This is a genomic window from Streptococcus sp. HMSC056C01 (assembly GCF_001811305.1).
In the GTDB taxonomy this organism is placed as follows: domain Bacteria; phylum Bacillota; class Bacilli; order Lactobacillales; family Streptococcaceae; genus Streptococcus.
The window spans coordinates 1-55,338 of record NZ_KV804214.1; the positions used below are offsets into that span (position 1 = coordinate 1).

Below are 55,338 nucleotides of genomic sequence, written 5' to 3' on the forward strand. Positions count from 1 at the left end.
TAATCTAGCTTAGCGATGACTTCTTTATGCGTTCTAGCATCAATATAATCCAAGATTATGATGTTCTTGTCTTTAATTCCGAGTAAGTTTGTGATAAAATTTAATTGTTCCATATGATTCTTTCTAATGATGGTTTGGTCGCTTTTCATTATAGATCTTATGGGACTTTTTTTCTACACAAAAATAGGCTTCATAATATCCATAGGGGATTTACCCACTACAGAAATTATAGAGCCTTTTTAGATAGAGATTCTTAAATCGTCAGACTTTTTTCATTTTAATGCTAAAGGTGAAAATGTGGCGAAAATATGGTAAAATAGAGTACTAAGTAAACGTTAAAAAGGAATATTATGCGTAAAGAGATTGCACCCGAATTATATAATTACAATAAATTCCCTGGTCCTGAATTTCATCTATCTGGAGATAAAGTCGAAGCTGAAGGGTTTACCTTTACTTTGGTTGAAAATAGTAAGGATGCTTTTGATGCAACGGCATTTACTCAACGCTTTTCTGAAGTTTTAAGTAAGTTCGATTATATTGTTGGAGACTGGAGTAATGAGCAGTTGCGCTTACGTGGTTTCTACAAGAATGAGCGAGCTGAAGAGTCTCTTGAGAAAATCAGTCGTTTACAAGATTACCTACTTGAGTATTGTAGCTATGGTTGTGCCTATTTTGTTCTAGAAAATGAAGTTCCTAAACGAGCACCGTTTGACCAAAAGATGCGCAAAAAAGAGGAAGAAAAAGATACTCGAAAAGGGAAAAAGACTTCCCAAAGTAAGAAAAGAAATCATACGGACAAGAGAAATAGACGCCGTTCAAAAGAACAGAAACCTCAGAACGAAGAAAAAGGACAACGCCATTTCGTCATCCGTCAGAAAGATTAGAGAATAAGGAGAAAAGATGAAACCGTCGATTTATAGTTTAACACGCCAAGGCATGCAAGAATGGGTCTTGGAACAGGGAGAAAAGAAATTCCGTGCTGACCAAATCTGGGAGTGGCTTTACCGTAAACGTGTTCAGACATTTGAAGAAATGACCAACTTGTCTAAGGATTTGATTGCCAAACTCAATGATCAATTTGTAGTCAATCCTTTGAAACAACGCATTGTTCAAGAGTCAGCAGATGGAACAGTCAAGTACCTCTTTGAGTTGCCAGATGGGATGCTGATTGAGACGGTACTGATGCGTCAACACTATGGTTTGTCAGTCTGTGTAACCACGCAGGTAGGATGCAATATTGGTTGTACCTTCTGTGCATCAGGATTGATTAAGAAGCAACGTGACCTCAATAACGGAGAAATTGTTGCGCAGATTATGTTGGTTCAAAAATATTTTGACGAACGTGGACAAGATGAACGTGTAAGCCATATCGTTGTAATGGGCATCGGAGAGCCATTTGATAACTACAATAACGTTTTGAACTTTATCCGTACCATCAACGACGATAAGGGAATGGCAATTGGTGCTCGCCATATCACTGTATCAACTTCAGGTTTGGCTCACAAGATTCGTGAGTTTGCTAATGAAGGTGTGCAGGTCAACCTTGCTGTTTCTCTTCATGCACCAAACAATGAACTTCGTTCAAGCATTATGAAGATTAACCGTGCCTTTCCAATTGAAAAACTCTTTGCAGCTATTGAGTATTATATTGAAACAACTAACCGTCGCGTAACTTTTGAGTACATCATGCTAAATGAAGTGAATGATGGAGTGGAACAAGCACTTGAGTTGGCAGAATTGCTGAAAAATATCAAGAAATTGTCTTATGTCAACTTGATTCCTTACAACCCAGTTAGTGAACATGACCAGTACAGTCGTAGTCCGAAAGAGCGTGTCATGGCCTTCTATGATACACTCAAGAAGAAAGGCATCAACTGTGTTGTTCGTCAGGAACATGGTACTGATATCGATGCAGCATGTGGACAATTGCGTTCAAATACTATGAAGCGTGATCGCCAAAAAGCAGTAGCTGAAGTAAATCCATGATATGAATCGAAAAAAATTACTAGGCTTGGGAGTTTTTCTATACAGTCTTTGTATTGTCTGTTTTTGCTTTACTCCTCAGCCAAAACTTCCGATAGGAGTGGGAACTCCAGGTATTCAAACTATTGGACGCCTGGTTTTTCTTTTGACGCCTTTTAACTCTTTGTGGAAATTGGGAGAAGTAACAAGCTTTTTACAACTGTTCTGGATTTTTTTGCAAAATGCCTTAAATATCCTTTTACTATTCCCACTGATTTTCCAACTTCTCTATCTCATGCCTAGTCTAAGAAAAACGAAGAAAGTGATTCTTCTCAGTTTTCTATTGAGTCTAGGAATCGAATGTACACAGCTAGTTTTAGACTTTTTCTTCGACTTTAACCGGGTATTTGAGATTGATGATTTATGGACCAATACTTTGGGTGGCTACCTGGCTTGGGTCCTTTATAAACTACTACATAGAAACAAGATAAGGAATTAGAATGAGTATCTTAGAAGTAAAAAATTTAAGTCACGGTTTTGGAGACCGTGCGATTTTTGAAGATGTATCCTTCCGTCTTTTAAAAGGTGAACATATCGGTCTGGTCGGTGCCAATGGTGAAGGAAAATCAACTTTCATGAGTATCGTGACTGGTAAAATGTTACCTGATGAAGGTAAGGTGGAATGGTCTAAATATGTGACAGCTGGCTACCTAGATCAGCATGCGGTGCTCAAAGAAGGCCAAACTGTTCGTGACGTTCTTCGTACAGCTTTTGACGAATTATTCAAAGCAGAAGCACGTATCAATGAACTCTACATGGAAATGGCAGAAGAGGGCGCTGATATTGATGCTCTAATGGAAGAAGTTGGAGAACTTCAAGACCGTTTGGAAAGTCGTGATTTCTATACCTTGGATGCTAAAATCGATGAAGTGGCGCGTGCCCTTGGTGTCATGGACTTTGGGATGGACACGGATGTCACAGCTTTGTCTGGTGGGCAAAGAACAAAGGTGCTTTTAGCCAAATTGCTTCTTGAAAAACCAGATATCTTGCTTCTTGACGAGCCAACCAACTATCTCGATGCTGAACATATTGACTGGCTCAAACGCTATCTCCAGAACTATGAAAATGCCTTTGTACTTATTTCGCACGATATTCCTTTCTTAAACGATGTAATCAATATCGTCTATCACGTTGAAAATCAACAGTTGACACGCTATTCAGGCGATTACTACCAGTTCCAAGAAGTCTATGCCATGAAGAAATCACAACTGGAAGCAGCCTATGAGCGTCAACAGAAAGAAATTGCGGATCTCAAGGACTTTGTGGCTCGAAACAAAGCACGTGTCGCAACGCGTAACATGGCTATGTCTCGTCAGAAAAAATTGGACAAGATGGATATCATCGAGCTTCAAAGTGAGAAACCAAAGCCGTCCTTTGAATTCAAAACTGCTCGTACACCTGGACGCTTTATCTTCCAAGCCAAGGATTTGCAGATTGGGTATGACCGTCCCCTTACCAAACCATTAAATCTTACCTTTGAACGCAATCAAAAGGTTGCCATTATTGGTGCTAACGGTATCGGGAAAACAACACTTTTGAAGAGTCTCTTGGGGATTATTCCTCCAATTGCTGGGGAGGTTGAACGCGGGGACTATCTAGAACTCGGCTACTTTGAGCAAGAAGTGGAAGGTGGCAATCGCCAGACACCACTAGAAGCAGTCTGGAACGCCTTTCCAGCTCTCAATCAAGCAGAAGTCCGTGCAGCTCTTGCTCGTTGTGGTCTGACGACTAAACATATCGAGAGTCAAATCCAAGTATTGTCAGGTGGAGAGCAAGCTAAGGTTCGTTTCTGTCTCTTGATGAACCGCGAGAATAATGTCCTTGTACTAGACGAACCTACCAACCACTTGGATGTGGATGCCAAGGACGAACTCAAACGTGCTCTGAAAGAATACAAGGGTTCTATCCTTATGGTTTGCCACGAACCAGACTTCTACGAAGGCTGGATGGACCAGATCTGGGATTTCAATGAGTTGACATAAAAAGAGAATTCCGTAAAACTAGAATAGTAAAAAGCCAAGTCTGTGTGACTTGGCTTTTTGGCTAGTAATTCAAATAGGTTTCAATATCAGATTTTTGGATTTCTTTGCCGTAGTGACAAATCGGGCAAGAAACGAAATAAGTTTTTCCGTAAGGAAAGAGTGGAATCCAGTAAAGGGTAAACTTACGTCCAGTTTCTGAAATTTCCCAAGTGTCGGTATTGTTACAGTGACCACACTCGATAGTGGTTTGAGTATGTCCTAAGACCTTTTGGTAACCTTTCGAACCCCAGAATAAAATCATTTTCACATCTCCTTATTTTAGGGTCATCCTATTTTTTACTGAAATCGTAGTCCTTAACAATTTCAATGCTGTCAATAGTGATAGCAGTAGCTGGTTTGTCTTTTTCGTCTTTTTCAGCCTTTGCAATCTTGTCAACAACATCCATACCGTCGATGACTTGACCAAAGACAGGGTGCTTACCGTCTAGACTAGGATTTCCACCTTCTTTGTAGGCTTCGATAATTTTCTTTGGATAGCTACTTGTAGGGAGTTTGGCAGAAATATCTGTCGTATTTTGGTTGATGAAGAACTGGCTACCATTTGAATTTGGTTGACCAGTATTGGCCATAGAGAGAGAGCCACGAATGTTATAGAGATACGGAGAGATTTCGCTCTTGAAACCAGTTCCCTGGTCTTTAGTCTTGTCCTTATCATGCCAGATGGATTCACCACCAGTACCATCCCCTTTTGGATCACCAGTCTGGACCATGAAGCCATCGATCACTCGGTGGAAGGTAACGCCATTGTAGTAGCCTTCTTTTGCGTGAGTTAGGAAATTTTCAACCGCAAGTGGAGCTAGCTTTGGAAAGAGTTTGATGCGGATATCTCCTTGACTGGTGTGGAGAATGACTTCAGCTTCGTCTTCAGCAACTTCCTTAGAGAGTTGTGGGAAGTTAGCATTCTCATTTGTCAAGGCGTCTTTGAGATCCTTGGCAGATTGGGCAGCTGCTTTGGAACTTTCTTCGGCAGCCAAGCTAGAATCTACATAGTCATCCCCTCGGAGACTACGTTGGATACTGCTACATCCAGCAAGGGCAAAAGTTGAGATTAATAGAAGAGTTGCTATTTTTTTCATGGGAATCCTTTCAAAAATCATTTCTACCATTGTACCCTAATTGAAAGTGGATTTCAAATATTCAATTGTGATCATTCCGATAGTACATACAATTTTATGGCCTTACTTACCCCATTTTGATCATTAGAATCTGTTACTTTATTTGCACAGAGTTTAACATCTGTAGGAGCATTTCCCATTGCAACACCAAGTCCAGCGGTCTCTATCATTGGAATATCGTTATAATTATCTCCAATACTCATAATTTCAGTGAGTGATAGTTGATAATAGTTGGCTAATTCTAACAGAGCTTGTTTTTTTGAGACTTGATTATGTGTGACTTCAAGATAGTTATCCTTCGAAAGGTAAAAGTCAGTTTGAGGGAAATCTATGGTTGCTAATGCCTCTTTAAGTTTCTGGATGGTAGCTGCGTTATCTATTAGTAAAAGTTTATGAATAAGATTCTTTTCTTCCTGAAGAAAATCTGCTAGTGAAGTAACTTTTGGGCTCTCTCCAGTAATCTGTGCTTCAATTTCTACCCATTTATCTAAAGCATTTACGTACCAATTTTTTCCAGAATAAACATTAATTGAAACTGTCGGAAATTCTTTTGTTAAAAAATCATGTAGTAAGAGTAATTCCTTTTTATTAATAGAATGCTGACTCAGAATTTTATCTCCTGTACTAATGAGAGCACCATTATAACTTGCAATTGGAAAATCTGTGATTCCAAGTTCTTTCGAAATTGGAGCTATACCAAGAGGAGAGCGAGCAGAAGCTAGAACAAAAGGGATGTCACTTTGTTTCAAAAGTGGCATAAGCTCTAGTAAATGAGAGTCTAATTGGTGCTTTTGGTCTAAAATGGTACCATCGATATCACTTATGATTAACTTTATTACTGACATATGTTTCTCCTTTTTAAAATAGAATAGTTGTTTTACCATCTAAAGATTGTTGAATTTCTATGTCGGGTTCTTTGTCTGTAATCCAATAATCAAAATCAGTAAGTTCGGAAAGAATATAATGAGAGTGTTTGTTTATCTTGCTGGTTTCAGCTAACAAGACGCGAATTTTACTGGTTTTAAATGCTCTTTTTTTCATTAGAACATCTTCTTGATCTTCAAAACTAACTTGTCCGTCTGAAAGACTAGCTGCACCCAAAAATGCTAAGTCAAATTTAATTCTATTCAAAGATTCGGATTCTTCTAATGAGTAATAGAAACGATTCTTTTTATGAAATCGTCCACCGATAATGTGAAAATCGACATTTTCATTTTCTCCTAAGACCAGTGCATTATCCAATGAATGGCTGAAAATAGTAACTTTTTTATCTGTTATTTTTGCTAACTCAAGTACAGTTGTTGAAACATCATAGAAAATTAATTGTGAATCAGAAATGAGTTGGGTAGCTAAATGAGCAATTTTCTCTTTTTCTTTAGAAGATTGTTCTGCTCGACCTTTATAACCAAGAATCCGTTGCTTTTGAATTGGCAATAAACCTCCATGAGTTCTTTTTGCTCGTTTCTCCTTTGCGAGAATAGCAAAATCTCTACGGATGGTATCTTTGGAAACATGGAAATGGTCAACCATTTCTTTTGCTGATAGACTTCCTCTATCCTCTAAAAGTTTAATGATTTCTTCTAATCGTTGTTCTTGGTACATATGAATTCCCTCTTTTAATACTAATATACCTCTTTCGTAAGTGATTGTCAATAAATGTAATGATTTATAAGTGTTTTAAAAGATTTACAAAAAAATCAACCTGACTTGGTTGATTAAAGATTCTTCTTTGGATGGCGGTCAATGATTGCCTGATGGTCCTTGAGAGCCTGTTCTCCTTTTGGAGTTAGTTTATAGCCACGAATCGAAAAGAGACTTGCTAATTCCTCTTCTGAAAAATGTTCATGAAGGGCTTGATCCAGGTCGCCAGCCTTCATTTTAGAAAGTCCAGTAACCCCCTTCTTCTTCAGGATATTCTTTTTCATGGTGCTATTTAGATGGTCAAGCGAGTCAAAAGCAGTTTCGACAAGAGCATAGCCTTTTTCAACAAGCGTTTCTAAATGTTTTGGGGCATCGATGCCATAAGTGTACTCGAAGTATTTAGGAAACCAGGTTTTGGTTGTGAATGTTCCAAAGTTGATTCTCCAGAGGAGGATAATATCTCCTGCCAGGAGATTGTCTTCTAGTAATTCCATATTTCGCTTGGGAACAGGCTTAGGATTTAGTAGCCAAGCCTCTATATCACGATCAGGAGAGATATAAGGTTTGACTTGATGGTCTTTATAAATGTTCTCTAGACTAGTATTCATAAAGTTTCTCTTTCTAATTTATACCTACTAGTCTAACAAATTTCTAAAAAATTTAAAAATTTTAAAGTCTGTCAAGTTTTTTTCTTGACACCTCTCAGAAATCTGCTATAATAGAACATGTGCTAAATAGCTCAGCTATTTCACCGAACTAAAAAAATAAAAGAAAAGAGATATTAAAAATGGCAGTAAAAATCCGTTTGACTCGTATGGGTTCTAAGAAAAAACCTTTCTACCGTATTAACGTAGCAGATTCACGTTCACCACGTGACGGACGTTTCATCGAAACAGTCGGAACTTACAACCCACTTGTTGCTGAAAACCAAGTAACTTTGAAAGAAGATCGCGTTCTTGCATGGTTGGCTGATGGAGCTCAACCTTCAGATACAGTACGCAACATCCTTTCAAAAGAAGGCGTATTGAAGAAATTCCACGATTCTAAATTCTCTAAATAATTCTAAAGTAGGTTGACAGATGGATACGATTGAAAATCTCATTATTGCAATTGTGAAACCTTTGATTTCACAACCAGAAGCCTTAACTATCAAGATTGAAGATACACCAGAATTTTTGGAGTATCATTTGGATCTTGACCAAAGCGATGTGGGTCGTGTGATTGGTCGTAAGGGTCGCACTATCTCTGCGATAAGAACGATTGTCTACTCTGTCCCAACTGAAGACAAAAAAGTAAGAATCGTTATTGACGAAAAATAAAAAAGCGGGACGGATGTCTCGCTTTTTTGCTAGGAGCAGGATATGAAGGATTTAACAGTTAGACAATTACAAGCCTATTTGCTAGAACATTACCAGCAATCTAGAACAGAAGAAGGGCTCTTTATAAAACTAGTTGAAGAAGTTGGTGAAGTAGCCGAGGTTTTAAATGGACGTTCTGGACGAAAAGAGGGAGTTCAGGACTCAAATGAGGAACTTGCTAAAGAACTTGCTGATATTATTCATTATACGGTTGCAATCGCAGCTATCAACGATATTGATCTAACCAAGACCATTTTTGAAAAAGACAAAAAGGCTGCCATCAAGTATCACCATGAACGAGATTTGGAAGGATATTTAGAAGCGGAAGGTCAGAACTAGCTTTTTCTCCAACTTGTGAAAATACCTAGAACGTGATAAAATGAAGGGAGAAACATACACAGGAGATCAAATGAACTATTTTAACGTTGGAAAAATCGTCAATACACAAGGTTTGCAAGGTGAGATGAGAGTCTTATCTGTGACGGATTTTTCGGAAGAACGCTTTAAAAAAGGTGCAGAGCTTGCCTTATTTGATGAGAAGGATCAATTTGTTAAAACAGTGACTATCGCGAGTCACCGTAAGCATAAAAACTTTGATATCATCAAATTTAAGGATATGTATCACATCAATGATATCGAAAAATACAAGGGCTACAGTTTGAAGGTTGCAGAAGAAAACCTGAATGACCTGGATGAGGGTGAATTTTACTATCACGAGATTATTGGACTAGAGGTCTACGAGGGTGATAACTTGATTGGAACCATCAAGGAAATTCTTCAACCAGGTGCCAATGATGTCTGGGTAGTTAAGCGTAAGGGAAAACGGGATCTGCTTTTACCCTATATCCCACCAGTTGTCCTCAATGTAGATATTCCTAATAAGCGTGTGGATGTAGAACTCTTAGAAGGGTTAGACGATGAAGATTGATATTTTAACCCTCTTTCCAGAGATGTTCTCGCCTCTAGAACATTCCATCGTTGGGAAAGCTCGTGAAAAAGGGCTTTTAGATATCCAGTATCATAATTTTCGTGAATATGCTGAAAAGGCCCGGCATGTCGATGATGAACCATATGGCGGGGGTCAAGGGATGTTGCTACGAGCGCAACCGATTTTTGATGCCTTTGATGCTATTGAAAAGAAGAATCCGCGCGTGATTCTTTTGGATCCTGCTGGTAAGCAGTTTGATCAAGCCTATGCTGAAGATTTAGCCCAAGAAGAGGAACTCATCTTTATCTGTGGTCACTACGAGGGCTATGATGAACGCATTAAGACCTTGGTAACAGATGAGATTTCCCTAGGTGATTATGTTCTAACTGGTGGAGAACTGGCAGCAATGACCATGATTGATGCGACGGTTCGCTTGATACCAGAAGTAATTGGGAAGGAAACCAGTCACCAAGATGATAGCTTCTCATCTGGGCTTCTCGAATATCCTCAGTACACACGTCCTTATGATTATCGTGGGATGGTGGTTCCAGAAGTGCTTATGAGTGGGCACCATGAGAAGATTCGTCAATGGCGTCTCTATGAAAGTCTCAAAAAAACTTATGAGCGTAGACCAGATTTGTTGGAACATTACGAATTAACAGCAGAAGAAGCCAAAATGTTAGCAGACATTAAAGAAAATATAAATTAAAAGGAGAAGCCTATGCAAGTCATTAAACGTGATGGACAAGTTGCCGACTTTGATCCAGATAAAATCTATCAAGCCATTCTCAAAGCTGCTCAAACAGTTTATGTTTTGACAGATGATTTACGTCAAAATCTAGCTCAGGTAACTAAAAAGGTTGTCTTGGATCTAGAAGAGGCAAAAGTGGAGCGTGCCACTATCAGCATGATTCAATCAATGGTTGAGCATCGCTTGCTTGGCGCAGGCTATATTACCATCGCTGAACACTATATCTCTTACCGTTTGCAACGTGATTTAGAGAGAAGTGGTTACGGAGAACACATTGCTGTTCACCTTCATTTTGAACAAATTCGTTAATAGAAAAGAGTGAGATGAAGAAAACTCATCTCACTCTTTCTTAAATCGATTTTTTTGGGCAGTTTGGACGGTTGAGGGAACAAAACTCACTTTCCGAATATCTGGGATTCGAATAATGCGGGTCACATTTTTTGCAAAATTTTTAACGATAATTTGCTGGCGGTCCGTATCATATTTGATGATATCCCCTGTAAAACTTGTATCTGAAAAAATAATGTGGACAGCAGTTTTTTTTAGGAGCGCCTCTTTAATGGCACTTGTCAGGGAGTCGGCTTTGGAATGATCTGGTTCTTCTCGCCCGTCGAGAAAGCTTTGGAACTTTTGTTGAATGTGTTTAAATAAATCTTTCATCGGAGCCTCCCTTCTTTTTACCATTATATACAATTTTAAAAAAATCTACAAGATTTTACGAATAATCAAGTGAAGACAATCAAAAGGAGAATACAATGGCAGAATTTACATTTGAAATCGAAGAACACTTACTCACACTCTCAGAGAATGAAAAAGGTTGGACCAAGGAAATCAATCGTGTCAGCTTTAATGGAGCACCAGCAAAGTTTGACATTCGTGCTTGGAGTCCAGACCACACTAAGATGGGGAAAGGAATCACCCTCTCAAACGAAGAGTTTCAAGTGATGGTCGATGCCTTCAAAAATCAATAAGCAATCATAAAAAAACAGACGAAAGGAGGTTGGGAGAAAATTCCCGACCTCCTTTCTTTCTTTCTTTATTTATGTGAAAAGTAGGGTTGATTACTAAGACGTTGAAGGAGTGGTCGTCCGATAAAACTAATGGCAATAATTTTTGCAAGATCAGGAATGATAAAGGGAAGCACACCGACAGTCAGTGCCTTATCAAAAGGCATACCAGCGAGATAATGGAGGCTGAGAATACCACCAACAAAGACAAGGGAATCACCCAAGAGATTGGCTAGGAAAATACGTACAACACCACTATTTGTGTGTGTTAGATAAGATGCAAGTCCTGCATAGACTAAGTCAAACCAAAGATAACCAGCGCTTGGTCCTACTAAAACATGGAAACCAGCTCCACCACTAGCAAAAACGGGAAGTCCAATAGCACCAAGCAAAAGATACAGTCCTACAGAGAGAACAGCTTCCCTTGGTCTAAAAACAGTAGCGATGAGACCAATAGCAAAGTTTTGCAGAGTAAATGGAACAGGTCCAATTGGAATGCTAATTTGGGCTAATACTGCAATCAGTGCAGCCCCGATAGCAGGAATAGCGTAAATGTGTGCTTTTTTCATAATAGTTAACCTCTTTTGTAATTTATAGTAACTATTATACTTTAAGAAACATATTTGTCAACCTATTTTTAAAACAAAGGTTACAAATTTGTAACGGCCGATTTAGAGAGAGCCGGAGGCCAAGAGTTTTTTCAGAACACGGATAAATCATGTCAGTCATAAAAAGAGTAGCCTTATGGAAGTTGGCTATCATATGGTGCAAACACTTAGGAATATTGATGGGATGCTATTTTTAAGTGTTTTATAATTTGCTCTAGTAAAAGAAAAAGATTGAAGAAAATGGTCCTAAATAGGCCTTTTCTTCAATCTGAATGACCGAGATAATCTCATTTAAAATTATTAACTAAAATTATTAACGCATGGTCACAAATTCTTCTGAACCTGTAGGATGGATAGCGACTGTAGCATCAAAGTCTGCTTTTGTAGCTCCCATCTTGATTGCTACTGCAAAACCTTGAATCATTTCATCAACGCCGTATCCGATGCCATGAAGGCCAACGACCTTTTCGTCTGCACCAGCTGTAACGAGCTTGAAGCGAGCTTCTTGACGGTGACTGGTAACTGCTGAATACATAGATGCAAATTTTGAAGTATAGACTTTAATGTTTTCTTGTCCATACTCTTTGATGGCTTCTTCCTCAGTCAGACCAACAGTTCCAATAGCTGGGTGTGAGAAGACAACAGTTGGAATAGTAGTGTAGTCCATTTTGGCATTGGTTTTACCGTTGAAAAGTCTTTCGGATAGGGTACGTCCAGCTTTGATAGCAACAGGAGTCAGTTCTTTTTCACCTGTCACATCTCCAAGAGCATAGATACCGTCAACGACTGTGTTTTGGTATTCGTCTACTTGGATGAAGCCACGTTCGTTGAGGATAACGCCTGCCTTTTCTAGCTGGAGTCCTTCAACGTTTGGACGGCGGCCAGTTGCCCAGATAACTTGACTGGCACTATGAGTACTACCATCTTCGAAATGAATGGTAATGCCTTGTTCAGTTTCTTCAAGTTTAGCAGGAACCTTATGGGTGTGGAGGTTTAATCCAGTATTTTCCATTTCTTGAACTAGACTCTCAACAATATAACTATCAAATCCACGGAGCGGACGCTCGCGACGGACGAATAAATCTGTCTGCACACCAAGGGTATGGAGCACGCCAGCCAATTCGACAGCAATGTAACCTGCCCCAAGAATGGCTACAGATTCAGGCAACTCTTCCCAAGCAAAGACATCATCAGAACTACCACCTAGTTCCGCACCAGGAATGGCAGGAATATGAGGATGGGCCCCAGTTGCAATCACGATGTGCTTAGCACGGATCAACTCACCATTGACACTGACTGTATGAGCATCAACGAATTCGGCGCGTCCTTCAATCAAATCAACTCCGTTACGCTTAAAGCTTCCACCATAAGAAGAGCGAGCACGATCAATATAGGCTTCACGATTTTTACGAAGTGTTGCATAATCAAATTCATTACCAGTACTTGTAAAACCATAGTCAGGTCCATATTTGTGGATGCTCTCTGCGATTTGAGCTCCATACCACATGATTTTCTTAGGAACGCAGCCAATATTGACACAGGTTCCACCTAATTTCTTTTCCTCAATCACTGCCGCTTTAGCACCATGTTCACCAGCACGATTCATGGTAGCAATTCCCCCGCTACCTCCTCCAATGGCGATAATATCGTATTCTCTCATAGAAAGCTCCTTTGTTGTTTTCTAGTCATATTCTATCTTTTTTTGAAGGTCAATGCAAAAATCTGCTACGTTTAAAATTTTTAAGAAAATGCTTGCAAAAATAAAAAAGAAAGTGTATTATATAACTAATACAACAATAAAAGATTTAGCAAATGTTTTTGGATAATGAGAAATAAATTGTCCATTTTTAGGATGTGTGCTATAATCTTAACATATATATTTATAAAAGGGGTATTGCTATGAAAAGAAAGTCAAAAGCTAAGAAATGGCCTTTATTTACTGCTATTGGAGTGGCGTCTGTACTTGTAGTGGGAGCAGCAGCTGTTCTTCTGTTAAGACAACCAAATCAAGCCGCAGCAAAAGATGAAACTGCTAAGATTGTCCTTGCCAAAGAGGGGTCTGTGGCATCTTCAGTTCTCCTATCGGGGAGTGTTACTGCTCAGAATGAACAATACATCTATTATGATGCAAGCAAGGGAGACTTGGATGAAGTCTTGGTCTCTGTTGGTGATCAGGTCAGCGAAGGACAGGCTCTCGTCAAGTATAGTAGCACAGAAGCCCAGGCTGCCTATGATGCTGCCAGTCGTGCTGTTGCTAAAGCTGACCGTCATATCAATGAACTGAATGAGTCTCGAAATACCGCCACAGCAACACCTAGCCTTCCGCAAGCAGGTCTAGAAGGAGCAACTGGACAAGCGCCAGCTCAGTCATCAGGTTCTGCCACAGCTGCTATTGATTCTCAAATCAGCGATGCTCGTGATGTGCGTGCAGATGCAGAAGCGCAACTCGAAAAAGCTCAAGCCCAGTTGAATGCTGCTACGGTATTGAGTACGGTGGAGGGAACAGTTGTTGAAGTGAATCGTAACGTTTCAAAATCTCCAACAGGAAATAGTCAAGTTTTGGTTCATATCGTAAGTAACGATAACTTGCAGGTCAAGGGAGAGCTTTCTGAGTACAACCTTGCCAATCTATCTGTAGGCCAAGAAGTCACTTTTACTTCCAAGGTTTACCCAGATAAAACTTGGAATGGTAAGATTAGCTATATTTCAAATTATCCAAAAAATAACAGTGAAGCAAGTAGTAGCTTAGCTGCTTCAAACACAGGTTCTAAATATCCATATACAATCGATGTAACTAGCGAAATCGGTGATTTGAAACAGGGCTTTACAGTCAGTGTCGAAGTGAAAAGCACTAGCAAAGCATTGATTGTTCCGATCACCAGCGTAGTCATGGAAGAAGATAAAAACTATGTTTGGATCCTTGATGAAAATCAAAAGGCCAAAAAAGTTGAAGTTGGATTGGGCAATGCAGATGCAGAAAATCAAGAAATCACATCTGGTCTGACAGATGGAGCAAAAGTCATCAGTAATCCGACAGCTTCCTTGCAAGAAGGAAAAGAGGTGAAGACTGATGAAGCAACTAATTAGCCTCAAAAATATCTGTCGTAGCTATCGCAATGGTGATCAAGAACTACTAGTCCTCAAGAATATTAACCTAGAAGTTCATGAGGGAGAATTTGTAGCAATCATGGGACCATCTGGTTCTGGGAAATCTACTCTCATGAATACCATTGGTATGTTAGATACCCCTTCAAGTGGGCAGTATTTTCTAGATGGAAAAGAAGTAGCTGGTTTGGGTGAAAAACAATTAGCCAAGGTTCGAAATCAGGAAATCGGCTTCGTCTTTCAACAATTCTTTCTCTTGTCCAAGCTCAATGCTCTTCAAAATGTAGAACTGCCCTTGATCTATGCTGGAGTTTCAGCTTCAAAACGTCGCAAATTAGCAGAAGAGTATCTGGAAAAGGTTGAACTGACCGAGCGTAGCCATCATTTACCTTCGGAGTTGTCAGGTGGTCAGAAGCAAAGGGTTGCCATTGCGCGTGCATTGGTCAATAATCCTTCGATTATCTTGGCAGACGAACCGACTGGGGCACTTGATACCAAAACAGGAAATCAAATCATGCAACTCTTGGTTGAATTAAACAAAGAAGGAAAAACCATTATCATGGTTACGCATGAGCCTGAAATTGCCGCCTATGCGAAACGTCAAATTGTCATCCGTGATGGCGTCATTTCATCTGATAGTGGTCTCGTAGAAAAGGAGGAAAACTAAGATGCAGAATCTGAAATTTGCCTTTTCATCCATTATGGCCCACAAGATGCGGTCCTTCTTGACCATGATCGGGATTATCATCGGTGTATCCTCCGTTGTCGTGATTATGGCCTTAGGTGATTCCATGTCTCGTCAGGTCAATAAAAATATGACCAAGTCCCAGAAAGATATCCATGTCTTTTTCTCACCTACCAAGAGTAAGGACGGTTCCTTTACCCAGAAGCAATCTGCTCTAACCATGTCTGGTAAAGAGGAAGATGTTATTGTTGAACCACCAAAACCTCAAGAAGCATGGGTCAAGGAAGCTGCTAAGCTCAAGGGAGTGGATAGCTACTATGTGACCAACTCAGCCAATGTGACCTTGACTTATAAGGATAAAAAGGTCGAACACGCTAACATGACGGGTGGGAATGTCACCTATATGGATGCGGTCGAAAATGAAATCATTGCAGGTCGTGGCCTTAGAGCGCAAGATTATAAGGATTTCGCAAGTGTGATCATCCTAGATGAAGAACTAGCCAATAGCCTTTTTGGTTCAGCAAAAGATGCGCTTAATCAGATTATTGAAGTAAACGAAATTAGTTATCGTGTTATTGGTGTTTATGCAAGTAAAGAAGCCAAGGCAGTCAAAGCCTTTGGAGTCGGAGGACTACCAATCACGACCAATATTTCCTTAGCAGCTAATTTTAACACAGATGAGATTTCAAATATTGTCTTCCGTGTCAATGATACTAGCTTAACCCAGACTTTGGGACCTGAGTTGGCAAGAAGAATGACAGAGATTGCAGGTCTTCAACAAGGGGAATATCAAGTTGCAGATGCGTCTGCAGCCTTCCAAGAAGTTCAACAACTCTTTGGCTTCATAACAACGATTATTAGTGCCATTGCAGGGATTTCCCTTTTTGTCGGTGGTACTGGTGTTATGAACATTATGCTCGTTTCAGTGACAGAGCGTACTCGTGAGATTGGTCTACGTAAAGCACTAGGAGCAACGCGTGGGAATATTCTGGTTCAATTTTTGATTGAATCCATGATTTTAACCTTGTTAGGTGGGGTCATCGGCCTTGTGCTGGCTGCAGGGGTGACTATGCTTGCAGGTGTCCTTCTTCAAAACATGATTGCAGGAATCGAAGTTGGCGTATCCATCCCAATCGCTCTCTTTAGTTTAGCGGTCTCAGCTGGTATCGGTATGATATTTGGTGTTTTACCAGCCAACAAGGCTTCTAAACTAGATCCGATTGAAGCACTTCGCTATGAATAAGATAATCAACAGGAAAAACAAGATGGACATTAGTCTGTCTTGTTTTTGTATGGATTTCCTTATCGAAAATCATCAAAATATGATATAATGAAGTGTTAGAAAAACAGGTTTCATTTGCCTGGAAAGGAAATATTATGTCTGAAAAGAATTTTTATATTACAACACCGATTTACTATCCATCTGGTAAACTTCATATCGGTTCTGCCTACACAACTATCGCCTGTGATGTCCTAGCTCGTTACAAACGCCTTATGGGCTACGATGTCTTTTATTTGACAGGTCTGGATGAGCATGGTCAAAAGATTCAACAGAAAGCTGAAGAAGCTGGTATCACGCCTCAAGCCTATGTTGACGGTATGGCAGTTGGAGTTAAAGAACTCTGGCAATTACTCGATATCTCATACGATAAATTCATTCGTACAACTGATGACTACCATGAAAAAGTGGTAGCACAAGTCTTTGAACGCTTGCTTGCTCAAGATGATATTTACTTGGGTGAATACTCTGGTTGGTATTCAGTTTCAGATGAGGAATTCTTTACAGAAAGTCAACTTGCGGAAGTTTTCCGTGATGAAGCTGGAAATGTAACAGGTGGTATTGCTCCATCAGGTCACGAAGTGGAGTGGGTATCTGAAGAGTCTTATTTCCTTCGCCTCAGCAAATACCAAGACCGTTTGGTAGAATTTTTCAAATCACATCCTGACTTCATCACTCCTGATGGTCGTCTCAATGAAATGTTGAAAAACTTTATCGAGCCTGGTTTGGAAGATTTAGCAGTATCTCGTACAACCTTTACCTGGGGTGTACCAGTCCCATCAAATCCTAAACACGTAGTCTACGTTTGGATTGATGCCCTTCTTAACTATGCGACAGCTCTTGGTTATGGTCAAGAGGATCATGCTAACTACGATAAATTCTGGAATGGAACAGTCTTCCACATGGTAGGAAAGGATATTCTTCGTTTCCACTCAATCTACTGGCCAATCCTTCTTATGATGTTGGATATCAAATTACCTGACCGTTTGATTGCCCACGGTTGGTTTGTCATGAAAGACGGCAAGATGTCTAAGTCTAAAGGGAATGTCGTTTATCCTGAAATGTTAGTAGAGCGTTATGGTCTCGATCCACTTCGTTACTACCTCATGCGTAGCCTTCCAGTTGGTTCAGACGGAACCTTCACTCCAGAGGACTATGTAGGTCGTATTAACTATGAATTGGCAAATGACCTTGGAAACCTCCTCAACCGTACGGTTTCAATGATTAACAAGTACTTTGATGGTCAAATCCCTGCCTATGTAGAAGGTGTAACAGACTTTGACAATGAACTTGCTCAAGTGGCAGAACAATCAATCGCTGACTACAATACCTATATGGAAGCAGTTGACTATCCACGTGCACTTGAAGCAGTCTGGACTCTTATCTCACGTACTAATAAATACATCGATGAGACAGCTCCATGGGTACTGGCTAAGGACGAAGCACACCGTGACCAATTGGCCAGTGTTATGAGTCACTTGGCAGCCAGCCTTCGTGTCGTAGCCCACTTGATTGAGCCATTTATGATGGAAACCAGTCATGCAGTCTTGACTCAACTTGGTCTAGCAGAAGTTTCTAGCCTTGAAAATTTGAGTTTATCTGATTTCCCTGAAAATGTCACTGTAGTTGCCAAAGGAACACCTATCTTCCCACGTCTGGATATGGAAGAAGAAATCGCCTATATCAAGGAACAAATGGAAGGTAACAAGCCAGCCGTCGAAAAAGAATGGAATCCAGATGAAGTTGAACTCAAACTCAACAAGGATGAAATCAAATTTGAAGACTTCGATAAGGTTGAAATCCGTGTTGCAGAGGTCAAAGAAGTTTCTAAAGTAGAAGGCTCTGATAAATTGCTTCAATTCCGCTTAGATGCTGGTGATAGTGAAGACCGTCAAATTCTTTCTGGTATTGCGAAATTCTATCCAAACGAACAAGAATTGGTCGGCAAGAAAGTCCAAATCGTTGCCAACCTTAAACCTCGTAAGATGATGAAAAAATATGTCAGCCAAGGGATGATCCTCTCAGCTGAACATGATGGCAAATTAACCCTTCTCACAGTTGATCCAGCTGTACCAAACGGAAGTGTGATTGGCTAAGATCTAAAAGGACCAGTTTAAGCTGGTTCTTTTCTTTTGTGAGATAGCAGTTGATAAAAGTGTCATTCTGCTTTATAATGAAGAAAAACGGAGGAATTTGCCATGAGATACATTACATTTGGTCAAGAGAAAAGAGAACTATCAGAAATTGTCCTAGGCATGATGCGAATCAGTGACAAGTCGGTCAAAGAAGTGGAGGATCTGGTAGAAACAGCCCTATCTGTCGGAATAAATGCCTTTGACTTGGCAGATATCTATGGTGGAGGTCGTTGCGAAGAATTACTAGGTCAAGTGTTAAACAATCGTCCTGACCTGCGAGAAAAGATGTGGATTCAGTCTAAGTGTGGCATTCGCATAGAAGAATTTACCTATTTTGATTTTTCAAAAGATTATATTTTAGAGTCAGTTGATGGGATTCTACAACGATTGCAGGTTGATTACCTAGATAGCTTGCTTCTCCATCGTCCAGATGCTTTGATGGAAGCTGACCAAGTGGCAGAAGCCTTTGAAATCTTACACAAATCAGGTAAAGTTCGAGACTTCGGTGTGTCCAATCAAAATCCTATGATGATGGAATTACTGAAGAAAGAGGTCAAACAACCTTTATCTATCAATCAATTACAACTAAGCGCAGCTTTCACGCCAGGATTTGAATCAGGTTTCCATGTCAATATGGAAGGTGACAAGGCAGCTTTGCGTGATGGTAGCGTCTTTGAATACTGCAAACTAAATGACATGGTCATTCAGGCTTGGTCAGTCTTGCAGTTTGGCTATTTTAAGGGCAATTTTGTTGGAAAAGAGCAATTTCATGATCTAAATGAGGTTCTAAATCGACTAGCTTTAAAATACGGTGTGAGCCCATCAGCCGTTGCTATTGCCTGGGTGTTACGCTACCCAGCTAAGATGCAAGCGGTGGTAGGGACAACAAATCCAAAACACTTGCTAGAAGTCAGCCAAGCAAGTAACCTGACTCTAACACGAAAAGAATGGTATGAGATTTACCTAGCAGCTGGGAATGATTTGCCTTAGAAACTAAAGAAATATTTTATAAAGAGCGAGGTAGGATCTCGCTCTTTTTATATTTGTAAAAATATTTATATAATTGTTTGAAAATGCAAACTATATATGGTAAAATTGTATAAAATAACAATATAATAAACATTTTAATAAAATAGGGGCATTTGAAATGAAAAGAATAGTTTTGACTTCTGTTGTTTTACTTTCATTACTGACATCTGTTGGCTGCTCGAAACATAAAGAAGAGGTGAAAGTAGCTGAACCTGTAACGACTGAACAGACTACGAAGGATAATTCAAAGTTATACAAGGAAGCTGGCTTACTTACTTTTAAAAATGAAAAGCAGCTAGAACTCGGGGAACTTGATTCAAAATCCCGTGCAACTTATGCTCACATTCAGCTAAAAGATAGTGATGAGCCTAAAGAAAAGAGAGAAGCTAAATTAACCTTTGATCCAGTTGGATGGCATAACTATAAATTTTACTACGGAGATGGTTCTAAAGAGGCTTGGCTGATGAATCGCGGTCATTTAGTTGGGTATCAATTTAGTGGACTTAACGATGAAGGCCGCAATCTAGTTCCTATGACAGCCTGGTTAAATACAGGTGCCTTTACTGGAACGGATGACAAAAATCAAAGTAGCATGCTCTATTATGAAAATGGGCTTGATTCATGGCTTGCAAATCATCCAAACTATTACCTTGACTATAAGGTGACAGCTGTCTATAAGGATAATGAATTGATTCCAAGACAGATTATCTTACAGTACGTAGGAATTGATCAGGATGGAAATTTGCTTGAAATTAAATTAGGTAGTAGCAAGGAAAAAATTGATAAGTATTCCGTAACCCATGTCGCCTTGGATAACGTTTCAGCCAATGCTGAAATAAATTATGCAGATGGTACTGCAAAGAATACGGTCAAGTCAGCTGAAGAACGCGCTGCAGAGCTTAAAGCAGCCGAGGAAAAAGCCAAGAAAGAGGCTGAAGAAAAAGAAGCACAAGAAAAAGCTAAAAAAGAAGCAGAAGAGAAGGCTAAAGAAGAACAGACACAGAAGGAAACTGAAGCACCAGCAGAAGAAGAATCACAAAGTAGTAATACAGGTGGCTACTTTAGAGATAGAAATGGAAGATGGCATCGACCAAATGGAAAGTTTGCCTCTAAAAAGGAAATTAGAGATGCTGGATTGCAATGGTGATAGTTTTCTCAAGTTTATATAAATCAGAATAATCACAGTCAAAAAGCCGTTGGAAAACGGTTTTTTGTTATAATTAAATTAAGATTCATAGATAACAAAGGAGGAAAACATGACATTTGAAGAAATTTTACCAGGACTAAAGGCAAAAAAGAAATACGTGCGTACTGGTTGGGGAGGAGCTGAAAACTATGTCCAGCTTTTTGATACCATCGAACAAAACGGGGTCGCTCTTGAAGTGACACCCTATTTCCTCATCAACGTATCTGGTGAAGGAGAAGGTTTTTCCATGTGGAGTCCGACTCCTTGTGATGTCCTAGCGACGGATTGGGTGGAAGTCCATGACTAAACGTGTCTTAGTTACGGGCGTTAGTTCAGGGATTGGTCTGGCTCAAGCTCGACTCTTTTTAGAGAATGGTTATCAAGTTTTTGGTGTGGATCAGGGTGAAAATCCTGCCTTACAAGGTGACTTTCACTTTCTACAACGTGATTTAGCACTTGACTCGGAACCTATTTTTGATTGGTGTCCTCGAGTCGATATTCTTTGTAATACGGCAGGTGTTTTGGATGACTACAAGCCCTTACTAGAACAATCCGCCCAAGAAATTCAAGAGATTTTTGAAATCAATTACGTAACTCCAGTAGAGTTGACCCGCCATTATTTGACACACATGCTGGAACATAAACATGGGATTATCATCAATATGTGCTCCATCGCTTCAAATCTAGCAGGCGGTGGTGGTCACGCCTATACCTCTTCTAAACACGCCTTGGCTGGATTCACCAAGCAATTAGCTCTGGACTATGCTGAAGCTGGTATTCAGGTCTTTGGCATCGCACCAGGTGCAGTTAAGACGGGTATGACGGCAGCTGACTTTGAACCAGGTGGTTTGGCGGACTGGGTAGCTAGTGAAACCCCCATCAAACGCTGGATTGAGCCAAGTGAAATTGCTGAAATTAGCCTATTTTTAGCCAGTGGGAAAGCGAGCGCCATGCAGGGGCAAATTCTCACTATTGATGGTGGATGGTCTTTGAAGTAGCAGAGTTGCTATTCTGTAAATATGTGGAGGTGAGCCATGAAAAGAAATGAGTTTGGATTTGTCTTGCCCAATCTCTACTATCAGTTTTTATCAGAGTGGGAAGAGATTGACCCCTATGAAATTGGAGATACAGGTATCTGTTTGTATGCTCAAGGGGATCTCCAGGAGCGTAATGAGACATATCAGATTGAGGAAGTAGAGTCAGATTACTTTATGATTGGACAAGAAGGAGATTTGGCTTACTTTATCAAGAAAAATTCTGATGATTGCATTTATGAAAATGATTTGGGAGCTTTAGGTTCTTTAAAAATGAAAAAAGTTGCTACTACAGTCTATGACTTTATTGATAAGGTACAAAAAGAAGAATTGTAGAAAACTGAAGGGAGTAATCATGTTTAGGATGCTTGATGAAGATTCACCGATTTCAAAAGAAGACCTTTTACAATTTGAGGAGATTCTTGAGAAGAAATTACCAGAGGCTATGATGGACTTTTATCTCAAGTACAACGGTGGTCAGCCCCAAGTAAGTGGTGTCCACGATGAACATCACCTCTTTCCTTTCAATTCCTTTAATTCACTTGAGGAAATGAGGAAGTCTCTTACATGGTATGACGATGAGGCTGTGCCTGCAGGATTTAGGGCTACAGGCCTTCTCCATTTCGCCTATGATCCTGGTTCTGGCACTTACGCTCTTTCTCTAAGGGAAGAGGATTATGGCAAGGTGTATTTCTATGTTTTAGAAGAAAAAGCCGAGATCTATGGTCAATGGGCTTCTTTTGAGGAATTTTTGAACTCTTTTGTTGAAGAGTGAGTTTAAAAAGGAGACGGGATGCGAAAACACCAAGAACTTTCACTAGAGCAGATAATCGAGCAGGTGCGCGTAGATCAATTAGTATCAGATGATTTTTGCCTCTATGGCAAGGAGGATGGAGAACTGAAACTGGATTGCCTTTATTGGGTATCAGATTATCCGGATGTAGTGGACGACTCTGATGTCTACCCAGCTGATGCATCGGAGCAAGATCTCCAGCTAGTCTACTATGGAGAGCAGTTGATTGATGTCCTTGCAGTCGCACTTGAGGAAAAGCCAGATGCAAGTCTCCAAGACTTGGTCGAAGCTTTGAATTATTATAATCAGCATGATAGCTTTATGCCTTTTGATTCTGATTAGCTCTCCTAGATTTATGGAGTTCCGTTACCAATAAACGTTTTCATAAGGAGTTAAGAAATGATGGATTACAAAAACATAAATGAAATAATTGCCCCTTTTAACCTGCTTGTATATGATGATGATCCTGAAAATGTTCGAGGGTCGCTCATTTATTACCCTGATGGAGAATACAGACAGGAAGTATTTGACACTCGAGAAGAGGAGGGATTTGAAGGAAATGGCTACGATTGGACATCTTTAGCTTTGGTATTTTTGGAGGAGAAAATGCCTGAATTAAGCGAAGCTATCGACTTTGATCCTGAAGGAAGTATGTTTTGCGCCTATTCTTCCAAGGTGGACGCTTTGGCTAGATTTGCTCTTGGCTTTAAAGAGTTTTGTGATGATATCAACACTATGAAAGACTTGTTCAGTCGAGCAGAGTTGGATTAGTTGACTAAAATCTCTTTAAATTTTTAAAAAAAGAATAGAAAGGATTTCAAATGAAGCTACCAGAAGTAGTTGAACAAATGGAAAAACATCCAGATCTACATCTCTATCTAGATAAAATTTTAAAAAAGAATAAGAAAACCCAAGTTAGCTATCTCGAGTCGCTGAATCATCTGGCCTATTTACTTTATCTGGATGGTCAAGAGAAAATGGCTAAGAAATTGTTGGAGAGTGTCATACAAGTCCCATTTGAAGGAAATTATAACACTTGGACCTTTGTTGATAGCTCTCTGGTTTTATTGGCCTATATGGAAAGAGAGGCAGAAAATAAGCTGTCTGCCTATAAAAAACTGCTTTTATCCCCATTAAAACAAGGGGAGGAATCCACTCAAAAAATAAGAAGGAGAGTTCATCAGAGATTTTTAAATGGTGATAGCTTGGAGCAAAAGCTTGCAAAAATCGAGCAAGCTTCAAGTCTTGAATCAGAAATGAAACGTCGTCTGCTATACTTGACAGATTTATTGAAGATTCACCTCTTTATTGCTGAGTCAACGTGTGAAGAGACAGATATTCAGACAAAAATCGAAGAGAATATGGAGATACTAAAGAAGTATATCAAGGAGCATGAAATCTATAGCCTCTTTCCTTTTAAGGGATAAGGTAAGTTATTGATCTTGGATTGTTAGAAAGAGTGGAAAATGGAAATCAAAAATCACTTTGGTGTATACGGAATCTGTCTTCAAGACGGGAAATTGCTTTGCATTGAGAAAACGAGAGGGCCTTATCAGCATCGTTTTGATTTACCTGGTGGTAGTCAGGAACTCGGTGAGGGGTTGACAGAAACCCTCAAGAGAGAACTTCTGGAAGAGACGGGGTATACGCTTATCCGTTATTGCAATCCTAGGATTTATGATGTGCTGGTTCAAGAAGAGGGGCAAGACTTCGCCGTACATCATATCATGGCCTTTTATGATATCGTACTTGATTTAGAACGTTCTCAAAAATCCCTTCCTCATGAAGTTCTTGATGGAAGTAACGATTCAGCAAAGGCAGTTTGGGTCCCTATTGAGCAGATGACCGAAGAAAATGCCTCACCCTTAGTATTGAAGGTGAAGGCAGAGTTACGAGGATTTCCAGAATTGGACAAGACCTCTTACATGAATTGGAAGGTAAAAAATGCAAAATCAACTGGCTCTTAGTGGCGAAAGAATTGTTGAAAAAATTTACCGACAACTATTTCATCATGTTGGTATGATTCGTGGGGAATACTTGTTGAGAGAAATAAACCAAAACATCCTGTTACCAAGTTGTCAGCAATTTGTAAAAGATTATCTAGACACTATTTGCCATTTATACTCAGATGAAGAAGTCTGGTATCGATTTTCAGAGTTAACAAATGCAGAAGCAAATAGTCTAGACGGGACTAAAGAGTATTTTGACGAACGCCACCCCTTATTTGGATATAGAGGAACTAGGCGTTTACTGGCGTGTCCAGATGAATTTCAGGCTGAGGCACATGTCGTTACAGAAGTTTATCAAACCAATACCAATCTGTCTGTTATTTTTCCTTTTGTCAATGATGCTGAACAGTTAAAACAAGCTATTAGAGTATTGCGCCAGCATGGTTTTACTGGAAAAGTTGGAACAATGATTGAATTACCGTCAGCTTATTTTGACTTGGACAGGATACTGGAAATTGGCATTTTAAAGATTGTAGTTGGAATGAATGATTTGACTTCATTTATTTTTGCAACTGTGAGAAATAGTCAATGGCATGATATGGAAAGTCCCATTATGTTACAAATGCTGAGACAGATGCAGGATAAAGCAAGGATGAAAAAGATAGATTTCGCTGTAGCAGGTTATCTGAATCCTTCTTTCATACAAAAAATGAATCAAATGGATATCAAATGCATAATCCACTACAGTTCTATTCCAGAGATTTTTGATTTAAAAATTGACCATCCAGACCATCTCAAACGTGTAAAAGAAGAAAGTAAAAAAATACAAAGGAGCAACCTATGACACCTCAAGAAATGTGGAATGCCTATAAGAAAATCAACCCCTCTATCGGTGATGAGATAGATGCCTGGGCTTTTGGAGTAGAAGCCGATCTCTTGGCAGATTTGGTTTTAAAAGGTGAAAAGACTGCAACTACATCAGCCTATGATCTTTATGCAGTTGATAACGATCCCCTGCCACAAGAAGGGACCTTTGACATCATTTTAGATAGCCAAGATCGGGCTGTCTGCATTATCGAAATTACAAAGGTTTCCGTTCAGCCTTTCCATCAGGTTTCAGCCGACCATGCCTACAAGGAAGGTGAAGGAGACAAATCTTTAGCCTATTGGCGTCAGGTTCATGAGGACTGTTTCGCTGAGTGGATGAGGGAGGCTGGACTGACTTTTACACCTGACAGCAAGGTTGTTTTGGAAGAATTTCGCAAGGTCTACCCTCTGTAGGCTACTAGTAAGAAGAAAGTTTTGGAAATCACCGTCCAAAGCTTTTTTCTGACTTAAAATATGATAAAATAGGTATGTTTGAACTAGAGCATTTGCTCAGAAATATAGAATAGGAGAAAATGATGCAAGCAGTTGAACATTATATTAAACAATTTGTTCCTGAACATTATGATTTGTTTTTAGACTTGAGTCGTGAGACCAAGACTTTTTCAGGAAAAGTAACCATTACCGGTCAAGCTCAAAGTGACCGAATTTCCCTTCACCAAAAGGACTTAGAAATCGCTTCTGTAGAAGTAGCAGGTCAAGCTCGCCCATTCACAGTTGATAATGAAAACGAAGCCCTTCATATCGAACTTGCGGAAGCAGGTCAAGTTGAAGTGGTCATCGCTTTTTCAGGAAAAATTACAGACAACATGACAGGAATCTACCCATCATACTATACAGTTGATGGTGTTAAAAAAGAAGTTTTGTCAACTCAGTTTGAAAGTCACTTTGCTCGTGAAGCCTTCCCATGTGTGGATGAGCCAGAAGCCAAAGCAACCTTTGACCTAGCTCTTCGCTTTGACCAAGCAGAAGGTGAGTTGGCCTTGTCTAACATGCCAGAAATTGACGTTGAAAACCGCAAGGAAACTGGTATCTGGAAATTTGAGACAACTCCACGTATGTCTTCGTACTTGCTGGCTTTCGTAGCAGGTGATTTGCAAGGGGTAACTGCCAAAACTAAAAATGGTACGCTGGTAGGTGTTTACTCAACCAAGGCCCATCCACTTTCAAACCTTGATTTCTCACTAGATATCGCTGTTCGCTCAATTGAATTTTACGAAGACTACTACGGAGTCAAGTACCCAATCCCTCAATCTCTCCACATCGCCCTTCCTGACTTCTCAGCTGGTGCTATGGAAAACTGGGGTCTGGTAACTTATCGTGAAGTTTACTTGGTTGTGGATGAGAACTCTACCTTTGCCAGCCGTCAACAAGTTGCTCTAGTCATTGCCCATGAGCTTGCTCACCAATGGTTTGGTAACCTTGTGACTATGAAGTGGTGGGATGACCTTTGGCTCAATGAAAGCTTCGCGAACATGATGGAATACGTCTGTGTGGATGCCATCGAGCCAAGTTGGAATATCTTTGAAGATTTCCAAACAGGTGGAGTACCTCTTGCTCTTGAACGCGATGCGACGGATGGCGTTCAATCTGTTCACGTTGAAGTCAAACACCCAGATGAAATCAATACGCTCTTTGATGGAGCTATCGTCTATGCCAAAGGAAGTCGCCTCATGCACATGCTTCGTCGTTGGTTAGGGGATGCTGATTTTGCCAAAGGTTTGCATGCTTACTTTGAAAAACACCAATACGGAAATACCATTGGTCGTGACCTTTGGAATGCCCTTGGTCAAGCATCAGGCCGTGATGTAGCAGCCTTTATGGATTCTTGGTTGGAGCAACCTGGTTATCCAGTTTTGACTGCTACAGTTGAAAATGATGTTTTGAAGATCTCACAAAAACAATTCTTCATCGGTGAGCATGAAGACAAGAATCGTCTTTGGGTAGTGCCACTTAACAGCAACTGGAAAGGAGTACCAGATACTCTCGAAACTGAAAGTATCGAAATCCCCGGCTATGCAGCACTTCTTGCTGAAAATGAAGGAGCACTTCGTCTCAACACTGAAAATACAGCCCACTACATTACAGACTATCAAGGTCAATTACTTGATGCTGTGCTTGCAGATCTAGTAGAACTTGATAACACAAGTAAACTTCAAATCGTCCAAGAACGTCGTTTGCTTGCTGAAGCAGGGCACATTTCGTACGCAGACTTGCTTCCAGTGGTGGATCAATTGGCTAAAGAAGAATCTTATCTCGTTGTTTCAGCAGTTTCACAAGTTATCGGAGCGCTTGATCGCTTTATCGATGAAGGAACTGAGACAGAAAAAGCCTTTAAAGCCCTTATTGCTAAACTGGCTCGTTACAACTATGACCGTCTTGGCTTTGAAGCTAAAGAGGGTGAATCTGATGAGGATGAATTGGTTCGTCAATTGACAATTTCTATGATGATTCGTTCAAATGATGAAGAAGCTAGTCAAGTTGCTAGCCAAATTTTCGAAGCCCACAAGGATAATCTTTCAGGACTTCCAGCAGCTATTCGTTCACAAGTTCTCATCAATGAAATGAAACACCATGAGACTAAGGAATTGGTCGCAACTTATCTCGATCTTTATACTCATGCCACAGATGCCGCCTTTAAACGCCAATTGGCAGCTGCTCTTGCCTACAGTACAGATGCGGATAATATCCAAACCTTGATTGCTTCTTGGAAGGACAAATTTGTGGTAAAACCACAAGACTTATCAGCTTGGTACTTCCAATTCTTAGGTCATCAAGCAACCCAGGAAACAGCGTGGTCTTGGGCGCGTGAAAACTGGGATTGGATTAAGGCTGCCCTTGGAGGAGATATGAGCTTTGATAGCTTTGTTATCCTTCCTGCCCATGTATTCAAGTCAGAACAACGCTTGGCGGAATACAAGGAATTCTTTGAGCCACAACTTTCTGACCTAGCTCTTAGCCGTAACATCGGTATGGGAATCAAGGAAATCGCAGCTCGCGTTGAATTGATTAAGCGTGAAAAAGCAGCAGTTGAAGCAGTTGTAGCTAAATATAGCAAAGCTTAAAAGATTCTAGTCTAACTAGATTACAAAAACTCAACTTTCTCTTGGAAAAACAAGGGAAGTTGAGTTTTTTTTAAGATATTTTTGCTATAATAGGTATAATAAGGAGGAATTTTTGATGATCAAAATTCTATTAGTGGAAGATGACCTAGGCCTGTCAAATTCAGTTTTTGATTTTTTGGATGATTTTGCGGATGTCATGCAGGTTTTTGATGGCGAAGAAGGTCTTTATGAGGCCGAAAGTGGTGTTTATGACTTGATTTTATTGGACTTGATGTTACCTGAGAAAAATGGGTTCCAAGTTTTAAAAGAATTGCGTGAAAAAGGGATTTCGACTCCTGTTCTGATCATGACAGCCAAGGAAAGTCTTGATGATAAGGGACATGGATTTGAGCTTGGGGCAGATGATTATCTAACAAAACCATTTTATCTAGAAGAGCTCAAGATGCGTATCCAAGCGCTGCTCAAACGTTCTGGTAAGTTCAATGAAAATACCCTCTCTTATGGTGATTTGACAGTTAATCTATCTACAAATGAAGTTAAAATCAATGATACTGTTGTGGAACTATTAGGTAAAGAATTTGATCTCTTGGTTTATTTCCTCCAAAATCAAAATGTGATCTTACCAAAAACACAAATTTTTGACCGTTTGTGGGGATTTGACAGTGACACAACCATCTCCGTGGTAGAAGTCTATGTATCAAAAGTTCGTAAGAAATTAAAGGGCTCAGTCTTTGCTGAAAACCTCCAAACCTTGCGTAGTGTTGGGTATATTTTAAAACATGTTTAAAAAAATTAAAAAGAATTGGTACGCAGAAGATTTCAGTTATTTTATCCGTAATTTTGGAGTATTTACTCTGATTTTCTCTGCTATGACCTTGATTATCTTGCAGGTTATGCACTCCAGTCTCTACACATCGGTTGATGAAAAACTCTTATCACTGAGCAAAAATCCTCAGGACGTTATTCAATTGGCGGTCAATCGTGCAACTGAGGACGTTAAGGATTTAGGTAGTGCCAATGTTGCTCCAGCTTCTGATAAAAAACCAACGGTTAGTTCCAATACGGAAGTGATATTGCTAGATTCAAATTTGAATCAATTAGTGACTGGCAACCGCTTTTTAGGTCTTGATAAGATTACTTTTAATAAAAAGGATTTGAATCATATTCGACAACTTCATGTTCAGAATAGTTATGGTCAGGATGAGATTTACCGAGTGATTCTATCTGAAATAAATATCGATTCTGTCTCGACCAATATTAAGTATGCAGCGGTTTTGATAAATACCAGTCAGATAGAGCAAATTAGTCAAAATCATGAGCAATTAATCGTGGTAGTCATGGCTAGCTTCTGGATTTTATCCATTATTGCCAGCCTTTATCTTGCGCGTGTCAGTGTTAAACCTCTACTTGAAAGCATGCAAAAGCAACAGAGTTTTGTGGAAAATGCCAGTCATGAGCTACGAACTCCATTAGCTGTTCTGCAAAATCGTCTAGAAACTCTTTTCAGAAAACCTGAGGCAACTATTATGGAGTCAAGTGAGAGTATTGCTTCCAGTCTAGAAGAAGTTCGTAATATGCGCTTTTTAACGACTAATCTCCTTAATTTAGCTCGTCGTGATGACGGCATTAAACCGGAATTAGGAGAGGTAGAGCCAGCCTTCTTTAACACAACTTTTACTAACTATGAGATGATCGCATCTGAAAATAACCGCGTTTTTCATTTTGAAAATCGCATCCATCGGACCATCATAACAGACAAGCTTCTTCTTAAGCAACTGATGACTATCTTGTTTGACAATGCTGTCAAGTACACAGAAGAAGAAGGAGATATCCATTTTGTCATTGCTACGACGGAGCGTAATCTCTATTTGTCAGTAGCTGATGATGGAATTGGTATTTCTGCAGTAGATAAAAAGAAAATTTTTGATCGCTTTTACAGGGTTGATAAGGCTCGTACTCGGCAAAAAGGTGGTTTTGGGTTAGGCTTATCCTTAGCCAAACAGATTGTCGATGCTCTTAAAGGAACCATCAGTGTCAAAGATAACAAACCTCATGGTACGATTTTTGAAGTAAAAATCGCTATCCAAACACCATCCAAGCGTAAAAATAAATAAAAAAGATAGTTCCAGAGAACTGTTCAGTTAAGGTCTAAAGAAATCAAATGTAATTAAAATGCTTTAAGAGGGAAAAGGTTAATTGGTAGAATCGTCTACTGATTAACCTTTTCTTTTAATTTTATAGATTGGGAACTTCAATATGGTATTTTGAAAAATTTGTAATTATGATAAAATAAGATGGATAGTTTATGAGATACTTTTAAATTTTGAGGTAGCATGATAATTACGTGCGATGAATAATGGCAAGTATTTGGTAATAGATTCATGACTTAAACAAATAATCTGTTATCGATATCACCGAAATAGATGCTATAAATAATAGCAAGGAGCAAATATAAAATGAGTACACTTCTAACAAAGAAAGAAATGACAGAAGAAGACATAAAATTTCATTATATTAGCCCTGCTATTGTCTCTAAATGGGATAGAGATAAAATTACCATGGAGACAAAAATAACAGATGGTAAAATTAATCTCCGTGGGAATTTAATTTCTAGAGAAAAACCAAAGAAAGCAGATTATGTACTGTATCTAAATCCTAATAAACCAATTGCTATTGTAGAAGCAAAAGACAATAAGCATAGTATGTCGTTCGGCTTACAACAAGCCATGACCTATGCTGAAATGCTTGATGTACCTTTTGCTTATAGTTCTAATGGAGATGGTTTTTTTGAGCATGATTTTTTAACTGGGAAAGAACGAGAACTTTCTTTGGATGAGTTTCCTACTGAAGAAGAGCTCATAAATAGATATAAGGCGGAATCGAATAATGGAGAAGGGTTAAGTTCACAAGAAGAAAAAATCATTGATCAACCTTACTTCTCAAGTATGAACTCTTACCCTCCTAGATATTATCAAAGGGTTGCAGTAAACAGAACCGTTGAGCAAATTGCATCAGGAAAAGATAGATTATTGCTTGTGATGGCGACTGGAACAGGAAAAACCTATACTGCATTTCAAATCGTATACAGACTGCTTCAAAGTGGGATGAAAAGAAAAATCTTATATTTGGCGGATAGAAATATCTTAGTCGATCAGTCTATTCAACAAGATTTTTCTCCTCTTGAAAAAGTCATTCATAAAATTAACGTAGCCAAGGATGACCCTAGCACGATTACTTCTCATCAGGTCTATTTTTCACTATACCAACAATTAGTTGGAGAGGACGATAAGGAGCATTTTTCTGAGCTTTTTAGACCAGATTTCTTTGACCTCATTATCGTAGATGAGTGTCATCGCGGTTCTGCTAAGGAAGAATCTAGATGGAGAAAAATTTTAGAATACTTTTCTTCTGCTACACAGATAGGAATGACAGCAACACCAAAGGAAACCAAATATGTTTCGAATATCAATTATTTTGGCGATCCGATTTATACCTACTCTCTTAAAAAAGGGATTGAAGATGGCTTTTTAGCACCATTTAAGGTAATCAATATTACAACTGATATTGGTGATGGTTGGAGACCAGTCAAAGGACAAAAAGATAAATTTGGAAACCTCATTGAAGATAGACTATATAACAATACAGACTATGATTACAACATCATCATAGAAGATAGAACCAACCAAGTAGCTAGTGAAATTACAAAATATCTAAAGGCGACAGACCGTATGGCAAAAACGATTGTTTTTTGCCCAACAGAAGAAGCTGCTGAAAGGATGAGAATTGCCCTTGTTAACCATAATGCTGATATGGTAAAAGAAAACTCAGACTACTGTGTTCGTATTACAGGCAGTGATGATTATGGGAAAAGTAAGCTAGATTACTTTATATCTGTGTCTGCAAAATATCCAGTTATTGCCACAACATCTAAACTTCTTTCCACGGGTGCAGACTGTAAGATGACAAAACTGATTGTTTTAGATGAAATGATTGGATCGATGACAGAGTTTAAGCAAATTATTGGTCGTGGTACTAGACTTCGTGAAAAAGAAGGAAAGACTCACTTTGTTGTGATGGACTTTAGAAATGTTTCAAGACTCTTTGCTGATCCAGACTGGGATGGTCCAATTGAAATTGACGATGACTTTGACCCTGAAAACAATCCTAAAGGTGGTAAAACAAAGAAAGGTGGAGATGGTACACCACCGAATCCTCCTGCAATAAAACCAATTGTTGATAGAAATGGTTGCAAAGTTGAAATCATTCATAAAACAGTCTCTGTCTATGATACAAATGGTAAGTTACTGAGACAGGAAAGTATTGTCGATTATACCAAAGAAAATATTAGGGGTGAATACGCGACATTAGATGCCTTTATTCGTGAATGGAGAAAAGACCCCAAAAAAGACAAGATACAAAGTATACTTCTGGAGCGTGGGATTGACATCGAACAGCTCAAAAAAGAACAGGCTATGGAAGAAGTCGATGATTTTGATTTTATCTGCCATATTGCCTTTAATCAAAAACCACTGACTAGAAAAGAACGAGCAGAAAATGTAAAGAAACAGGATTTCTTTAGTCGCTATAATGGAGTTGCTAAAGAAGTGTTAGAAGCACTGCTTGATAAGTATATGAATAAAGGAATTACAGAAATTACGACTACGGAAGTTTTGAGATTAGATCCTTTTATGAAATTAGGTAAGCCATCTAAAATCGCTAGTTACTTTGGAGGAAAAGATGGCTATAAACATGCTGTAGAAGAACTACAAAATGCAATTTATAACTAAGGAAGGATTTGATAATGAGTAATCTATCAGGATTTATAAAACGATTACGAGATATTATGCGGAACGATGCAGGTATCAATGGAGATGCCCAAAGAATTGAGCAAATTACGTGGATGCTCTTGCTAAAAGTATACGACGCAAAAGAAAGTGACTGGGAAATGAACGAGGACGATTACACCTCCATCATTCCCAATGAATGCCGATGGATTAACTGGGCGCATGATGATAAGACTGGACTTGCTCTAACGGGAGATGATTTATTGAATTTTGTCAATAACACGCTCTTTCCAACACTAAAAAACTTAGCAGTCACTCGTGAGACCCCAATCAAAAAAGCGATTGTTCAGACAGTTTTTCAAGACGCCAATAACTACATGAAAGACGGAGTCCTTCTGAGACAAGTTATCAATGTCATTGATGAAATTGACTTTGGAGATTATAATGAAAGCCATGCCTTTGGAGAAATCTATGAGACTATCCTAAAAGAACTACAAAGTGCAGGATCTAGTGGTGAGTTCTATACACCTCGTGCAGTAACGGACTTTATGGCCAAGATGATAGAGCCGAAGATCGGTGAAACCATGGCGGACTTGGCTTGTGGTACAGGTGGATTTATCACAAGTTGGCTCAAAGAGCTTCATCAAAAGGTAGAGACAGTTGCTGATGAAGAAGCCTATTCTTCTTCTATCTATGGAATCGAAAAGAAACAATTTCCTTATATGCTGGCTGTTACCAATATGCTTCTTCATGATTTGGATGTCCCGCAAATCTATCATGACAATACGCTACTTAGAGATGTACTCGACTATACAGATGATGACAAATTTGATGTTATCCTGATGAACCCTCCTTATGGTGGTTCAGAAAAAGCGGATGTCAAAAGTCATTTTCCGTCAGATTTAGCAAGCTCTGAAACGGCAGACCTTTTCATGTCGGTTATCATGTATCGTCTGAAAGAAAAAGGACGAGCAGCTGTCATCCTGCCAGATGGATTTTTATTTGGTACCGATAATGCCAAGCTCAATATCAAAAAGAAACTATTAAATGAGTTTAATCTACACACCATTATCCGTTTGCCATCTAGTGTCTTTAGTCCCTATACTTCGATTACGACCAATATTCTTTTCATTGATAAGACAGGTCCTACAAAGGAGACTTGGATTTATCGACTAGATAAACCAGAAGGCTACAAGAACTTCTCGAAAACAAAACCCATGAAGTTAGAGCACTTTGAACCAGTTATCTCATGGTGGCATCAACGAGAAGAAATCCTAGTAGACGGTTTTGATAAGGCTAAGAAATTTACCAGAGAAGAGCTAGAGGAAAAGTACGGCTACAATCTCGATCTATGTGGCTACCCACATGAAGAAGAAGTCATCCTAGCACCACACGATCTGATCCATGAGTACCAAGAAGAGAGAGCCAGCCTCAATGCAGAAATTGACCGAGTCCTAGAAGAGATAGAAAAACTGTTGGGAGGTAAGATTCAATGACGCCCCAACAGTTAAAAAATGCTATCTTGCAGCAGGCCATCCAAGGAAAACTAGTCGAGCAAAGAGCAGAAGAAGGCACAGGCGAGGAACTATATAAAGCTATTCAAGACGAAAAACAAAAGCTGATCCAAGAAGGCAAGCTCAAGAAACAAAAAGCCCTCCCTGAAATCGCAGCAGACGATATCCCCTTTGAGATACCTGAGACTTGGAAGTGGGTGAGGTTGGGGGACTTATCCAAATCGGTACAATATGGGTATAATGCTCCTGCAAAAAATGAAGGGCGAATCAAAATGGTTCGTATAAGTGACATTCAAGACGATTCTGTATGTTGGGATACAGTGCCATATTGTGATATTCGTGAAGAGGAAATTGAGCAATACTTACTAAAAAATAATGATATTTTATTTGCTAGAACAGGCGGAACTGTTGGGAAATCATTTTTGGTAAAAAATATAAGTGAAAATGCAATTTATGCAGGATATCTTATTAGAACACAATATGGAAAAAACATTGTTCCTCAGTTCTTAAAATATTTTATGGGCAGTGAACTATATTGGTCACAATTACGTATTGGTACGATTGCTACAGCACAGCCGAATTGCAATGGGCAAACTTTGTCAAAGATGATACTCCCCCTACCCCCTCTCGCAGAACAAAAGCGGATTGTTGAGAAAATCGAAGAGCTTTTGCCCCTGGTCGAAAGATATGAAAAGGCCTGGGCTAGGCTAGAAGAACTAAACAAAAAGTTCCCTCTTGATATGCAAAAAGCCATACTTGGACAAGCCATCCAAGGAAAACTCGTCAAGCAAAGAGCAGAAGAAGGCACAAGTCAAGAGCTTTATAAAGCCATCCAAGACGAAAAGCAAAAGCTGATCCAAGAAGGAAAGCTCAAGAAACAAAAAGCCCTTCCTGAAATCACAGAAGAGGAAATCCCCTTTGAAATACCTGAGACTTGGAAGTGGGTGAGGTTAGGGGATATTGTTAATTTTTCAATTGGAAAAACTCCGCCTAGAGCAGAAGCAGAATGGTGGGGTAATGATTTACCTTGGGTTTCTATTTCTGATATGTCTGATTATGGTTTTATAAAATCAACAAAGGAAAAAGTATCTAAAAAAGCAGTTAAAGAAAAATTTGTTAAAACAGTGTCTAAAGAAATACTTTTAATGAGCTTTAAATTAACAGTTGGAAGAACTTCCATATTAAAAATTGACGCGGTTCACAATGAAGCTATTATTTCAATTGTTCCATTAGTTGACAATAAATACTCTTTTAGAGATATGTTGTTTTATGTTCTACCAATCATTTCTCAATGGGGAGAAAGTAAAAATGCAATCAAAGGTAAAACATTAAATACTACTAGTATTAATAACTTACTCATCCCTCTCCCCCCACTCGCAGAACAAAAACGAATTGTTGAGAAAATAGAAGAGCTATTGCCCCTGGTTGAAAAACTAAAATAACTCTGACCAAGACATCCAGCTAGCTGGGTGTCTTTTTGTGAAATGATTTCTCCTATCTATCGGATAAAAGAAATTGTTTTTCATCAATGTTTTTAAGTCGATCATTTTCTCAAGATTAGAAGTAGAAGGAGCGCTCTCTATGTCTAAAAGGAGTTTTATGGATATGTCAAATTTCTGTAAAACTAAACAACTTTTGAAGTAAAAATCGCCAACCAAACACCATCCAAGCGTAAAAATAAATAAAAAAAGCTGTGACTTAGAAAGCGGTAGACCAAGTATCGCTTTTCTAGTCGCAGCTCTTTAGCTATCCTATAAAAAATAGGTCGGGACAAAAATCCCGACCTTTTGAATCTAATAAAATTTCTTCTTAATCATTGAACGTTGAAAGTTTGATGCCGCTAAACTCAAGGCAATTGCTAGGCTAAAAGCTAAGACTGTATTAAACTTGAGGGCTAAAAAGATAAAGCTAAACAAGGCTAAAAAGACGCAAAAACAAGCAATGTTTACAAAGAAAAGAACTTCCTTCAAACTAGCAACGGAAGTGGTTTCTGGAACATAGTCTTGGTATAGCGTTGTTTGAGTTTCCTCTTCTTCAAACTCATACGATTGATATTTTCTTACGGGCATGATTCTCTCCTTAACAGTACTCTTTCATTTTACCATTTTTCAAGAAAAAAATTATTACAGTAAGGTTACAAAAATAATAAGTAAATTTATCATTTTAGGGAATAGCTGATTTTTCAGAAATGTGGTATAATTTTTCTTATGGAAAAGATTATTATTACAGCAACTGCTGAAAGCATTGAACAAGTAAAAGAATTACTAGAGGCGGGAGTTGACCGCATCTATGTCGGTGAAAAAGATTTTGGACTTCGCCTACCAAAGACTTTTTCTTATGATGAACTGAGAATCATCGCTGGTCTGGTTCATGATGCAGGTAAGGAATTGATCGTAGCGGTCAATGCTCTTATGCATCAGGATATGATGGATCGTATCAAGCCCTTCCTTGATTTCTTGGAAGAAATTAAAACAGACTACATTACTGTTGGGGATGCAGGTGTCTTTTATGTTGTCAATCGCGATGGTTATTCTTTTAAAACCATCTATGACGCATCGACAATGGTGACTAGCAGCCGTCAGATCAATTTCTGGGGACAAAAGGCTGGCGCTTCTGAGGCAGTATTGGCTCGTGAAATTCCATCAGCTGAACTCTTTAAAATGCCTGAAATTTTGGAAATTCCTGCTGAAATTTTGGTCTATGGAGCAAGTGTTATCCACCACTCTAAGCGTCCACTCTTGCAGAATTACTATAATTTTACTCAGATTGATGATGAAAAAACACGTCAACGCGACCTCTTCTTAGCAGAGCCTAGTGATCCAGATAGCCATTACTCAATTTTTGAAGACAATCATGGAACTCACATTTTTGCCAATAACGACCTTGATTTGATGACCAAATTGCCAGAGTTGGTAGAGCATGGTTTCACTCATTGGAAGCTAGAAGGACTTTATACTCCAGGGCAAGATTTTGTTGAGATTGCAAAACTCTTCATCCAAGCCCGTAGCTTGATTCAAGAGGGAAGCTTTACGCATGACCAAGCCTTCTTGTTGGACGAGCAAGTCCGTAAACTCCATCCAAAAAATCGTTTCCTTGACACAGGATTTTATGACTACGATCCTGACATGGTTAAATAAGAATCAGAAACCCGAAATAAAATGTTCGGGTTTTTCTAGTGCAAGGATGAATTTAAAGCGTATTCATGTTATAATAAAAGTAGCTTTTTGTTTGGAGGTGTTTAAGTGGAAAATCTGAAAAAAATAGCAGGCATCAAGGCTGCTGAGTTCGTAACCGACGGAATGGTTGTAGGACTTGGAACAGGCTCGACTGCCTATTATTTCGTAGAGGAGATCGGTCGTAGAATCAAGGAGGAAGGACTTCAAATTACAGCCGTAACGACTTCGAGTGTAACAACAAAACAGGCACAAGGATTGAATATACCGCTTAAGTCTATCGATGAGGTGGATGAGGTTGATGTGACTGTTGATGGAGCTGATGAGGTGGATCGTCAGTTTAATGGTATCAAAGGAGGTGGCGGTGCACTTCTAATGGAAAAAGTAGTTGCGACACCAACTAAACAGTATATCTGGGTGGTAGACGAGAGTAAGATGGTTGAGAAACTGGGCGCTTTCAAACTACCTGTCGAAGTTGTCCAATACGGAGCAGAACAGGTTTTCCGACGTTTTGAAAAAGCTGGTTGTAAGCCAAGTTTTCGTGAAAAAGATGGCCAACGCTTTGTGACGGATATGAAAAATTTCATCATTGATCTTGATTTAGGTGTTATTGAAGATCCGATTGCTTTTGGTCGTCAATTGGATCTCCAGGTTGGTATTGTTGAGCACGGTTTATTTAATCAAATGGTTGATAAAGTGATCGTTGCAGGACAAACTGGCGTTCAGGTTTTAACTTCAACAAAAGGGAAATAAAGGAGGCAAACGATGTCAAAATTTAAACGTATTCACTTGGTGGTACTCGATTCTGTAGGAATCGGTGCAGCACCAGATGCTCATAACTTTGTCAATGCAGGGGTTCCAGATGGAGCATCTGATACATTAGGACACATCTCTAAATCAGTTGGTTTGAATGTACCGAATATGGCTAAGATTGGTCTTGGGAATATTCCTCGCGAAACACCATTGAAGACAGTTCCAGCTGAGAGCAATCCAACAGGTTATGCGACTAAGCTTGAAGAGGTATCTCTAGGTAAAGATACCATGACTGGTCACTGGGAAATCATGGGACTTAATATCACTGAACCTTTCGATACTTTTTGGAATGGATTCCCAGAGGAAATCCTTACTAAAATCGAAGAATTTTCAGGACGTAAGGTTATTCGTGAAGCCAACAAACCATACTCAGGAACAGCTGTCATCGATGACTTTGGACCACGCCAAATGGAAACTGGCGAGTTGATTATCTATACATCAGCTGACCCAGTTCTTCAAATCGCAGCTCACGAAGATATCATTCCTTTGGATGAACTCTACCGTATCTGTGAATACGCTCGTTCAATTACCCTTGAGCGCCCAGCTCTTCTAGGACGTATTATTGCTCGTCCTTATGTTGGTGAGCCTGGAAACTTCACACGTACTGCAAATCGTCGTGATTTGGCAGTTTCACCATTTGCACCAACTGTTTTGGATAAATTGAACGAAGCAGGTATCGATACTTACTCAGTTGGTAAGATCAGCGATATCTTCAACGGTGCAGGTATCAACCATGATATGGGTCACAATAAGTCAAATAGCCACGGTATTGACACGCTTTTGACAACGATGGGACTTGCTGAGTTTGAAAAAGGATTCTCATTCACTAACTTGGTCGACTTTGATGCACTTTACGGTCACCGCCGTGATCCACACGGCTATCGTGATTGTTTGCATGAGTTTGATGAGCGCTTGCCAGAACTTATCGCTGCTATGAGAGAAGATGATTTACTCATGATTACTGCAGACCATGGTAATGATCCTACTTATGCTGGTACAGACCATACTCGTGAATACATTCCACTTTTGGCCTACAGCCCATCATTAAAAGGAAATGGACACCTACCAATCGGTCATTTTGCTGATATTTCGGCGACAATCGCTGATAACTTTGGCGTTGATAAAGCTATGATTGGTGAAAGTTTCTTAGATAAATTGGTTTAAGATGACTCGCTTTGCATTACTGGTTAGAGGGATCAATGTCGGTGGGAAACATAAGGTGGTTATGGCCCAGATTCGGCAAGAGTTGACAGAGTTGGGATTAGAAACTGTTGAAACCTACATCAATAGTGGCAATATATTCTTTGATACTAGCATGCCTAGAACTCAGTTGGTTGAGAGGCTACAGGATTTCTTTAAAGAACATTATCCATTTATCCAACATTTTTCCTTGTTAAGTCAAGAAGATTACGAAGAGGAGCTTAGAACTCTTCCGGAATGGTGGTTCCAAGAAATGGCTCGAAAGGATGTTCTCTTTTATACTGAGGGACTGGATATCAAGCAAGTCATCGAGAAAGTCGAAAGTATGGAACTGGTAGATGAAGTGCTTCATTTCGGGAAACTGGGAATCTTCTGGGGCAAATTCTCAGAAGAAACCTATAGCAAAACAGCCTATCACAAGTACCTGCTTAAGATGCCTTTCTATCGTAATATTACTATTCGAAATGCAAAAACCTTTGACAAAATCGGTCAATTTTTAAAAGATTATGAAGGAGACAGACAATGACATTATTAGCAAAAATCAATGAAACAGCTGCTTTCTTAAAAGAAAAGGGAGTAGAAGCACCAGAGTTCGGCTTGATTCTTGGATCAGGACTTGGCGAACTTGCTGAAGAAATCGAAAATCCAGTTGTGGTAGACTACGCTGAGATTCCAAACTGGGGACGTTCTACTGTTGTTGGACACGCTGGAAAATTGGTTTACGGTGAGCTTGCAGGACGTAAGGTTTTAGCACTTCAAGGACGCTTCCATTTCTATGAAGGGAACCCACTAGAGGTGGTGACTTTCCCAGTTCGTGTCATGAAAGTTTTGGGCTGTGAAGGTGTGATTGTAACCAACGCTGCTGGAGGTATCGGCTTTGGTCCTGGTACTTTGATGGCTATCACTGACCACATCAATATGACAGGACAAAATCCGCTAATCGGTGAAAACTTGGATGACTTCGGTCCACGTTTCCCAGACATGTCAAAAGCCTACACTCCAGAATATCGTGCTACAGCTCATGCAGTTGCTGAAAAGCTTGGTGTTAGACTTGATGACGGTGTTTATATCGGTGTAACTGGTCCAACGTATGAAACTCCAGCTGAAATCCGTGCTTATAAAACACTTGGTGCTGATGCTGTCGGAATGTCAACCGTTCCTGAAGTTATCGTTGCAGTACACTCTGGCTTGAAGGTTCTTGGTATTTCATGTATTACCAACTTTGCGGCTGGTTTCCAAGAGGAACTTAACCACGAAGAAGTAGTAGAAGTTACCGAACGTGTCAAAGGAGACTTTAAAGGATTGCTGAAAGCTATTCTTGCAGAATTGTAAGACTATGAGAGTACGACTCCAAAGTATGCCCTATGGACTGAGAGTGCTTCTAGCCACTTTATCATTAGGAATAGGGACGGGTCTGGTCGGAATTGCCTGTCATTATCTACTAGAAGGGGTGCAAGGGCTGGCTTTTGGCCAAGATGAGTCGGATTTACTCCAGCAATTTCAAGAAGCTGGAGGTCTCCGTAGATTTTTGGTCTTATGTGTGACTGGGTGCTTGGCAGCTGGTTTTTGGTATGTCTTGCAAAAGCGTTATAAGATTCTGTCTATTCGCCAGCAAATTGACTTAGCTGGAGACAGGGAACCAGCGCTCTTAGTCCACCTCTTTCATGCAGGGATGCAGGTTGCGATTGTCGGAGCAGGTGCATCGGTCGGAAAAGAAGGAGCACCACGTGAGGTCGGGGCTCTTCTAGCTGGTCGCTTGGCGAAAGGTTTTTCTCTAGCCCTCAAAGAGCGAAAAGTCTTGATTGCCTGTGGTGCTGGAGCTGGTTTAGCTGCGGTCTATCAAGTTCCCTTTGCCAGTAGCTTGTTCGTCTTTGAGACCTTAGGACTCGCCTACAGTTGGCAGAACCTTCTACTGGTTTTGACCAGCACTTATCTGGCCACCTGGGTCGCTCAGTCCATCATTGGTCAGGAGGCTATTTATCACCTGTCCACAGTCTCATGGTCGGCTAGCAGTTTCTTTCAGGCTATTGTGATTGCTTTCTTGGTTACTCCCTTGGCTCTGGTCTTTGCTTTCCTCTCCAAGCGGGCTAGTCACAAACGGCGGAAGGATGGGACGATTCTTTGGGCTCTTCCTCTAGCCTTTCTAGTGCTGGGGAGCCTAGTAGCCTTTTTCCCTATCTTTATGGGGAATGGCCAGGTACTAGCGCAAGCCCTCTTGTCTAGCCAGTCAATTCCTTATCTTCCACTGGCTCTTGCAGTGAAGGGGATTCTGGTTTATCTCCTCTTGCGTAATGGTGCTTATGGGGGAACTTTAACACCATCATTTGCCTTAGGGATTGGCTCTGGCTACCTAGTGACCTTGCTTTTGACAGCAGTTGGGATTCATCTAGATCCTGCTCTAGGGATGTTACTAGGAGCGACCGTCTTTTTAGGGACGACCTTAAAAGCTCCTCTGACAGCCATTGCCCTGAGCCTTGGATTTACAGGCCAAACTTGGAGTTTGACAATTCCGCTTGTACTTGCGGCTGGTCTGTCTTACGTGATTCGAAAGAGATGGGAGAAGAAACGATGAAGGTACATTTTGTACTGCATGAAACCTTTGAAGTGCCGGGCGCTTATCTAAAATGGGCGCAGGAGCGTGGCCATCAAGTGACTACAACTAAAGTTTATGAAAAAGAACTTCTTCCGGAAACTATTGATGGGATTGATTTTCTGATTGTGATGGGAGGACCTCAATCGCCAGATGAAGATCGAGAAGCTTTTCCATACTACGATCCTCAGGCAGAGATTGAGCTGATTCAAAAGGCCATGAAGGCTGATCGTTATATTGTTGGGGTCTGTCTTGGTGCCCAGCTCTTGTCTGTTGCCTATGGTGCAAAGTATGAGCACAGTCCAGAACGTGAGATTGGGGTTTATCCAATAACGCTTACTGAAGCTGGTTTAAAAGATGAACATGTCAAAGTTCTTGGACCGACTCTAAATACAGGACACTGGCATGGCGATATGCCAGGATTGACAGAAGATGCTGTCGTTCTTGCGACCAGTCAAGGTTGTCCACGTCAGATTATTCGCTTTAGTCCTAAACACTATGCCTTCCAAGCTCATTTGGAATTTGATCCAGAAACAGTAGAGCTCTTAATTGCTGCGGATGGCGAAGAAGTTTTGGAAGAACAAAGCAAAAAATTGACTTATGTTCAAAAGCCTGAAGCTATTCGAAACTATGCTTATCGAGAAATGAATGCAAAACTCTTTGCATTTTTGGATTCATTAACAAAATAAATATAAAAATGAAAGAAAAGGAAAGGGAGTTCGGGTTTGAAATTGAACCCGTAATCGCCTCAACTTTCAAAACTAACTTACAATTGAACCCGCCCTAAAAGCTGTGTGAAAAAGATCGATTGCCTTGCAAGTCCAGTACTTGCTGCGTCAATCCCCTATTTTCACTGTGCTTTTTACGGGCTTGGTATCTTATAGAAAGGTAGAGCGTGTGTTCTAATTTGAACACGAGCGGAAAGCTTTTCTAATTACTCAATTAAAAAAGAAAGGATGGGTTAACCGTATTAGCTGAACTGAATACGGGCGGAGAACTGTGTAAAAAAGATAAACTGTCTAGCATTTACAATGCGTCGCCAGTTTCCTATTTTTACTTTGTTCTCTGTCGCCTGTCTTGTTTATAAAAAATGAAAGGAAGGGTAGTTCGGGTTTGAAACTGAACCCGGGCTAGAGGCTGTGTAAAAAAGATAAATCCTCCTAGATGCGAGGCATCTTTGTCGGATTTCCTATTTTTACTTTGCCTCTTTTACGCCCTTGGTATCTTATATTATGTCTATCCATATTGCTGCTAAGCAGGGTGAAATTGCTGATAAAATTCTTCTTCCTGGGGATCCTCTTCGTGCGAAGTTTATCGCTGAGAATTTTCTTGAAGACGCTGTATGCTTCAATGAAGTCCGTAACATGTTTGGTTACACTGGAACTTACAAGGGCCATCGTGTATCTGTCATGGGAACAGGGATGGGAATGCCATCAATCTCCATCTATGCGCGTGAATTGATTGTCGATTACGGTGTGAAGAAATTGATCCGTGTCGGAACTGCTGGTTCTTTGAATGAGGATGTTCATGTCCGTGAATTGGTCTTGGCGCAAGCAGCTGCAACCAACTCAAACATCATCCGCAATGACTGGCCTCAATATGATTTTCCACAAATCGCTAGCTTTGATTTGCTAGATAAAGCCTACCATATTGCCAAAGACCTTGGCATGACCACTCACGTCGGAAATGTTTTGTCTTCAGATGTTTTCTACTCAAACTACTTTGAAAAAAATATCGAACTTGGTAAATGGGGAGTCAAGGCTGTAGAAATGGAAGCAGCGGCGCTGTACTATCTTGCTGCCCAACACCATGTGGATGCACTTGCTATCATGACGATTTCTGATAGTTTAGTTAATCCCGATGAGGATACAACTGCAGAGGAACGTCAAAATACTTTCACAGATATGATGAAGGTTGGTCTAGAGACCTTGATTGCAGACTAAAGTCAGATTCCATTTATGAGATTACTCTTGTTCTCAAAATGATAAGCATGTTCATTGCTTCAATCCTATAAATAGATGAGAATAAGGACTTTGAAGAACGTCAAATTGTGTCAAAGAACCGAGACTAGTCAGTTTAATATCTAAACCATAATCAAATAAAGTTGAAAGCCTGGTTGACAGAAGCTAAAGGTTTTCAACTTTTTTAGAACAAAAACTAAAGGAGGGGTAAAATGGATAAGATTGAACAATTACAGGAACTGATAGACCAAAGTCAGAGAATTGTCTTTTTCGGTGGTGCAGGGGTTTCTACAGAGTCTAATATTCCTGATTTTCGAAGTTCTGATGGTGTTTATAGTCTTAAGTTGGGGCGCCATTTTACTGCCGAGCAATTGGTTTCACGCACCATGTTTGAACGCTATCCAGAGGATTTTTTTGATTTCTACAAAAAGTATCTCGTCTATCCAGATGCCAAGCCAAATTTAGCACATGATTATCTAGCGTCGTTAGAAAAAACAGGTAAATTAAAGGCGATTGTGACGCAAAATATTGATAGCTTGCATGAAATGGCGGGGTCTCAGAAAGTTTTGAAACTGCACGGTAGTGCAGATCGTAATTACTGTTTGGGCTGTCATCGATTTTATGATTTGAATGCATTTTTGGCACTTGAAGGTCCAGTTCCTCACTGCTTAGATTGTGGCAATGTGGTTAAACCTGACGTAACTCTTTATGAGGAACCTCTGGGTATGGATGTATTTAGTCGAGCAGCACAAGTCATTCAGCAAGCAGATTTATTGATCATAGGTGGAACTTCCTTAGTTGTTTACCCTGCAGCTAGCCTAATCAATTATTTTTCAGGGTCAAATCTTGTCGTTATCAACAAATCCAGCACCCCTCAAGACAGCCAAGCTGATTTAGTTATCGAAGGTAAGATTGGAGAAGTTTTTTCTAAATTGAGACAATAAAAAACTGAAAGAAGTAGGACTATGCTTCCTTCAGTTTTTTTGTATCACGAACTCAGAAACTATGAACAAGATTCTCTTCATTTCTAGGGGAATTTTATTGTTGATTTATAAATTGCTCGAGTTATTTTTAATTGTTGAATAAAAGGAAAAAAGGAAGACTTTCTGGATGAAAAACTTCCTTTTTTAGTCAATCAGTACATGCTGATTTTAATGAAATGCTACTATATTGTTTACTTTTTTAAAGATCGCAAAAAACCATCAATCTCTGCTTGAGAATGGAGAATGCTCATCTTTTCTGGGTAAGTATTGTTTAAGTATTGGTATCTTTCCTTAGCATTTTTTGTACGTCCATCCCAGAGAATCCAACGGATAAATTCCCAGTTGAATTGCTCGGGGCATCCCTTAGCCATACTTTCTCTAACTTTTCCTCTGTACTTTAAATAGCGCTTAAAGGCTCTTAGCAAACAAGTCCAAGCAGAGAAGTTTAAAAAGATGATCTGGTCAGCTTGCTCCATTCTTTCCTCATAGCAACACCAAGAGTAGTTGCCATCAATGACCCAGTTTTCGTTGTTGGCTAGAAAAGTTTTCATTTCGTTCAGCATCCAGTCGCGGTCACTATCTTGCCACCCTGGCTGAAATTGGAGAGTATCCATATGAAGTTTGGGGATAGAGTAGTGATTAGCTAGTTTTTCTGCCAGAGTGGATTTGCCTGATCCAGAATATCCAATGATAGCTATTTTCATAATAACCTCCAGAAAATGTGCACAAAAAAAGCTCCGAGGAGCTCATTTTGTATGCAGTTAATGATTAACCAAGTTTAGCTGCAAGACGTGCTTTATCACGGCTAGCTTTGTTTTTGTGGATCAAACCTTTAGTTTCTGCTTTATCGATAGCTGAGCTGGCAGCACGGTAAAGTTCTTCAGATGGGTTTGCTTCAAAAGCTTTGATAGCAGTACGCATAGCTGACTTTTGAGCTGAGTTCTTTTCGTTTTGTTTAACGTTCAATTCAGCGCGTTTGATAGCTGATTTAATGTTTGCCAATGTTCTTACCTCCATTTTTACTAACTATACCATTATATCTGAAAACTTACGTTTTGACAAGGGAAAATTATTTTTTTAAGTAAATTTCATCAATTTCGTGATTTTTAGATTTATGGAGAATGACCTCGGCACGATTTCGTGTCGGTTCAATGTAATTCTGGAGATTGGTTAGGTTGATACTGGTCCAAACTTGGTGGGCAAAATCCTTGACTTCACTAAGAGGAAGTTGAGTGAAACGATAGTAATAGTTACCTGGATCATCTTGAGCAAAACTCAAAAGTTTTAAGAAACGATCCAAATACCAACTTTCAATATCCTCGACTGCGGCATCGACATAGATTGAAAAGTCAAAGAAATCAGTAATATAGAGACGTGCATTGTGTGGATTTTGGAATACGTTGATTCCCTCAACAATGACAAAATCAGCGGCTTCTACTCGTTGTTTTTGAACTGGCACGATATCATAGATTTCATGGGAATAAACAGGGATATCAACATCCTGCCCATTTTTAAGTTGGTCTAGGAAATTGAGCAAAGCTTCCATGTCGTAACTCTCAGGAAAACCCTTGCGGTTGAGAATGTCTTGCTCAATTAAGACACTGTTTGGGTATAAAAAACCATCTGTAGTAACCAGTTCAACACTTGCTCCAGGGACTATACGAGAAAGCAAAATTTGCAAGAGACGACTAGTGGTTGATTTACCGACAGCGACACTTCCTGAAACTCCGATAATAAAGGGCTGTTTTTTGCTCTCTCTTTGAAGGAAAATGCCTTTTGAAAAGGCAAGGTCTTCTTTGGAACGTTTGTAAATCTGAATCAGATGTGCCAGTGGCAGATAGATATCAGTAACATCTTGTAGGCTAATCTGGTCATTGAAACTCTTAATAGAATCTAACTCCTCCTCGGTCAAGGGAGGAGTTGTTTTGCGATGCAAGGATTGCCAAGTTTCGCGGTTTATCTTTTCAAAATGTAAAAATTCGTTGGTCATTTGTTTTCCCCTAGATATTTTGTCTATCATACCATAAAAAGCTAAAAAAATGAAGCGGTTTCTTGAATGTGGTAAGTCAGTAGTATATACTATAAGTAGATAGAGGATGAACAAATTATTGATGAAGTAGGAGCTGGTTTCTCCTGATTTTATCAGCTAATAAAGGGGACTTTTTAGTTCACAACTTATAGGAGGTGTACTATGAAAATCTTAAAAAGTTACATATTGGAACTCTGTTTTTATTTTAAGTTTTGCTTTACCTTTTATAAAAGGAGCCAATGCAGATAATGGTAGACGCTTTGTGGAAACCTATTACGGTTTTACTTTTTTGATGGATCATGCTATTGTAACAGCTGTCTTTATCTGTTCGCTCTTAATTGCTTTTTTACTAAAAAAACGGTGGACGAAATGGCTTGCTGCTAGTAGTTATCTATTTTTGATTTTGTGGATTGCTACAGAGGGTTATTTATTCCGCATGTCAATAGAAGATTTGATACGACTGTGGACAAGTTTGGAAATCCTAACACAAACTTATCAGTTGGGCTTTTATCTAAACATCTTATTGGGAATACTGTTGATAATTAAGTATTTGAAGGTAAAGCAATAGTAATCAAAATGCGTCTGATTATAGACAATAAATTTGTTGTTTTATCCTGACTGTTATTTCTTGTAGCTCCCAATGACTTGTCATTCGTTTCCAATCATTGATTGAGATTGAAGAATAGCGCTTTCTTTGTTAAAATCTAAGAGGGAAAACCTATAAAGGAGGACTAAGATGAAAGCTAGATTAAGAGAAAAAACGCTGATTTTTATCAGCCTATTTGTAGTTGTTTTATGGTTATCACCAAACTGGGTGAATTTCTCCTTTTCAATAGGATCTTACTACTATAACTGGACTATTTTTGTCCTTTTTATCTTATTGCCACTCATAGGACTTGGCTACCTTGTGTTAGCTTTCTTTAAAAGAAAGTGGTGGCTCTTCTTTTTTGGTTTAGCTTGTATCTTTGCTTTTCCAATTACCATGGCAGTAGGGAGCTTTTTACTAGGTCCCTAATCCTAATCAGAACTTATATTATTTTTGAAAAAATACAATGTGTTTAAAGGCTTGATACCTTTGTAAACGATTTACAAATAACTTATTTTTATGGTAAAATAGTATCATGAGTAAAATGTATTATGCAGAAAATCCAGATGCAGCCCATGATGTTCATGAACTTAGAGTTGAGCTACTTGGGCAAAAGATGACCTTTTTGACAGATGCTGGTGTCTTTAGCAAAAAAATGATTGACTTTGGAAGTCAGTTGTTGTTAAGATGCCTTGATGTTGAAAAAGGTGAAAAAATTCTTGATGTTGGTTGTGGCTATGGTCCGATAGGCTTGTCTTTGGTTAAGGCTTATGATGCCCAAGCAACGATGGTGGATATCAATAATCGTGCCCTGGATTTAGCCCAGCAAAATGCAATGAAAAACAAAGTTCAAGCGACTATCTTCCAGTCTAATATTTATGAGCAGGTAGAGGGACAATTTAACCATGTCATTTCGAATCCGCCCATACGTGCAGGCAAGCAAGTAGTTCACGAAATCATCGAAAAAAGTATAGACTTTTTAGTAGACGGTGGTGATTTGACTATTGTTATCCAGAAAAAACAAGGAGCCCCAAGTGCCAAAAATAAGATGGAAGACGTATTTGGCAATTGTGAGGTTGTAAAGAAAGATAAGGGATATTACATCCTTAAAAGTGTAAAAGAATGAGAGCAGTAGATCTAATCCAGAAAAAAAGAAACGGGCAAGAACTCAGTTCGAACGAAATCCAATGGTTGATTGAAGGCTATGTGGCAGGAACTGTTCCTGATTACCAGATGTCAGCATTTGCCATGGCAGTTTACTTCCAAGGAATGACCACGAAAGAAATTTCTGATTTAACCATGAATATGGTTAAGACAGGTCAGGAGTTTGATTTGTCTGCTATAGATGGTGTGAAGGTTGATAAACACTCTACGGGTGGTGTTGGTGACAAGGTAACTTTAATCCTAGCACCCTTGGTAGCTAGTTTTGATGTCCCAGTGGCTAAGATGAGCGGTAGGGGCTTAGGCCACACTGGTGGTACTATCGATAAATTAGAATCCATCAAAGGTTTTCAGATTGAACGCAGTCAGGATGAATTTATCAAACAAGTTCAAGAAATTGGAGTTTCAGTTATTGGTCAGTCGGATCAACTAGTTAAGGCTGACAAACTTCTCTATGCCCTTCGGGATGTGACGGCAACAGTGGATACCATTCCCTTGATTGCTAGTTCGGTCATGAGTAAAAAAATTGCAGCTGGAGCGGATGCTATTTTGCTGGATGTTACTGTCGGTGAAGGTGCCTTTATGAAGACAGTTGATGAGGCACGCCAACTGGCTCAAACCATGGTAAACCTTGGTAAGGCTGTAGGTCGTAAGACAGTAGCAGTTATTACTGATATGAGTCAACCTTTGGGACGTGCCATTGGTAATCGTTTAGAAATCCTAGAAGCTCTGGAAATTCTTCAAGGTAAAGGCCGTCAAGATATTAGCCACTTTATCTGTGAGTTGGCCCAGATTATGTTATCATTAGCAAATGTTGAAAAAACTATCGAGGAAGTAAGGCAACATCTTGAAAATGGTAAGGCTCTCAAGAAATTTGAAGAGATGGTTCTAGCTCAGGGTGGAGACCTAGAAGACCTCTATCGTCCAGTAAAAGTTGACCATGTAGTTGATATTCCTGCTCAAGAAGACGGACTTATCGCAGAACTTCCAGCCATGGAGTTTGGTCTTTTTGCTATGAGATTGGGTGCTGGTCGTGCCGTTAAAACAGATGCTCTTGACTATGAGACAGGGATTGTTTTTGAGAAGAAAGTTGGAGAATCAGTCAAAAAGGGTGAAATTGTTGCAAAAGTATATGCAAATGGCAAAATTTCTCCGGAACTAGTTACAGATTTCCAAAATTATGTTAAAATTAAGATAAGTGATGAAGCGATAAAAACGCGTGAAATCATTGAAATTATCTCCTGATTTAAGGAAAAACCGAAATGAAATTAAATAAATACATTGATCATACGCTTTTAAAGCAAGATGCTACCGAACAGCAAATCGATCGTTTGCTATCTGAAGCAAGAGAGTACGATTTTGCCAGTGTTTGTGTCAATCCTTGCTGGGTTTCGCATGCAAAAACTGCACTCGTAGATACTGATGTCAAGGTTTGTACAGTAGTAGGATTCCCTCTTGGAGCTACAACTTCAGCTGTCAAAGCTTATGAAACCAAAGAAGCTATCCAAAATGGTGCTGACGAAATTGATATGGTCATCAATGTTGGAGCGCTTAAGTCTGGGAATGCTGACTTGGTCGAATCAGATATTCGAGCAGTTGTTGAAGCAAGCGGTGACAAACTCGTTAAGGTTATCATCGAAGCTTGCTTACTTACGAATGATGAAAAAGTTTTGGCTTGCCAACTCGCTCAAAAGGCAGGGGCAGACTTTGTCAAGACGTCAACAGGCTTCTCAACAGGTGGTGCAACTCTACCGGATGTTCAATTAATGCGCCTGACAGTTGGACCTGATATGGGGGTTAAGGCTGCTGGTGGAGCTCGTTCTTATGCAGATGCAGTAGCCTTTGTTGAAGCTGGAGCTACTCGTATCGGAACATCTTCTGGTGTAGCAATCTTAAAAGGAGAGTTAGCAGATGGCGACTACTGAGTTGATTGACTTAGCGATTGAGACTAGTAAAAATGCCTATGTTCCTTATTCACATTTTCCGATTGGTGCTGTTTTGGTTGCCAAGGACGGCAGTGTTTATACAGGATGCAATATTGAAAATGCTAGCTACCCCTTGACCAACTGTGGTGAGAGAACAGCTATTTTTAAAGCTATCTCCGAAGGACAACGTGAGTTTTCAGAGTTGATTGTTTACGGTCAAACTGAGAAACCTATTTCTCCTTGTGGAGCTTGTCGCCAAGTTATGGTCGAATTTTTTGAACAAGATCTAAAGGTGACTCTAGTTGCCAAAGATAAATCGACGGTCGAGATGACGGTCGGGGAATTACTTCCATACTCATTTACAGACTTGCATTAGTCTGCGTCACTCTTTGAGTGACAAGGGTCCTTGTGGCCAATCAATCCATACTTGCAACTTCGTTGCGCATCTTATTTAGGAGGTTCAGTAATGAACAAGAAACAATGGCTAGGCCTTGGTCTAGTTGCAGTAGCAGCATTTGGACTTGCTGCATGTGGTAATCGCTCTTCTCGTAACGCAGCTTCTTCATCTTCTGATGTGAAGACTAAAGCAGCTATCGTTACAGATACTGGTGGTGTTGACGACAAATCATTCAACCAATCAGCTTGGGAAGGTCTTCAAGCTTGGGGTAAAGAGCACAATCTTGCAAAAGATAAAGGATACACATACTTCCAATCAACAAGTGAAGCTGACTACGCTAACAACTTGAACCAAGCAGCAGGAAGCTACAACTTGATCTTCGGTGTTGGTTTTGCCCTTCACAATGCAGTTGAAGAAGCAGCGAAAGAACATGCAGATTTGAACTATGTTTTGATCGACGATGTGATTAAAGATCAAAAGAACGTAGCAAGCGTAACATTTGCTGATAACGAAGCAGCTTACCTTGCAGGTGTAGCAGCAGCTAAAACTACTAAAACAAAACAAGTTGGTTTTGTAGGTGGTATGGAATCTGAAGTTATTTCTCGTTTCGCAGCTGGTTTCAAAGCTGGTGTTGAGTCAGTTGACCCATCTATCAAAGTACAAGTAGACTACGCTGGTTCATTTGGTGATGCCGCTAAAGGTAAAACAATCGCTGCAGCTCAATACGCTGCAGGTGCAGACGTAATCTACCAAGCAGCTGGTGGTACTGGTGCAGGTGTCTTCTCAGAAGCTAAATCTTTGAATGAAAGCAAAAACGAAGGCGAAAAAGTTTGGGTTATCGGTGTAGACCGTGACCAAGTTGACGAAGGTAAATATACTTCTAAAGACGGTAAAGAAGCTAACTTCGTACTTGCTTCTACTTTGAAACAAGTCGGAACAACAGTTCAAGATATCGCAAACAAAGCTGAAAAAGGTGAATTCCCTGGCGGTCAAGTGATCGTTTACTCATTGAAGGATAAAGGGGTTGATCTAGTAACAACTAACCTTTCTGAAGAAGGTAAAAAAGCTGTTGAAGATGCAAAAGCTAAAATCCTAGATGGCAGCATCAAAGTTCCTGAAAAATAATAGATAAAAGTCATTTCTTAGGGAAGCGGCCTGTGGCCGCTTCTTTAAGAATTGAGACAAATTGTTTTGTCTCAATAGAGCTTGCTAAATCTCTTTAGCAGGTTTTATTGAAATAAAATAAAACTCTGAAAGGAAGAGCACATGGCACACGAAAATGTCATTGAGATGCGTGAAATTACCAAAGTTTTCGGTGAATTTGTCGCTAACGACAAGATTAACCTTGAACTTCGTAAAGGTGAAATTCATGCACTTTTAGGAGAAAATGGAGCTGGGAAGTCCACTCTTATGAACATGCTAGCAGGGCTTCTAGAACCAACTAGTGGTGAAATTGTGGTCAACGGTCAAGTTGTAAAATTAGACTCGCCATCAAAAGCAGCTAGCTTAGGAATTGGGATGGTTCACCAGCACTTTATGTTGGTTGAAGCTTTCACAGTTGCTGAAAATATCATTTTGGGAAGTGAATTAACCAAAAATGGTGTCCTAGATATTGCTCGAGCAACTCGAGAAATTAACGAACTATCGGAGCGTTATGGTCTTGCTGTGGATCCTTCAGCCAAAGTAGCAGATATCTCTGTTGGTGCTCAACAACGTGTTGAAATCCTAAAGACACTTTATCGTGGTGCCGATATTCTTATCTTTGACGAACCAACTGCCGTTTTGACGCCATCAGAAATCGATGAGTTGATGGCCATCATGAAGAACCTGGTCAAAGAAGGCAAATCAATCATCCTCATTACTCACAAGTTGGATGAAATTCGTGCTGTGTCTGACCGTGTTACAGTTATCCGTCGTGGTAAATCTATCGAGACTGTTGAGATTGTTGGTGCAACCAATGCTGACCTGGCAGAAATGATGGTCGGGCGTTCGGTTTCCTTCAAAACTGAGAAACAACCAGCTCAACCAAAAGAAGTTGTACTATCTATCAAAGATTTAGTAGTCAATGAAAACCGTGGGGTTCCAGCAGTTAAAAATCTTTCTCTCGATGTTCGAGCTGGTGAGATTGTTGGGATTGCCGGGATTGATGGAAATGGTCAGTCTGAATTGATCCAAGCTATTACAGGACTTCGTAAGATTGAATCTGGTAGCGTAGAATTGAAAGGCCAATCTATCGTAGGTTTGCATCCTCGCCAAATCACTGAACTAAGCGTAGGTCACGTTCCTGAAGACCGTCACCGTGATGGTCTGGTTTTGGAAATGATGATTTCTGAAAATATCGCTCTTCAAACCTACTATAAGGAACCTCTTAGCAAAAAGGGAATTTTAAATTATACGAATATCATTGACTATGCAAAAAAATTGATGCAAGAATTTGATGTTCGCGCTGCTAGCGAGATTGTTTCAGCTTCAGCCCTTTCTGGAGGAAATCAACAAAAAGCAATTATCGCTCGTGAGATTGATCGAAATCCGGATCTCCTCATCGTCAGCCAACCAACTCGTGGTTTGGACGTCGGTGCCATTGAGTACATTCACAAACGCTTGATTCAAGAACGTGATAATGGAAAAGCTGTCCTTGTAGTCAGCTTTGAACTAGACGAGATTCTAAATGTCTCAGATAGAATCGCTGTTATTCATGATGGTAAGATTCAAGGGATCGTAACACCAGAAACAACCAACAAGCAAGAACTTGGTGTCTTGATGGCTGGTGGTGAATTGGAAAAAGGAGAAGAGTGATGTCTAAAAAATTACAACAAATTTCGGTTCCCTTGATTTCTGTTATCCTTGGAATCTTGCTTGGAGCCATCGTCATGTGGATTTTTGGCTACGATGCTATTTGGGGTTATGAAGAGTTGTTCTACACAGCCTTCGGTAGTGTGCGTGGAATCGGTGAAATTTTCCGTGCCATGGGGCCATTAGTCTTGATTGCTCTTGGATTTGCAGTTGCGAGTCGTGCAGGCTTCTTTAACGTTGGTCTTCCAGGACAAGCACTCGCTGGTTGGGTTATGAGTGGCTGGTTCGCTCTTTCAAATCCAGATTTACCACGTCCATTGTTGATTCTTGCGACAGTTGTCATTGCGCTGGTTGCTGGAGGAATTGTTGGCGCCATTCCTGGTATTTTAAGAGCCTATCTTGGAACATCTGAAGTTATCGTAACCATCATGATGAACTACATTGTTCTCTATACAAGTAATGCCTTTATCCACTCTTTCCCTAAAGATATCATGCAAAGTACAGACTCATCAATCCGAGTAAGTGCAAACGCAACTTATCAAACACCTTGGCTTGCTGAGTTAACAGGAAACTCTCGTATGAATATTGGGATTTTCTTTGCCATCATTGCAGTTGCAGTTATTTGGTTCTTGCTTAAGAAGACAACTCTCGGTTTTGAAATCCGTGCAGTTGGTCTCAATCCAAATGCTTCTGAATACGCAGGGATTTCAGCGAAACGTACCATTATTCTATCAATGATTATCTCGGGTGCTCTTGCAGGTCTAGGTGGAGCTGTAGAAGGACTCGGTACCTTCCAAAACGTCTATGTTCAA

Annotated in this window: 62 protein-coding genes and 1 pseudogene (1 of these 63 only partly in view); 51 read left to right on the forward strand and 12 right to left on the reverse strand. The window is 39.8% G+C overall.

The genetic code is table 11. From position 1 onward, the window contains the following. Positions 1-350 precede the first annotated feature (350 nt). Genes HMPREF2795_RS08510 through abc-f form a run of 4 tightly spaced genes read left to right on the forward strand, consistent with a single transcriptional unit; the run spans position 351 to position 4,004 of the window. On the forward strand, positions 351-884 hold the full coding sequence (locus tag HMPREF2795_RS08510) for a YutD family protein (RefSeq protein ID WP_001224360.1): 534 nt from the start codon (positions 351-353) through the stop codon (positions 882-884). A 16-nt stretch (positions 885-900) separates the two neighbouring features. Next, entirely contained in the window at positions 901-1,986 is a 1,086-nt protein-coding gene (gene rlmN / locus HMPREF2795_RS08515) for a dual-specificity RNA methyltransferase RlmN (RefSeq protein WP_000804756.1), read from the forward strand. A 1-nt stretch (position 1,987) separates the two neighbouring features. Continuing rightward, complete coding sequence (locus tag HMPREF2795_RS08520) at positions 1,988-2,461, forward strand: VanZ family protein (RefSeq protein WP_001080341.1); 474 nt, start codon at positions 1,988-1,990, stop codon at positions 2,459-2,461. A gap of 1 nt (position 2,462) precedes the next feature. Then, positions 2,463-4,004 carry a ribosomal protection-like ABC-F family protein gene (gene abc-f / locus HMPREF2795_RS08525; RefSeq protein WP_049527818.1) on the forward strand — a complete coding sequence of 514 codons (1,542 nt, stop codon included), beginning with the start codon at positions 2,463-2,465 and terminating at the stop codon, positions 4,002-4,004. 61 nt (positions 4,005-4,065) lie between these two features. On the opposite strand, the gene HMPREF2795_RS08530 is transcribed toward abc-f, so the two are convergent. The 5 genes from HMPREF2795_RS08530 to HMPREF2795_RS08550 all read right to left on the reverse strand — a co-directional run bounded on the left by HMPREF2795_RS08530 (position 4,066) and on the right by HMPREF2795_RS08550 (position 7,428). Then, positions 4,066-4,305: a zinc-ribbon domain-containing protein gene (locus HMPREF2795_RS08530; RefSeq protein WP_080979303.1), complete on the reverse strand. Its 240-nt coding sequence runs from the start codon at positions 4,303-4,305 to the stop codon at positions 4,066-4,068. Between the two features lie 28 nt (positions 4,306-4,333). Then, positions 4,334-5,140: a peptidylprolyl isomerase gene (locus HMPREF2795_RS08535; protein ID WP_075228641.1), complete on the reverse strand. Its 807-nt coding sequence runs from the start codon at positions 5,138-5,140 to the stop codon at positions 4,334-4,336. 71 nt (positions 5,141-5,211) lie between these two features. After that, a complete protein-coding gene (locus HMPREF2795_RS08540; RefSeq protein ID WP_075228642.1) occupies positions 5,212-6,024 on the reverse strand; it encodes a Cof-type HAD-IIB family hydrolase in 813 nt (270 codons plus the stop codon). Positions 6,025-6,037: 13 nt separating this feature from the next. Then, entirely contained in the window at positions 6,038-6,781 is a 744-nt protein-coding gene (locus HMPREF2795_RS08545; protein ID WP_075228643.1) for a DeoR/GlpR family DNA-binding transcription regulator, read from the reverse strand. 113 nt (positions 6,782-6,894) lie between these two features. After that, on the reverse strand, positions 6,895-7,428 hold the full coding sequence (locus tag HMPREF2795_RS08550; protein ID WP_075228644.1) for a hypothetical protein: 534 nt from the start codon (positions 7,426-7,428) through the stop codon (positions 6,895-6,897). A 179-nt stretch (positions 7,429-7,607) separates the two neighbouring features. Between HMPREF2795_RS08550 and rpsP the strand changes: the two genes are divergently transcribed. From rpsP to HMPREF2795_RS08580, 6 genes are all read left to right on the forward strand, one after another. Then, positions 7,608-7,880 (forward strand): 30S ribosomal protein S16, encoded by a 273-nt coding sequence (gene rpsP / locus HMPREF2795_RS08555; RefSeq protein ID WP_000268760.1) that lies wholly within the window; start codon positions 7,608-7,610, stop codon positions 7,878-7,880. A gap of 19 nt (positions 7,881-7,899) precedes the next feature. After that, positions 7,900-8,139, forward strand: a complete 240-nt coding sequence (kphA, locus tag HMPREF2795_RS08560) for an RNA-binding protein KphA (RefSeq protein WP_075228645.1) — start codon at positions 7,900-7,902, stop codon at positions 8,137-8,139. Positions 8,140-8,181: 42 nt separating this feature from the next. Further along, positions 8,182-8,517 (forward strand): MazG nucleotide pyrophosphohydrolase domain-containing protein, encoded by a 336-nt coding sequence (locus HMPREF2795_RS08565; RefSeq protein WP_000654200.1) that lies wholly within the window; start codon positions 8,182-8,184, stop codon positions 8,515-8,517. A 70-nt stretch (positions 8,518-8,587) separates the two neighbouring features. Continuing rightward, positions 8,588-9,106, forward strand: a complete 519-nt coding sequence (gene rimM, locus HMPREF2795_RS08570) for a ribosome maturation factor RimM (protein ID WP_049509146.1) — start codon at positions 8,588-8,590, stop codon at positions 9,104-9,106. Next, positions 9,096-9,815: a tRNA (guanosine(37)-N1)-methyltransferase TrmD gene (gene trmD / locus HMPREF2795_RS08575; protein WP_049509145.1), complete on the forward strand. Its 720-nt coding sequence runs from the start codon at positions 9,096-9,098 to the stop codon at positions 9,813-9,815. Before rimM ends, trmD begins: the two co-directional genes overlap by 11 nt. Before the next feature lie 12 nt (positions 9,816-9,827). Beyond that, positions 9,828-10,166: an ATP cone domain-containing protein gene (locus HMPREF2795_RS08580; RefSeq protein WP_001196044.1), complete on the forward strand. Its 339-nt coding sequence runs from the start codon at positions 9,828-9,830 to the stop codon at positions 10,164-10,166. Positions 10,167-10,196: 30 nt separating this feature from the next. Here HMPREF2795_RS08580 and HMPREF2795_RS08585 read toward each other — a convergent pair whose 3' ends face one another. After that, a complete protein-coding gene (locus HMPREF2795_RS08585; RefSeq protein ID WP_049509144.1) occupies positions 10,197-10,517 on the reverse strand; it encodes a hypothetical protein in 321 nt (106 codons plus the stop codon). A 95-nt stretch (positions 10,518-10,612) separates the two neighbouring features. On the opposite strand from HMPREF2795_RS08585, the gene HMPREF2795_RS08590 reads away from it, so the two are divergent. Beyond that, positions 10,613-10,828, forward strand: coding sequence for a YdbC family protein (locus HMPREF2795_RS08590; protein WP_000807425.1), 216 nt, complete (start codon positions 10,613-10,615; stop codon positions 10,826-10,828). Positions 10,829-10,893: 65 nt separating this feature from the next. Here HMPREF2795_RS08590 and HMPREF2795_RS08595 read toward each other — a convergent pair whose 3' ends face one another. Both HMPREF2795_RS08595 and gor read right to left on the reverse strand, forming a co-directional pair. Next, positions 10,894-11,433 carry a biotin transporter BioY gene (locus tag HMPREF2795_RS08595; RefSeq protein ID WP_049502989.1) on the reverse strand — a complete coding sequence of 180 codons (540 nt, stop codon included), beginning with the start codon at positions 11,431-11,433 and terminating at the stop codon, positions 10,894-10,896. Between the two features lie 352 nt (positions 11,434-11,785). Continuing rightward, complete coding sequence (gene gor / locus HMPREF2795_RS08600; RefSeq protein ID WP_075228646.1) at positions 11,786-13,132, reverse strand: glutathione-disulfide reductase; 1,347 nt, start codon at positions 13,130-13,132, stop codon at positions 11,786-11,788. Between the two features lie 239 nt (positions 13,133-13,371). On the opposite strand from gor, the gene HMPREF2795_RS08605 reads away from it, so the two are divergent. From HMPREF2795_RS08605 to HMPREF2795_RS08710, 22 genes are all read left to right on the forward strand, one after another. Further along, on the forward strand, positions 13,372-14,559 hold the full coding sequence (locus tag HMPREF2795_RS08605) for an efflux RND transporter periplasmic adaptor subunit (protein ID WP_000824154.1): 1,188 nt from the start codon (positions 13,372-13,374) through the stop codon (positions 14,557-14,559). Then, positions 14,543-15,244 (forward strand): ABC transporter ATP-binding protein, encoded by a 702-nt coding sequence (locus tag HMPREF2795_RS08610; protein ID WP_000811466.1) that lies wholly within the window; start codon positions 14,543-14,545, stop codon positions 15,242-15,244. Before HMPREF2795_RS08605 ends, HMPREF2795_RS08610 begins: the two co-directional genes overlap by 17 nt. Before the next feature lies 1 nt (position 15,245). Next, positions 15,246-16,505: an ABC transporter permease gene (locus HMPREF2795_RS08615; protein WP_001180401.1), complete on the forward strand. Its 1,260-nt coding sequence runs from the start codon at positions 15,246-15,248 to the stop codon at positions 16,503-16,505. A 134-nt stretch (positions 16,506-16,639) separates the two neighbouring features. After that, the gene (metG, locus tag HMPREF2795_RS08620) at positions 16,640-18,637 is read left to right on the forward strand and encodes a methionine--tRNA ligase (RefSeq protein ID WP_075228647.1); all 1,998 of its coding nucleotides are present in this window, start codon (positions 16,640-16,642) and stop codon (positions 18,635-18,637) included. A 102-nt stretch (positions 18,638-18,739) separates the two neighbouring features. Then, complete coding sequence (locus HMPREF2795_RS08625; protein WP_075228648.1) at positions 18,740-19,666, forward strand: aldo/keto reductase; 927 nt, start codon at positions 18,740-18,742, stop codon at positions 19,664-19,666. Positions 19,667-19,823: 157 nt separating this feature from the next. Continuing rightward, positions 19,824-20,852 (forward strand): DNA/RNA non-specific endonuclease, encoded by a 1,029-nt coding sequence (locus HMPREF2795_RS08630; protein ID WP_075228649.1) that lies wholly within the window; start codon positions 19,824-19,826, stop codon positions 20,850-20,852. A gap of 109 nt (positions 20,853-20,961) precedes the next feature. Further along, positions 20,962-21,198: a DUF2829 domain-containing protein gene (locus HMPREF2795_RS08635; RefSeq protein WP_000141913.1), complete on the forward strand. Its 237-nt coding sequence runs from the start codon at positions 20,962-20,964 to the stop codon at positions 21,196-21,198. Next, on the forward strand, positions 21,191-21,889 hold the full coding sequence (locus HMPREF2795_RS08640; protein WP_075228650.1) for a 3-oxoacyl-ACP reductase: 699 nt from the start codon (positions 21,191-21,193) through the stop codon (positions 21,887-21,889). Before HMPREF2795_RS08635 ends, HMPREF2795_RS08640 begins: the two co-directional genes overlap by 8 nt. Before the next feature lie 36 nt (positions 21,890-21,925). Next, positions 21,926-22,261 carry a hypothetical protein gene (locus HMPREF2795_RS08645; RefSeq protein ID WP_075228651.1) on the forward strand — a complete coding sequence of 112 codons (336 nt, stop codon included), beginning with the start codon at positions 21,926-21,928 and terminating at the stop codon, positions 22,259-22,261. A 19-nt stretch (positions 22,262-22,280) separates the two neighbouring features. Continuing rightward, entirely contained in the window at positions 22,281-22,700 is a 420-nt protein-coding gene (locus HMPREF2795_RS08650; protein ID WP_075228652.1) for an SMI1/KNR4 family protein, read from the forward strand. A gap of 18 nt (positions 22,701-22,718) precedes the next feature. Continuing rightward, on the forward strand, positions 22,719-23,060 hold the full coding sequence (locus tag HMPREF2795_RS08655) for a DUF7716 domain-containing protein (RefSeq protein ID WP_075228653.1): 342 nt from the start codon (positions 22,719-22,721) through the stop codon (positions 23,058-23,060). 57 nt (positions 23,061-23,117) lie between these two features. Beyond that, a complete protein-coding gene (locus tag HMPREF2795_RS08660) occupies positions 23,118-23,489 on the forward strand; it encodes an Imm51 family immunity protein (protein ID WP_075228654.1) in 372 nt (123 codons plus the stop codon). 50 nt (positions 23,490-23,539) lie between these two features. Beyond that, positions 23,540-24,145 carry a DUF6707 family protein gene (locus tag HMPREF2795_RS08665; RefSeq protein WP_075228655.1) on the forward strand — a complete coding sequence of 202 codons (606 nt, stop codon included), beginning with the start codon at positions 23,540-23,542 and terminating at the stop codon, positions 24,143-24,145. A 39-nt stretch (positions 24,146-24,184) separates the two neighbouring features. Beyond that, positions 24,185-24,685: an NUDIX hydrolase gene (locus HMPREF2795_RS08670; protein ID WP_075228656.1), complete on the forward strand. Its 501-nt coding sequence runs from the start codon at positions 24,185-24,187 to the stop codon at positions 24,683-24,685. Next, on the forward strand, positions 24,663-25,511 hold the full coding sequence (locus tag HMPREF2795_RS08675; RefSeq protein WP_075228657.1) for a putative PEP-binding protein: 849 nt from the start codon (positions 24,663-24,665) through the stop codon (positions 25,509-25,511). Before HMPREF2795_RS08670 ends, HMPREF2795_RS08675 begins: the two co-directional genes overlap by 23 nt. After that, positions 25,508-25,948, forward strand: a complete 441-nt coding sequence (locus HMPREF2795_RS08680; protein ID WP_075228658.1) for an ASCH domain-containing protein — start codon at positions 25,508-25,510, stop codon at positions 25,946-25,948. Before HMPREF2795_RS08675 ends, HMPREF2795_RS08680 begins: the two co-directional genes overlap by 4 nt. A 122-nt stretch (positions 25,949-26,070) precedes the next feature. After that, entirely contained in the window at positions 26,071-28,617 is a 2,547-nt protein-coding gene (locus tag HMPREF2795_RS08685; protein ID WP_075228659.1) for a M1 family metallopeptidase, read from the forward strand. 115 nt (positions 28,618-28,732) lie between these two features. Next, complete coding sequence (locus HMPREF2795_RS08690; protein WP_061862933.1) at positions 28,733-29,404, forward strand: response regulator transcription factor; 672 nt, start codon at positions 28,733-28,735, stop codon at positions 29,402-29,404. Next, on the forward strand, positions 29,397-30,731 hold the full coding sequence (locus HMPREF2795_RS08695; protein WP_061862934.1) for a sensor histidine kinase: 1,335 nt from the start codon (positions 29,397-29,399) through the stop codon (positions 30,729-30,731). Before HMPREF2795_RS08690 ends, HMPREF2795_RS08695 begins: the two co-directional genes overlap by 8 nt. A gap of 342 nt (positions 30,732-31,073) precedes the next feature. Next, positions 31,074-33,404: an EcoAI/FtnUII family type I restriction enzme subunit R gene (hsdR, locus tag HMPREF2795_RS08700; protein ID WP_075228660.1), complete on the forward strand. Its 2,331-nt coding sequence runs from the start codon at positions 31,074-31,076 to the stop codon at positions 33,402-33,404. A gap of 14 nt (positions 33,405-33,418) precedes the next feature. Continuing rightward, the gene (locus HMPREF2795_RS08705; protein WP_075228661.1) at positions 33,419-34,897 is read left to right on the forward strand and encodes a class I SAM-dependent DNA methyltransferase; all 1,479 of its coding nucleotides are present in this window, start codon (positions 33,419-33,421) and stop codon (positions 34,895-34,897) included. Then, positions 34,894-36,357, forward strand: a complete 1,464-nt coding sequence (locus HMPREF2795_RS08710) for a restriction endonuclease subunit S (RefSeq protein ID WP_075228662.1) — start codon at positions 34,894-34,896, stop codon at positions 36,355-36,357. The genes HMPREF2795_RS08705 and HMPREF2795_RS08710 overlap by 4 nt, the downstream gene beginning before the upstream one ends. A 351-nt stretch (positions 36,358-36,708) precedes the next feature. Here the strand turns inward: HMPREF2795_RS08710 and HMPREF2795_RS08715 are convergent, their stop codons facing one another. Next, complete coding sequence (locus HMPREF2795_RS08715) at positions 36,709-36,984, reverse strand: DUF3270 family protein (RefSeq protein ID WP_049548330.1); 276 nt, start codon at positions 36,982-36,984, stop codon at positions 36,709-36,711. Positions 36,985-37,122: 138 nt separating this feature from the next. On the opposite strand from HMPREF2795_RS08715, the gene HMPREF2795_RS08720 reads away from it, so the two are divergent. The 9 genes from HMPREF2795_RS08720 to HMPREF2795_RS08760 all read left to right on the forward strand — a co-directional run bounded on the left by HMPREF2795_RS08720 (position 37,123) and on the right by HMPREF2795_RS08760 (position 45,596). Then, a complete protein-coding gene (locus tag HMPREF2795_RS08720) occupies positions 37,123-38,052 on the forward strand; it encodes a peptidase U32 family protein (RefSeq protein WP_075228663.1) in 930 nt (309 codons plus the stop codon). A 105-nt stretch (positions 38,053-38,157) separates the two neighbouring features. Further along, complete coding sequence (gene rpiA, locus HMPREF2795_RS08725) at positions 38,158-38,841, forward strand: ribose-5-phosphate isomerase RpiA (protein ID WP_049502970.1); 684 nt, start codon at positions 38,158-38,160, stop codon at positions 38,839-38,841. 12 nt (positions 38,842-38,853) lie between these two features. Then, positions 38,854-40,065 carry a phosphopentomutase gene (locus HMPREF2795_RS08730; RefSeq protein ID WP_075228664.1) on the forward strand — a complete coding sequence of 404 codons (1,212 nt, stop codon included), beginning with the start codon at positions 38,854-38,856 and terminating at the stop codon, positions 40,063-40,065. Position 40,066: 1 nt separating this feature from the next. Next, on the forward strand, positions 40,067-40,627 hold the full coding sequence (locus HMPREF2795_RS08735) for a DUF1697 domain-containing protein (protein ID WP_075228665.1): 561 nt from the start codon (positions 40,067-40,069) through the stop codon (positions 40,625-40,627). Continuing rightward, a complete protein-coding gene (locus HMPREF2795_RS08740) occupies positions 40,624-41,433 on the forward strand; it encodes a purine-nucleoside phosphorylase (RefSeq protein ID WP_061862939.1) in 810 nt (269 codons plus the stop codon). Before HMPREF2795_RS08735 ends, HMPREF2795_RS08740 begins: the two co-directional genes overlap by 4 nt. A 4-nt stretch (positions 41,434-41,437) precedes the next feature. Beyond that, on the forward strand, positions 41,438-42,673 hold the full coding sequence (locus tag HMPREF2795_RS08745) for a chloride channel protein (protein WP_075228710.1): 1,236 nt from the start codon (positions 41,438-41,440) through the stop codon (positions 42,671-42,673). After that, positions 42,670-43,380: a type 1 glutamine amidotransferase gene (locus HMPREF2795_RS08750; protein ID WP_075228711.1), complete on the forward strand. Its 711-nt coding sequence runs from the start codon at positions 42,670-42,672 to the stop codon at positions 43,378-43,380. The genes HMPREF2795_RS08745 and HMPREF2795_RS08750 overlap by 4 nt, the downstream gene beginning before the upstream one ends. 543 nt (positions 43,381-43,923) lie before the next feature. After that, entirely contained in the window at positions 43,924-44,634 is a 711-nt protein-coding gene (gene deoD / locus HMPREF2795_RS08755) for a purine-nucleoside phosphorylase (RefSeq protein WP_045763751.1), read from the forward strand. Between the two features lie 230 nt (positions 44,635-44,864). Continuing rightward, positions 44,865-45,596 (forward strand): NAD-dependent protein deacylase, encoded by a 732-nt coding sequence (locus HMPREF2795_RS08760; RefSeq protein WP_075228666.1) that lies wholly within the window; start codon positions 44,865-44,867, stop codon positions 45,594-45,596. 230 nt (positions 45,597-45,826) lie between these two features. On the opposite strand, the gene HMPREF2795_RS08765 is transcribed toward HMPREF2795_RS08760, so the two are convergent. The 3 genes from HMPREF2795_RS08765 to coaA form a co-directional block, all read right to left on the reverse strand. Continuing rightward, positions 45,827-46,339: a DNA topology modulation protein gene (locus HMPREF2795_RS08765; RefSeq protein ID WP_075228667.1), complete on the reverse strand. Its 513-nt coding sequence runs from the start codon at positions 46,337-46,339 to the stop codon at positions 45,827-45,829. A 64-nt stretch (positions 46,340-46,403) separates the two neighbouring features. After that, on the reverse strand, positions 46,404-46,652 hold the full coding sequence (gene rpsT / locus HMPREF2795_RS08770) for a 30S ribosomal protein S20 (RefSeq protein WP_029689628.1): 249 nt from the start codon (positions 46,650-46,652) through the stop codon (positions 46,404-46,406). A gap of 52 nt (positions 46,653-46,704) precedes the next feature. Continuing rightward, on the reverse strand, positions 46,705-47,625 hold the full coding sequence (coaA, locus tag HMPREF2795_RS08775) for a type I pantothenate kinase (protein ID WP_075228668.1): 921 nt from the start codon (positions 47,623-47,625) through the stop codon (positions 46,705-46,707). 201 nt (positions 47,626-47,826) lie between these two features. On the opposite strand from coaA, the pseudogene HMPREF2795_RS08780 reads away from it, so the two are divergent. The 9 genes and pseudogenes from HMPREF2795_RS08780 to HMPREF2795_RS08820 form a co-directional block, all read left to right on the forward strand. Further along, positions 47,827-48,232: pseudogene (locus HMPREF2795_RS08780) on the forward strand (hypothetical protein). Between the two features lie 168 nt (positions 48,233-48,400). Beyond that, positions 48,401-48,679: a 1,4-dihydroxy-2-naphthoate prenyltransferase gene (locus tag HMPREF2795_RS08785; protein ID WP_075228669.1), complete on the forward strand. Its 279-nt coding sequence runs from the start codon at positions 48,401-48,403 to the stop codon at positions 48,677-48,679. Positions 48,680-48,785: 106 nt separating this feature from the next. Beyond that, the gene (locus HMPREF2795_RS08790; RefSeq protein WP_148131300.1) at positions 48,786-49,376 is read left to right on the forward strand and encodes a class I SAM-dependent methyltransferase; all 591 of its coding nucleotides are present in this window, start codon (positions 48,786-48,788) and stop codon (positions 49,374-49,376) included. Beyond that, positions 49,373-50,656, forward strand: a complete 1,284-nt coding sequence (locus tag HMPREF2795_RS08795; protein WP_075228671.1) for a pyrimidine-nucleoside phosphorylase — start codon at positions 49,373-49,375, stop codon at positions 50,654-50,656. Before HMPREF2795_RS08790 ends, HMPREF2795_RS08795 begins: the two co-directional genes overlap by 4 nt. A 17-nt stretch (positions 50,657-50,673) precedes the next feature. Next, positions 50,674-51,336 (forward strand): deoxyribose-phosphate aldolase, encoded by a 663-nt coding sequence (gene deoC / locus HMPREF2795_RS08800; protein ID WP_075228672.1) that lies wholly within the window; start codon positions 50,674-50,676, stop codon positions 51,334-51,336. Continuing rightward, positions 51,323-51,712: a cytidine deaminase gene (locus tag HMPREF2795_RS08805; RefSeq protein ID WP_000246080.1), complete on the forward strand. Its 390-nt coding sequence runs from the start codon at positions 51,323-51,325 to the stop codon at positions 51,710-51,712. Before deoC ends, HMPREF2795_RS08805 begins: the two co-directional genes overlap by 14 nt. Before the next feature lie 90 nt (positions 51,713-51,802). Continuing rightward, positions 51,803-52,858, forward strand: a complete 1,056-nt coding sequence (locus tag HMPREF2795_RS08810) for a BMP family lipoprotein (RefSeq protein WP_070460962.1) — start codon at positions 51,803-51,805, stop codon at positions 52,856-52,858. A gap of 141 nt (positions 52,859-52,999) precedes the next feature. Then, entirely contained in the window at positions 53,000-54,529 is a 1,530-nt protein-coding gene (locus tag HMPREF2795_RS08815; protein WP_075228673.1) for an ABC transporter ATP-binding protein, read from the forward strand. Next, positions 54,529-55,338 carry the 5' portion of an ABC transporter permease gene (locus HMPREF2795_RS08820; RefSeq protein ID WP_000038693.1) on the forward strand. Its footprint extends 249 nt past the window's final position, so 810 of the gene's 1,059 nt are visible here — the first part of the coding sequence; the start codon lies at positions 54,529-54,531; its stop codon lies off the right edge, out of view. Before HMPREF2795_RS08815 ends, HMPREF2795_RS08820 begins: the two co-directional genes overlap by 1 nt.

What these genes read in the sequence shown, in the direction of transcription:
- HMPREF2795_RS08510 (WP_001224360.1), top strand. Translation starts at nt 351, where the DNA reads ATGCGTAAAGAGATTGCACCCGAATTATATAATTACAATAAATTCCCT.
- rlmN (WP_000804756.1), top strand. Translation starts at nt 901, where the DNA reads ATGAAACCGTCGATTTATAGTTTAACACGCCAAGGCATGCAAGAATGG.
- HMPREF2795_RS08520 (WP_001080341.1), top strand. Translation starts at nt 1,988, where the DNA reads ATGAATCGAAAAAAATTACTAGGCTTGGGAGTTTTTCTATACAGTCTT.
- abc-f (WP_049527818.1), top strand. Translation starts at nt 2,463, where the DNA reads ATGAGTATCTTAGAAGTAAAAAATTTAAGTCACGGTTTTGGAGACCGT.
- HMPREF2795_RS08530 (WP_080979303.1), bottom strand. Translation starts at nt 4,305, where the DNA reads ATGATTTTATTCTGGGGTTCGAAAGGTTACCAAAAGGTCTTAGGACAT.
- HMPREF2795_RS08535 (WP_075228641.1), bottom strand. Translation starts at nt 5,140, where the DNA reads ATGAAAAAAATAGCAACTCTTCTATTAATCTCAACTTTTGCCCTTGCT.
- HMPREF2795_RS08540 (WP_075228642.1), bottom strand. Translation starts at nt 6,024, where the DNA reads ATGTCAGTAATAAAGTTAATCATAAGTGATATCGATGGTACCATTTTA.
- HMPREF2795_RS08545 (WP_075228643.1), bottom strand. Translation starts at nt 6,781, where the DNA reads ATGTACCAAGAACAACGATTAGAAGAAATCATTAAACTTTTAGAGGAT.
- HMPREF2795_RS08550 (WP_075228644.1), bottom strand. Translation starts at nt 7,428, where the DNA reads ATGAATACTAGTCTAGAGAACATTTATAAAGACCATCAAGTCAAACCT.
- rpsP (WP_000268760.1), top strand. Translation starts at nt 7,608, where the DNA reads ATGGCAGTAAAAATCCGTTTGACTCGTATGGGTTCTAAGAAAAAACCT.
- kphA (WP_075228645.1), top strand. Translation starts at nt 7,900, where the DNA reads ATGGATACGATTGAAAATCTCATTATTGCAATTGTGAAACCTTTGATT.
- HMPREF2795_RS08565 (WP_000654200.1), top strand. Translation starts at nt 8,182, where the DNA reads ATGAAGGATTTAACAGTTAGACAATTACAAGCCTATTTGCTAGAACAT.
- rimM (WP_049509146.1), top strand. Translation starts at nt 8,588, where the DNA reads ATGAACTATTTTAACGTTGGAAAAATCGTCAATACACAAGGTTTGCAA.
- trmD (WP_049509145.1), top strand. Translation starts at nt 9,096, where the DNA reads ATGAAGATTGATATTTTAACCCTCTTTCCAGAGATGTTCTCGCCTCTA.
- HMPREF2795_RS08580 (WP_001196044.1), top strand. Translation starts at nt 9,828, where the DNA reads ATGCAAGTCATTAAACGTGATGGACAAGTTGCCGACTTTGATCCAGAT.
- HMPREF2795_RS08585 (WP_049509144.1), bottom strand. Translation starts at nt 10,517, where the DNA reads ATGAAAGATTTATTTAAACACATTCAACAAAAGTTCCAAAGCTTTCTC.
- HMPREF2795_RS08590 (WP_000807425.1), top strand. Translation starts at nt 10,613, where the DNA reads ATGGCAGAATTTACATTTGAAATCGAAGAACACTTACTCACACTCTCA.
- HMPREF2795_RS08595 (WP_049502989.1), bottom strand. Translation starts at nt 11,433, where the DNA reads ATGAAAAAAGCACACATTTACGCTATTCCTGCTATCGGGGCTGCACTG.
- gor (WP_075228646.1), bottom strand. Translation starts at nt 13,132, where the DNA reads ATGAGAGAATACGATATTATCGCCATTGGAGGAGGTAGCGGGGGAATT.
- HMPREF2795_RS08605 (WP_000824154.1), top strand. Translation starts at nt 13,372, where the DNA reads ATGAAAAGAAAGTCAAAAGCTAAGAAATGGCCTTTATTTACTGCTATT.
- HMPREF2795_RS08610 (WP_000811466.1), top strand. Translation starts at nt 14,543, where the DNA reads ATGAAGCAACTAATTAGCCTCAAAAATATCTGTCGTAGCTATCGCAAT.
- HMPREF2795_RS08615 (WP_001180401.1), top strand. Translation starts at nt 15,246, where the DNA reads ATGCAGAATCTGAAATTTGCCTTTTCATCCATTATGGCCCACAAGATG.
- metG (WP_075228647.1), top strand. Translation starts at nt 16,640, where the DNA reads ATGTCTGAAAAGAATTTTTATATTACAACACCGATTTACTATCCATCT.
- HMPREF2795_RS08625 (WP_075228648.1), top strand. Translation starts at nt 18,740, where the DNA reads ATGAGATACATTACATTTGGTCAAGAGAAAAGAGAACTATCAGAAATT.
- HMPREF2795_RS08630 (WP_075228649.1), top strand. Translation starts at nt 19,824, where the DNA reads ATGAAAAGAATAGTTTTGACTTCTGTTGTTTTACTTTCATTACTGACA.
- HMPREF2795_RS08635 (WP_000141913.1), top strand. Translation starts at nt 20,962, where the DNA reads ATGACATTTGAAGAAATTTTACCAGGACTAAAGGCAAAAAAGAAATAC.
- HMPREF2795_RS08640 (WP_075228650.1), top strand. Translation starts at nt 21,191, where the DNA reads ATGACTAAACGTGTCTTAGTTACGGGCGTTAGTTCAGGGATTGGTCTG.
- HMPREF2795_RS08645 (WP_075228651.1), top strand. Translation starts at nt 21,926, where the DNA reads ATGAAAAGAAATGAGTTTGGATTTGTCTTGCCCAATCTCTACTATCAG.
- HMPREF2795_RS08650 (WP_075228652.1), top strand. Translation starts at nt 22,281, where the DNA reads ATGTTTAGGATGCTTGATGAAGATTCACCGATTTCAAAAGAAGACCTT.
- HMPREF2795_RS08655 (WP_075228653.1), top strand. Translation starts at nt 22,719, where the DNA reads ATGCGAAAACACCAAGAACTTTCACTAGAGCAGATAATCGAGCAGGTG.
- HMPREF2795_RS08660 (WP_075228654.1), top strand. Translation starts at nt 23,118, where the DNA reads ATGATGGATTACAAAAACATAAATGAAATAATTGCCCCTTTTAACCTG.
- HMPREF2795_RS08665 (WP_075228655.1), top strand. Translation starts at nt 23,540, where the DNA reads ATGAAGCTACCAGAAGTAGTTGAACAAATGGAAAAACATCCAGATCTA.
- HMPREF2795_RS08670 (WP_075228656.1), top strand. Translation starts at nt 24,185, where the DNA reads ATGGAAATCAAAAATCACTTTGGTGTATACGGAATCTGTCTTCAAGAC.
- HMPREF2795_RS08675 (WP_075228657.1), top strand. Translation starts at nt 24,663, where the DNA reads ATGCAAAATCAACTGGCTCTTAGTGGCGAAAGAATTGTTGAAAAAATT.
- HMPREF2795_RS08680 (WP_075228658.1), top strand. Translation starts at nt 25,508, where the DNA reads ATGACACCTCAAGAAATGTGGAATGCCTATAAGAAAATCAACCCCTCT.
- HMPREF2795_RS08685 (WP_075228659.1), top strand. Translation starts at nt 26,071, where the DNA reads ATGCAAGCAGTTGAACATTATATTAAACAATTTGTTCCTGAACATTAT.
- HMPREF2795_RS08690 (WP_061862933.1), top strand. Translation starts at nt 28,733, where the DNA reads ATGATCAAAATTCTATTAGTGGAAGATGACCTAGGCCTGTCAAATTCA.
- HMPREF2795_RS08695 (WP_061862934.1), top strand. Translation starts at nt 29,397, where the DNA reads ATGTTTAAAAAAATTAAAAAGAATTGGTACGCAGAAGATTTCAGTTAT.
- hsdR (WP_075228660.1), top strand. Translation starts at nt 31,074, where the DNA reads ATGAGTACACTTCTAACAAAGAAAGAAATGACAGAAGAAGACATAAAA.
- HMPREF2795_RS08705 (WP_075228661.1), top strand. Translation starts at nt 33,419, where the DNA reads ATGAGTAATCTATCAGGATTTATAAAACGATTACGAGATATTATGCGG.
- HMPREF2795_RS08710 (WP_075228662.1), top strand. Translation starts at nt 34,894, where the DNA reads ATGACGCCCCAACAGTTAAAAAATGCTATCTTGCAGCAGGCCATCCAA.
- HMPREF2795_RS08715 (WP_049548330.1), bottom strand. Translation starts at nt 36,984, where the DNA reads ATGCCCGTAAGAAAATATCAATCGTATGAGTTTGAAGAAGAGGAAACT.
- HMPREF2795_RS08720 (WP_075228663.1), top strand. Translation starts at nt 37,123, where the DNA reads ATGGAAAAGATTATTATTACAGCAACTGCTGAAAGCATTGAACAAGTA.
- HMPREF2795_RS08730 (WP_075228664.1), top strand. Translation starts at nt 38,854, where the DNA reads ATGTCAAAATTTAAACGTATTCACTTGGTGGTACTCGATTCTGTAGGA.
- HMPREF2795_RS08735 (WP_075228665.1), top strand. Translation starts at nt 40,067, where the DNA reads ATGACTCGCTTTGCATTACTGGTTAGAGGGATCAATGTCGGTGGGAAA.
- HMPREF2795_RS08740 (WP_061862939.1), top strand. Translation starts at nt 40,624, where the DNA reads ATGACATTATTAGCAAAAATCAATGAAACAGCTGCTTTCTTAAAAGAA.
- HMPREF2795_RS08745 (WP_075228710.1), top strand. Translation starts at nt 41,438, where the DNA reads ATGAGAGTACGACTCCAAAGTATGCCCTATGGACTGAGAGTGCTTCTA.
- HMPREF2795_RS08750 (WP_075228711.1), top strand. Translation starts at nt 42,670, where the DNA reads ATGAAGGTACATTTTGTACTGCATGAAACCTTTGAAGTGCCGGGCGCT.
- deoD (WP_045763751.1), top strand. Translation starts at nt 43,924, where the DNA reads ATGTCTATCCATATTGCTGCTAAGCAGGGTGAAATTGCTGATAAAATT.
- HMPREF2795_RS08760 (WP_075228666.1), top strand. Translation starts at nt 44,865, where the DNA reads ATGGATAAGATTGAACAATTACAGGAACTGATAGACCAAAGTCAGAGA.
- HMPREF2795_RS08765 (WP_075228667.1), bottom strand. Translation starts at nt 46,339, where the DNA reads ATGAAAATAGCTATCATTGGATATTCTGGATCAGGCAAATCCACTCTG.
- rpsT (WP_029689628.1), bottom strand. Translation starts at nt 46,652, where the DNA reads ATGGAGGTAAGAACATTGGCAAACATTAAATCAGCTATCAAACGCGCT.
- coaA (WP_075228668.1), bottom strand. Translation starts at nt 47,625, where the DNA reads ATGACCAACGAATTTTTACATTTTGAAAAGATAAACCGCGAAACTTGG.
- HMPREF2795_RS08785 (WP_075228669.1), top strand. Translation starts at nt 48,401, where the DNA reads ATGAAAGCTAGATTAAGAGAAAAAACGCTGATTTTTATCAGCCTATTT.
- HMPREF2795_RS08790 (WP_148131300.1), top strand. Translation starts at nt 48,786, where the DNA reads ATGAGTAAAATGTATTATGCAGAAAATCCAGATGCAGCCCATGATGTT.
- HMPREF2795_RS08795 (WP_075228671.1), top strand. Translation starts at nt 49,373, where the DNA reads ATGAGAGCAGTAGATCTAATCCAGAAAAAAAGAAACGGGCAAGAACTC.
- deoC (WP_075228672.1), top strand. Translation starts at nt 50,674, where the DNA reads ATGAAATTAAATAAATACATTGATCATACGCTTTTAAAGCAAGATGCT.
- HMPREF2795_RS08805 (WP_000246080.1), top strand. Translation starts at nt 51,323, where the DNA reads ATGGCGACTACTGAGTTGATTGACTTAGCGATTGAGACTAGTAAAAAT.
- HMPREF2795_RS08810 (WP_070460962.1), top strand. Translation starts at nt 51,803, where the DNA reads ATGAACAAGAAACAATGGCTAGGCCTTGGTCTAGTTGCAGTAGCAGCA.
- HMPREF2795_RS08815 (WP_075228673.1), top strand. Translation starts at nt 53,000, where the DNA reads ATGGCACACGAAAATGTCATTGAGATGCGTGAAATTACCAAAGTTTTC.